Source organism: Pseudomonas sp. GW821-FHT01E10, from assembly GCF_059422365.1.
The window spans coordinates 113345-169450 of the sequence record NZ_JBWKWT010000007.1 but is presented as its reverse complement, the minus strand read 5'-3'; the positions used below and the strand labels follow the sequence as shown (position 1 = coordinate 169450).

Sequence of the window (56106 nt, the reverse complement as noted above, 5' to 3'; positions counted from 1 at the left end):
ACCATCACCCGTCGCCTGTCGCGTCTGGTGCCGGGTGATGAAGCGTTCGAATTCAAACTCGAAGCGGTCGGCACCAAGCCGTTGTCCAGCGACAGCCTGTACCTGGACGAAGTGATCATCACCAGCAAAGCCGCGAAACCGCTGCGCTACGGCATGCTCGAAGTGCCGCTGCCACCGGGTGCGGACGTCGAGCGCACCACGTGGGGCATCAAGCTGATGGGCAAGGCCGGCACCGAGCCGACCTCGCTGGAGAAGGCCCGTTTCGAGCCGGGGCAAATGGCCTATGCGGTGCCAGTGGATGCGCTGAGCGGTGAGTTGCGCCTGCGTCATCTGGTGCGCTTCTCGCAAAAAGGCCAGTTCAACCTGCCGCCGGTGCGCTTCACGCAGGTCTACGCGCCACAGCACCAGGCTCAGGAACAGAAGCAGGCGCTTGGCCAGGTCACGGTCAATTGACATGACCCGGCCTCTGGTCTGGTTACTGCTGTGTTTGATTCCTGCGCTGGCGACAGCGCAGGACGAGCCGTTGCGCCTGGGCTTCAAGGGTGAATTGCTTGCGTTGAGCCAGACTCAGGTGATCTCGCGTGAGCCATTGCCTGATGATTTGCAGACGCCGTTGGGCAGCTTGTGGAAGCTGTTTGTCTACGGCTGGCTGGTGGACACCGGCGCGCGCGAACCCGCTTATGAATGTCGCGGGCAATCGAAGGAAGAAGTTTATTGCTGCACGGCGGGCGGCACGATCGGGCGTGATCAGGCATTGGTGAAGTCTTGCGGCTTGTACTTTGAGCCTGCGCGCCTGGGCATTGCCGGCGCACAGTGGCGCGAGTATTGGCAGGCCAGACAAGCGCCGAAATGGTTGCTGGATTTGCCGTCGTTGCAACCGCAGACCCGGGTTTCGGTGGCGGAGTTGTTGAAGGTGTTGGCCGTGATGCCGGCGCAGGATCAGGCGCGAAGGGTGTTGCTCGATGTGGTGCTCAATGCCGCGGATGGCAATGTCGTGGGTGAACTCGGTGGTCGGTTGCGGGTGAAAACCTGGAGCTGGCTGGGGGATCAGGATCCTTCGTCGCGCCAAGGCGGATTCGCGGGCTGGACGGTAGACGGCACGCCGATCTGGGCCGGTGGGCGTGGCACCAGCCAAATGGTGTTGCGCCATTATGGTCAGGCGCTGGCGACGGTGCTGCCCTCGTCGTGGCCAGCCGAGGCAGGGAAGTGCGTTGAGGTCGGTCTGTTCGCGCGTTATCCACTGAAACGCGTGTTGTCGGGGGATCGCGTTATAGCGCCCGGCCCTTTGCAAGGCGACTACCGCGTCGAGTTCGCCAACGGCAATCAACTCGATATCCACAGCGACGGCGAGTTGTTCTTGCTCAAAGACAAACTCATCGCCCGCCTCGATCGTGAAGAATACGTCGCCCGCGTCCTGCAGCGCGAAGCCAGGCCTGAACCCGTCGAAGCGGCCAAAGCCCTGGCCGTCGCGATCCGCACCTACCTGCTGCAAAACGCCACTCGCAACGGCGACTGTCTGAGCATCGATGACAGCAGCAGTCGACAGCGCGTCGCGCCACGTCCGGCCGCCACTGAGTCGCGCAATATCGCCTCGTGGACCAGCGATCTGGTTCTCGCAGGCAGCAACGTCACCTATCACTCCGACCAACCGGGGCCGGACAAACTCTCCTGGCAGCAAGCCGTCGAACAAGCCAATGCCGGCCAACGCTACGACGCCATCCTGCTGCATGCCTACCCGCGCGCCAGCCTCAGTCGCTGGGACAACCCGGTCGCCTCCTGCGAAGCGCTGCCCGCCGCGCAAGACTGGCTGCAAAACCAGCGCCGCGGCTGGCGCCAACGACTCGAAAGCGAAGTCGGCTACAACGAAGTCAGCACCTTTGCGGTCTGCCGCCTGGCCTTTGGTCGTCCGTTTGTCGACCGCGAACGCCAGCGCATCTACGTACGCGGCGTGCTGTCGTTGCAAGACCGCCTCGATCTGACCCACGAATACCTGCACCTGGCCTTCGAAGCACACCCTAACGGCCAGGATGAAACCTACATCGAAGGGCTCGCCCGTCACCTCTTGCTGGAATAGGCCATGAAACTCCGTTATCCACAGGTCTTGCTGTTGTTTTGCGCTTTTTGCGTACTGCCAGCGACATTTGCCGCCGTCAAACTTGATACGCCCATTGGCGGCTGGCGTACCGGCGCCCCTGAAGGCGAAGGCGAAAGCTTTCGTCAGACGGTCAATTACCCGGCGTCGTCGGTTAACACCCCGGTGGGCCAGGCCAATACGGCGCGCATTACCGGCCAGATCCAATCCACCCCCAAGAGCAATGAACCCGGCAAGCTGATCGTCAACGGCGTCAGCATGCCACTGAAGATCGACCCCGCCGGTCACTTCGACCGCCCGTTCTCATTCCCCAAAGGCAGCAACAGCGTTGAAGTCCGCAGCCCCGATGGCCAACAACGCCACCGCACGCAGTTTCTTAACGCCAGCGGCGGCGCAACCCCGGCCAAGTTGCGGGTGCTGCTGTCCTGGGACAGCGACAACACGGATCTGGACTTGCACCTGATTACGCCCGACGGCGCGCACATCTGGTACGGCGATCGTGTCGCACCCAATGGTGCGGCGCTGGATGTGGACGTGACCACCGGCTACGGCCCGGAAATCTTCGCCATGCCCGCGCCGATCAAGGGGCAATACCTGGTGTACGTGAACTACTACGGCGGCGGGTATCGCAGTGATGACGAAGGGCAGGAGGATGCGGTTCAGCCGCTGACCACCGCGCAAGTGACGGTGATTACGGAGGAGGGGACGCCTGATGAAAAAATGGAAACGTTCCTGGTGCCGATGCGGGCGGTGGGGGAGTTGACGTTGGTTAAGGGGTTTAGTTATCCGTGAGGGGAGATCGTCTCGGCAGTGCTGAGGCCTTTATCCAATCCGTAGCAGCTGCCGAGCCTGCGAGGCTGCGTTCGAGCCGGGGTCGCGCTCGACCGAAGTTCTCGCATATCCGCTGTACACGGTCTTCCTGAAAGAAACGGTTGCCTGATTTTACGACTGCTTCGTGGCCGGACGCAGGCTTCGCCAGCTGCTACAAGGAGTGCGGTGCTTGATGAGGGGGCTGAGGTTGGTTCGGGGGAGGGCGCAGGATTATTCCGGGCATTAAAAAGCCGGCTTGTGGCCGGCTTCTCGGGGACTGGCTTGGTTTATTTTTGGTAAACCGCGCCAGCCTTCAAAACGTACACCCGGATCTTGCGTCCGGCTGTGGGACTTGGCGAGAAAGTGATCTGCCTTGTCGGTGCGATCTGAGCCTTGGAAAGGGTCGATGCGCAAATGTGGGGCGCAGCATACTGATTTTTTTGAGGAATTCCCAGCTTGGTGTGCGGGATAGAGCGATTGCGCTGAGGCGTAGCAGCTGCCGAAGGCTGCTACAGGGCTTCGTATTTACAGGAACGGTACGGACGGTCTGCGTTTGTTGAGCGTCGACCACCAGAACACCCATCCCAATACCCTGATGTTCTGCTTGTCGATCTGCTCGGCGTTGAAGATCTCATCCGGATACTCGGCACGATTGTGGCTGCGCAACCGCAGCGCATTTCCCGGCATCCGGTGCAGGTATTTGATTCGTAACATCCCGTCATGCTCGATCGCATAGATCTCGCCATCGATAATCTGCGTAAGCCCGCGATCAATGGCGAGGGTAGAACCGTCTTCAATCTTCTCCGCCATGCTGTTGCCGATCATATGGGTGCAGATGGCATTGGCATGTTTGATTTCCAGGGAGTCGAGGTGGCTGTGGGGCAGGCGGATGGATTGGCCGGGGTCCTCGACGACGTGGGTTTTGTTGGAGCCTGGGGCGGTGGCGGTCTCTTTGAAGAAGGGCAGTTCGACGTCGATGGGTTCGATCACCGTGTAGATGCCCCGGATGGCTTGGGCGTCGAAGGTGTTGCCGGACTCGTCGAGCACACGCAGGCGTGAGGACTCTTTAGGGCCTTCGCCGGTTTTCAGCCAGTCACTGTTGACAGACAGAAGTCGGGAGACTTCCTCCATGCGATAAGCGGGCACACCACGGGTGTACCAGTTATGGATATTTTGCGCTTCCGTGTCGAAGAAAGCGGCAAATCCTGTCGTTGTGATGTTGGCTGCTTCGAGGAGCGCTCTGAACCGTGGGCCGCTAGTGTTCTTTTTCATAAACACGAGTCTACGGGCGCAGGATGGGGGTTTGAATAAACGACCCGTTCAAATTTCGAGGGAAATTTAAGACCGGATGTAAGACGCTTTTCGTAAAAAATAAACAGGCAAACACCCAGGCCGAAATGCTCAAAACTCATTGTTAAAAGCGTTCCAGGCAGGCACAAAAAACCCCGGATCAACCGGGGTTTTTCTTGAAGCGTGAGGCTAGAAACTAACCGTTGCTTCTCAGCCTTTGTAGGCAGCGACCGACTTGGTGATCGCGGCGCGGGCGGCGTCTGCGCCGTCCCAGCCTTCGATTTTCACCCATTTGCCTTTTTCGAGGTCTTTGTAGTTCGCGAAGAAGTGCTCGATCTGTTGGATCAGCAGGGCTGGCAGGTCAGTGTATTCCTTCACGTCCACGTACAGCTGGGACAGCTTGTCGTGTGGGACTGCGATGACTTTAGCATCGCCGCCGCCGTCGTCGGTCATGTTCAGGATGCCGACTGGACGCGCGCGGATCACCGAACCTGGAGCAACCGGGTAAGGAGTCACGACCAGCACGTCGAGGGGATCACCGTCGTCAGCCAGGGTGTTCGGGATGTAACCGTAGTTGGCCGGGTAGAACATTGGGGTGGCCATGAAACGGTCAACGAACAGGCAGTCGCTGTCTTTGTCGATTTCGTATTTGATCGGCGCGTGGTTGGCCGGGATCTCGATCGCGACGTAGATGTCGTTCGGCAGGTCTTTGCCAGCCGGAATCTTGCTGTAGCTCATTGGGCGGTGCCCCCGTTAGTTGACCAAAAATACTTGGCCGGATTGACCAAAAAGTGGCGGCGATTATAGGCATATTCCGCCGTTGATGCCATGCACCTAAGGGTCGTAGAGACCTTAGTCGCGTGCCTGATAGACCGGGTCTTCGGCCAGAAGTTGCCGTAGACGGGCCAGCGGATCCTGACGGTAAAACAACTTCAACTGCTCGTAGACCTGTGGATAAGCCTCGTAAAGCAGATCCGGGGCGCTGAAGAAGTATTCGCTGGTGACCGCGAAGAACTCGGCGGGGTTTTCCGCGGCGTACGGGTCGATGGCGGTTTCAGCGTCCGGGTTGCGCTCCAGTTGCCGGTCGAGGTCGTCATAGGCTTCCTGCATGACCTTGGCCCAGTCGCTGACGCGCATGTCGGCGTGCAGCGGTGGCAGGCCATTGGCGTTGCCGTTGAGCATGTCGAGTTTGTGTGCGAGTTCGTGGATCACCAGGTTGTAGCCTTCCCAGCCACCGCTGGCCATTACGCCGGGCCAGGCGAGGATGATCGGGCCTTGCTGCCAGGCTTCGCCGCTGTGTTCACCATCCCATTCGTGTTCGACGCCGCTGGCATCGCGATGGCGCTGGGGGCTGAGGAAGTCGTCGGGGTAGAGGATGACTTCGTGAAAGCCCTGATACCAGTTCAGATCACCCAAATGCATGAGCGGTAATTGGGCCTGGGCGGCGAGCAGTAGGCGCTGCTCCTGGTGGAGTTCGACGCCGGGCAGGGCGGTCAGGTGTTTGTCTTGCAGGAACAGCACGCTGGCTTCGCGCAGCCACTGGTCTTCGGCCGCGCTGATGCCATCGAGGAAGCTCAGGTGATGGCGCACCCGTTGCCACATGTCGTCGGCAATCGGATGCCTGGCCAGGGTGCGCCGGCGTCGCCAGGCGCTAAGGGACCACATCGTCAGTCAGCGGGGTTCGGCTTTGGACGCGGCATTAGCGAGACGGCTGCGGATCACGCCAATGATCATCGGTAGCAGCGACACCAGGATGATACCCACCACCAGCAGCGACAGGTTTTTCTTGATGAACGGTACGTTGCCGAAGAAGTAACCGAGGGTTACCAGGCCACCCACCCAGAGGATGGTGCCGAAAATGCTGAAGGCAAAGAAACGCGGGTAAGGCATTTTGCCAACGCCGGCGACGAACGGAGCAAAGGTACGGATGATTGGCATGAAGCGCGCCAGGGTCACGGTTTTGCCGCCGTGTTTGTCGTAGAAATCGTGGGTTTGTTGCAGGTAATCGCGGCGGAAGATTTTCGAGTTCGGGTTACTGAACAGCCGTTCGCCGACGGTGCGGCCGATCACGTAGTTGGTGCTGTCGCCGAGGATCGCCGCCAGCATCAGCAGGCCGCCCAGCAGTACCGGATCCATGCCGCCACCGGCCGCCACGGCGCCCGCGATGAACAGCAGGGAATCGCCCGGCAGGAACGGCATCACCACCAGTCCGGTTTCGCAGAAGATCACCATGAACAGGATGGCGTAGATCCATGCTCCGTAGTTGTTCACCAGCATCTCGAGGTAAACATCGAGATGCAGAATAACGTCGATCGGGTTGAAATCCATGGAAAGCACCTGTGGTGATGGCCCGACTCAGCAGGCCTGTGCGGATAGCTTCGCGTAAGACTACAGCGGGGTGTGATTTTTCTTACGAGCCGTGAGGTGTGGGCATTATACGGGGTGAAAAGTGAAAAACGCGTCGAGTTTGTAGCGAGGAATGTCGATGTGTTTCAGGGTTTGTCGGAAAAGGTCGCAGCCTTCGGTAGCACCTACAGCTTCGAGGTTGCCTCGGTCGATGCAGGCGCTGCCGAAGGCTGCGATCTTCTTGGTGAGCTTAAAGTTCGTCACTGATCGGCAATACGTAATTCTTGAACTCGGTGTCTTCCCTGAATCCGATGGATTCGTAGGTTTTCTGCGCGACTTCGTTGTTGCTGCTGGTGGAAACGCGCATGCGCACGGCATTGGTTTCCTTGGCCATTTTCTTCGCGGTGCGGATCAGGTTGTCGGCCACCAACTGGCGTCGGGCGTCTTCGGCGACGTAGATGTCGTTGAGGATCCACACGCGTTTGAGCGAAAGAGACGAGAAGCTCGGGTACAACTGACAGAAACCCAACAGTTTGTTGTTGTCGTCATCGGCCAGGGCCAGGTAGATCACCGACTCTTTGCGCCGCAGGCGCTTTTCGAGGAACGCTCGGGACGAGTCCGGATACGGCAGGGAACCGTAAAACTCGCGATATTTGACGAACAACGGGGTCAGCAGGTCCAGGTGTTCGAGGGTCGCTTGAATAATCCGCATGGTAGGTCTCGTCTTCAAGTGGCTGTCTTACATGGTGACGGCGATAGGAAACCCTTGGCGGCCGTGCATCGATCCTGCCTTAAACCGGAATAGAAACGCAATGCGGAAACGGTTCAGGCATCCGACGGACTGAGTAGGAAATTACCTTTCAAACCTGCTCCTGTGTCCGACTCCAGCGTCTGAACCTGGGCTTCGTCCTTCAGACTGACCCCCGATAACTGCCGCCGACAGGCTTCGCGCATCAAATACAGCAAACGGTGTGCCGCCATGCCGTAACTCAAGCCTTCGAGCCGGACATTCGAGATGCAGTTGCGGTAGGCATCCGTCAGTCCGACCTTGGGATTATAGGTGAAATACAGCCCCAGGCTGTCTGGAGAGCTTAATCCAGGGCGTTCCCCGATCAGAATGACCACCATTTTTGCGCCCAGCAGCTCGCCAATCTCGTCAGCCACCGCAACCCGGCCTTGTTCCACCAGAATCACCGGCGACAGGGACCAGCCTTCGATAGCTGTCTGTTCTTCCATGCGTGCCAGAAACGGCAAGGTGTGGCGATGAACGGCCAGTGCCGAGAGACCATCGGCCACCACAACAGCCAGATCCACCCCGCCTGGATGGGCTCGCGAGTAATCACGCAGAGTCTGCGCTGACTCATCACTCAACTTGCGCCCCAAATCGGGGCGCTGCAAATAGCTGTTCCGATCCGTGGCGGCACTGTGCAGCAGCAAACTCTCACGCCCACGCTCGGTCAGTTGCGAACTGAGCGCCGAGTGATCGAAAGGCAGGTGCACCGCATCCCGGGCCTGGGCATGGGCGTACTGGAAATCCAGCTGCGCGCGGGTCGGCATGCTGGTGCCGGTACGGCCGAGGGCAATGCGTGCCGGGGTCAGGCGGCGCAGTTCCAGCAATGGGTTCTGCGGATCGACAGGTGGTTCATACATATAAACACTCATCCCAGTTGCGCCAATGCCTGGCGGAACGCCGGTGGCAGGCTGTTGCCGAAGTGAATTTTGCCGTCCGCCTGGGTGAAGATGCCCATGTTCGCCAGCCACTGTTCAAACTCCGGCGCTGGTTTCAGGCCCAGGGTTTGCCGGGCGTAGAGGGCGTCGTGGAACGAGGTGGTCTGGTAATTGAGCATGATGTCATCGGAGCCGGGGATGCCCATGATGAAGTTGATCCCGGCCACACCCAGCAAGGTCAGCAGAGTGTCCATGTCGTCCTGGTCGGCTTCGGCATGGTTGGTGTAACAGATATCGCAGCCCATGGGGACGCCCAGCAGCTTGCCGCAGAAGTGGTCTTCGAGGCCGGCGCGGATGATCTGTTTACCGTTATAGAGGTATTCCGGGCCGATGAAGCCTACGACGGTGTTCACCAGAAACGGTTTGAAATGCCGTGCCACGGCGTACGCGCGGGTTTCACAGGTCTGTTGATCGATGCCGTGGTGGGCGTTGGCCGACAAGGCACTGCCTTGGCCGGTCTCGAAATACATCAGGTTTTGGCCCAATGTGCCGCGATTCAGGCTCAAGCCCGCGTCGTAGCCTTCCTGTAAAACGTTGAGGTTGATGCCGAAACTGGCGTTGGCCGCTTCGGTGCCGGCAATTGACTGGAACACCAGGTCCAGCGGAACCCCGCGATTGACCGCCTCGATGGAGGTGGTGACGTGGGTCAGCACGCAGGCCTGTGTCGGAATGTCGTAGCGCTGGATGATCGCGTCGAGCATTTCCAGAATGGCGCAGATCGAAGCGATGCTGTCGGTGGCCGGGTTGATGCCGATCATCGCGTCACCATTGCCGTACAGCAGGCCGTCGAGAATGCTGGCGGCGATGCCGGCCGGTTCGTCGGTGGGATGATTGGGTTGCAGGCGCGTCGAGAGCCGACCGCGCAGGCCCAGGGTGCCGCGGAACTTGGTGACCACGCGGATTTTCTGCGCCACCAGCACCAGATCCTGCACGCGCATGATCTTCGACACGGCGGCGACCATTTCCGGGGTCAGGCCGGGGGCGAGGGCGCGCAGGCTTTGTTCATCGGCGGCTTCGCTGAGCAGCCAGTCGCGGAAACCGCCGACGGTGAGGTGGCTGACCGCTTTAAAAGCCTGTTTGTCGTGAGTGTCGATGATCAGTCGGGTGACCTCATCGGCCTCGTAAGGAATCAGCACTTCCTCCAGGAAGTGGGCCAGCGGGGTGTCGGCCAGGGCCATCTGCGCGGCCACCCGCTCGCCATCGTTGAGGGCGGCAACGCCGGCCAGAAAGTCCCCGGAGCGCGCCGGGCTGGCTTTGGCCATGACCTCCTTGAGGCTGTCGAAGCGGTAGGTTTGGGCGCCGACGGTATGGGCAAATACGGCCATGGGACGGTGTCCTCCTGATTCAATAAATATCTCAAATGCACCACTAAACCCCTGTGGGAGCGGGTTCTGGTGCACTTCAATAGGGCTGGCGCCGGGAATCAGCCCGGCGCCGGTGCATTTCAGACGCCTTCGAGCATCGCATCTGCCGGCGCATCGGCGCGTTGCTTGGCGGTCAGTTGGAAATACAGGTAACCGGCCACCATGAAACCGAGGAACACACAGCCGATCAGCGCGTTGAACCAGGCCATCGCCACCAGGCACACCACCGCCAGAAACAGCGCGATCCCCGGTACGATCGGGTAGCCCGGCGCGCGGAAGGTGCGCTCCAGGTTGGGTTCGGTTTTACGCAGTTTGAACAGGCTCAGCATACTGATGATGTACATCACGATGGCGCCGAATACCGACATGGTGATCATTGCAGCCGTCAGCGTCATGCCTTGCAGGTTGACCAGGCCATCGCTGTAGATCGCCGCGATACCGATCACGCCGCCCGCCAGGATCGCCCGGTGCGGGGTCTGGAAGCGCGACAGTTTGGCCAGGGAGGCCGGCAGGTAACCGGCGCGAGCCAGGGCGAAGAACTGCCGCGAATAACCCAGAATGATCCCGTGGAAGCTCGCCACCAGGCCAAACAGACCGATCCACACCAACATGTGCATCCAGCTCGAGTTGTTGCCGACCACGGCTTTCATCGCCTGAGGCAGTGGGTCGTTGATGTTCGACAGTTGGCGCCAGTCGCCGACACCGCCGGCCATGACCATCACGCCGATGGCGAGGAACACCAGGGTCAGAATGCCGCTGACGTAAGCCTTGGGAATCGTGCGTTTCGGGTCCTTGGCCTCTTCGGCGGCCATGGCTGCGCCTTCAATGGCGAGGAAAAACCAGATCGCGAACGGGATGGCCGCAAAGATGCCGGGAATCGAGGCCATGCTGAATTCGTTGGCGCCCGACCAGCCGTTGAGCACGAAGTTACTGAAGCTGAAGCCCGGTGCGACCACACCCATGAACACCAGCAATTCGGCGACGGCAAGCACGGTGACCACCAGTTCGAAGGTGGCCGCGATGCTCACGCCGAGGATATTCAGGGTCATGAACACGAAATAGGCGCCAACAGCGGCGATCTTCGGGTCCAGTTCCGGGTATTGCACATTGAGGTAGGCGCCGATGGCCATGGCAATTGCCGGTGGCGCAAAGACGAATTCGATCAGGGTGGCGATGCCGGCGATCAGTCCGCCTCGCTCGCCGAAGGCTCGGCGGCTGTAGGCAAACGGCCCGCCAGCGTGGGGAATGGCGGTGGTCAATTCGGTGAAACTGAAAATGAAGCAGGTGTACATCGTCGCCACCATCAATGCGGTGACGAGAAAACCCAGGGTACCTGCGGTGCCCCAGCCATAACTCCAGCCGAAATACTCGCCGGAAATCACCAGGCCGACGGCAATGCCCCATAGATGCAGGGTGCCGAGTGTGGGTTTGAGCTGTGTAGTAGAAGTCATAGGTCCTCTCTGCGTAGTAGAAGTCATAAGTCCTCTCTGTCTTTTTTATTGTTTGATTTGTTGGACTTTCGGGTATGGCATTCAGTGTGTAGAGCGGGAATGCAAAGCCAATGCCAGACCGGCAGAGCGATGAAGGAGGCGTTTAAGGGCACCATCGCGGGCTTGCCCGCGATGGCCTTCTGAAGGGCGATACAGAAATACCTGTATCGCCCCCCGGTTTTTAGAAGAAGCCCAACGGGTTGATGTCGTAGCTCACTAGCAGGTTTTTGGTCTGCTGATAGTGATCGAGCATCATTTTGTGGGTTTCACGGCCGACGCCGGACTTCTTGTAACCACCGAACGCGGCGTGTGCCGGGTACAGGTGGTAGCAGTTGGTCCACACGCGACCGGCCTTGATGGCGCGGCCCACGCGGTAGGCGCGGTTGATGTCGCGGGTCCAGAGGCCGGCACCCAGGCCGAACTCGGTGTCGTTGGCGATGGCCAGGGCCTCGGCTTCGTCCTTGAAGGTGGTGATGCTCACCACCGGGCCAAAGATTTCTTCCTGGAACACGCGCATTTTGTTGGTGCCCTTGAGCAGGGTCGGCTGGATGTAATACCCGGTCGCCAGGCTGCCCTCGAGTTTTTCCACCTTGCCACCGGTCAGCAGCTCGGCGCCTTCGCCCTTGGCGATGTCCAGGTACGAAAGGATTTTGTCGAATTGCTGCTCGGACGCCTGGGCGCCGACCATGGTGTCGGTGTCCAGCGGGTCGCCACGCTTGATCTGCAGGACTTTTTTCATGACAACTTCCATGAACTCGTCGTAGATCGACTCCTGTACCAGAGCGCGGGACGGGCAGGTGCAAACTTCGCCCTGGTTGAAGAATGCCAGCACCAGACCTTCGGCGGCTTTCTCGATGAAGGACGGTTCGGCCTGCATGACGTCTTCGAAGAAGATGTTCGGCGACTTGCCTCCCAGCTCCACGGTGGACGGAATGATGTTCTCGGCGGCGCATTTCATGATGTGCGAGCCGACTGGAGTCGAACCGGTGAAGGCGATCTTGGCGATGCGTTTGCTGGTGGCCAGGGCTTCACCGGCTTCTTTGCCGAAGCCTTGCACCACGTTGAGCACGCCAGGTGGCAGCAGGTCGCCGATCAGCTCCATCAGCACAGTAATGCCCAGCGGGGTTTGCTCGGCAGGTTTGAGGACAATGCAGTTACCGGCGGCCAGGGCCGGAGCGAGTTTCCAGGCGGCCATCAGGATCGGGAAGTTCCACGGGATGATCTGCCCGACCACGCCCAGCGGTTCATGGATGTGATAGGCCACGGTATTGCCGTCGATCTCGGCGGCACTGCCTTCCTGGGCGCGAATGCAACCGGCGAAATAGCGGAAATGGTCGGCGGCCAGCGGGATGTCGGCGTTGAGGGTTTCACGCACGGCCTTGCCGTTGTCCCAGGATTCGGTGATCGCCAGCAGTTCCAGGTTCTGTTCGATGCGATCGGCGATTTTCAGCAGCACCAGCGAGCGTGCCTGGGCGGACGTGGCGCCCCAGGCATCGGCGGCGGCATGGGCGGCGTCCAGGGCTTTTTCGATGTCTTCGGCAGTGGAGCGCGGGAATTCGGCAATCGGTTGGCCGTTGACCGGCGAAGTATTGGTGAAGTACTGACCTTTGACAGGCGCGACGAACTCGCCGCCGATGTAGTTACCGTATTTGCTCTTGAACGAAACGATAGCGCCTTCAGTACCGGGGTGAGCGTAACGCATGATGGGTTTCTCCTTGGCTTTTGTGCTTATAAGGGAGGACGCGCCAGAGCGCGGTAACAAGCGTAGAGCAAAGGTTGGGCCACCGCCTCGCAAGTCAGTTAAATCAAGGGCTTGTGTATTTTTTGTCGGACGGCTGGGCGGTGCTTGTGACGCTTGCGGTACAACCCGTGTGACACTTTGTACCGCTTGTGGCACAGCCTGTGACCGATGGGTCTTGCCAGCATTGCAATGCGTCGATGGCTGGAGGATGCTGGGCCTCAAATGGCCCACAGGTAATCCTCTGTGGCGAGGGAGCTTGCTCCCGCTTGGCTGCGAAGCAGTCCAGAAATGTCTGCCGGTCATGATTTTTGGCGAGCGCTTCGCACTCGAGCGGGAGCAAGCTCCCTCGCCACAAGGTATGTGCCAGCCCCTTAAAGAGGGTTCAGCACAGCCCTCTGGGAGAATAATAAGAAATGCACGACAACCATTTGAGTCGCCATGCCCAGCAAGTGTTGACCGTGACCCAGGGTAAGTCCCACCTGCACGGTCCCGGCAGCGATCCGTCTATTGCCCGCTCCTGGCTGCGTTGCCTTGAGGACTATCACCTCGACCCGGCCCTGACCATGGCGCCGACGGTGCTGGAGCATGGCCGTCTCCTGGAAAGCCGCGAACGTTTGCAGCAAGTGCTGCAGATCGCCGGCAACGAAATGACCAGCCTCCACCAGCAACTCTCCGGCGCCGGCCACGCAGTGTTGCTGACCGACGCTCGCGGGGTGATCCTCAACTGCGTCACCGCGCCCGCCGAACGGAAGATTTTCGAACGCGCAGGCCTTTGGCTTGGCGCCGACTGGAGCGAAGCCTGCGAAGGTACCAACGGCATCGGCACCTGCCTGGTGGAGCGCCAGTCCCTGACCATTCACCAGGACGAACACTTTCGTGGCCGCCACACCGGCCTGACCTGCTCGGCAAGCCCGGTGTTCGACCCTCATGGTGAACTGTTGGCGGTGCTTGACGTGTCTTCGGCGCGTCATGAGGTTTCGCGGCAGAGCCAGTTTCACACCATGGCCCTGGTCAATCTGTCGGCGAAGATGATCGAGAGCTGTTATTTCCTGCGTTACTTCGACAATCAATGGCTGCTGCGTTTTCACTTGCAGGCCGAATCCGTCGGACTGTTCAGCGAAGGGCTGCTGGCGTTCGACGGGGAAGGGCGGATCTGTGCGGTCAACCAGAGCGCGCTGAATTTGCTGGGGCATATTCGTGGCGGGCTGTTGGGCCAGCCGGTGGAGGCGTTTTTCGACTGCTCGCTGAATGAGTTGCTCGGCCGCGCGAGCGCCAATGCCAGCGCCAGTTGGCCGTTGCGCACCCGCGACGGGCGGCGGCTGTTTGCTGTATTGCGTGGGCAGCCGCGCAGCATTCCTGCACCGGTGGTGCAAAGCCCGGCAGTGGCCGAGCGTCCACGGCTGTCGGGTATTTGCCTGGGCGATGCCGCGTTGCAGGAAGACTTCCGCAAGGCCTTGCGGGTGTTCGAACGGGACGTGCCGTTGCTGATCAACGGCGAAACCGGCTCAGGCAAGGAGGCTTTCGCCAAGGCCGTGCATCAGGCCAGTCAACGGGCGGAAAAATCGTTCGTCGCCCTCAATTGCGCGGCGATCCCCGAAAGCCTGATCGAAAGCGAGTTGTTCGGCTATCGCGGCGGCAGCTTCACCGGTGCCCGCAAGGAGGGCATGCGTGGCAAGTTGCAGCAGGCCGATGGCGGAACTTTATTCCTGGATGAAATCGGTGACATGCCGCTGAGCATGCAGACCCGGCTATTAAGGGTGCTGGAAGACCGTCAGGTGGTGCCGATTGGCGGCGAGCCGGAATCGGTCAATGTGCGGATCATCAGCGCCACTCACCGTAACCTGCTCGAAAGGGTGCAGGACGGCAGTTTCCGCGAGGATTTGTATTACCGGCTCAATGGGCTGGAAGTCGCATTGCCAGCGTTGCGCGAGCGCACGGATAAATCACAGTTGCTCGACTTTCTGTTGGCCGAAGAGGCGGGCGGGGAGACGGTATTGATTGATGCAGCGGCGCGGCAGGCCTTGCTGGATTTTGCCTGGCCGGGGAACGTGCGGCAGTTGCGCAATGTGCTGCGGACCCTGGCGGCGTTGTGTGACGGCGGTCGGATCGGGCTGGAAGATTTGCCGGCGATGATTCGTCAGGTCCGGCCGGTGACGGTGGCGACGATTGAAGCGCCGTCCGAGTATCCGTTGGACGATGCCGAGCGGTTGGCGTTGCTCAACGCACTGGAACAGCAGCGCTGGCACATGACCCACACCGCCGAACAGTTGGGTGTGAGCCGCAATACCCTCTACCGGAAGCTGCGCAAACACGGCATCGCACGATAGCCGTTTTTGTGGCGAGGGGGCTTGCTCCCTCAGCCACAAAAAAATGCGCTCGATCAGCCAAGCGGTTGTGTCACGTTCAGCTAAAGAGTGCGATTTTCCCCTCCCTACGCTAACCTGCGGCCATGTTTTACGAGGTCGACTATGCACATTCATATTCTTGGTATTTGCGGCACTTTCATGGGTTCGATGGCGGTTCTGGCCAAAGAGCTAGGCCATCATGTGACCGGCTCCGATGCCAACGTCTATCCGCCGATGAGCACTCAGCTGCAAGCCCAGGGCATTGAGTTGACGCAAGGTTACGACCCGGCGCAGCTCGATCCGGCCCCGGACCTGGTGGTGATCGGCAATGCCATGTCCCGCGGCAACCCGGCGGTCGAGTACGTGTTGAACAAAGGCCTGCCGTACGTCTCCGGCCCGCAATGGCTGGCCGATCACGTGCTGCAAGGCCGCTGGGTGCTGGCGGTTGCCGGCACGCATGGCAAAACCACTACCAGCAGCATGCTCGCCTGGGTCCTGGAACACGCCGGCATGAGCCCGGGTTTCCTGATCGGCGGAGTGCCGCAGAATTTCTCGGTGTCGGCGCGTCTGGGCGATACGCCGTTCTTCGTGATTGAAGCCGACGAATACGACAGCGCATTCTTCGACAAGCGCTCCAAGTTCGTTCACTACCGCCCGCGCACGGCGATCCTGAACAATCTGGAGTTCGATCACGCGGACATCTTCCCTGATCTGGCGGCCATCGAGCGACAGTTCCACCATTTGGTGCGGACCATTCCGAGCGAAGGCCTGGTGATCCATCCGACCACCGAGCCGGCCTTGCAGCGCGTGATCGAGATGGGCTGCTGGACTCCGGTGCAAACCACCGGCGCCGGCGGTCAATGGCAGGTCAAACTGCTCAGTGAAGATGGCTCGAAGTTCGAAGTGATGTTCGAAGGCGTCGCTCAAGGCGTGGTCGAGTGGGACATGACCGGTCAGCACAACGTCGCCAACGCCTTGGCCACCCTGGCCGCCGCGCGTCACGTCGGCGTCGTGCCGTCGATGGGCATCGCGGCACTGAGCGCGTTCAAAAGCGTGAAGCGCCGGATGGAAAAAGTCGCGGAAGTCCGTGGCATCACCATTTACGACGACTTCGCCCACCACCCGACCGCCATCGCCACCACCCTCGACGGTTTGCGCAAGCGCATCGGCGATGCGCCGCTGATCGCGATCATCGAGCCGCGCTCCAACTCCATGAAGCTCGGTGCTCACCGTGATGGTTTGCCGGAAAGCGTAGTCGATGCCGATCAGGTGATCTGGTATTCGCCGGCCAACCTCGGTTGGGACCTGGGCGCCACGGCGGCGTTGTGCACCGTGCCGTCGATTGTCAGCGATTCGCTGGAAGGCATCATCGAGCGCGTGAAGAGCCAGGCCCAACCCGGCACTCACGTGGTAATCATGAGCAACGGCGGCTTCGGTGGCCTGCACGGCAAACTGGCCGAGGCGCTGCAATGAACAATGGTCCGGAACGCATCACGCTGGCGATGACCGGCGCTTCGGGCGCCCAGTACGGCTTGCGCCTGCTCGACTGCCTGGTGCGTGAAGACCGCGAGGTGCACTTCCTGATTTCCAAGGCCGCGCAACTGGTGATGGCCACCGAGACCGATGTCTCGCTGCCCTCCAAGCCGCAGATGATGCAAGCCTTCCTCACTGAATACACCGGTGCCGCCGCCGGGCAGATTCGGGTGTACGGCAAGGAAGACTGGATGTCGCCGGTGGCATCGGGTTCCGGCTCGCCAGCGGCGATGGTGGTGGTACCGTGTTCCACCGGGACCTTGTCGGCGATCGCGACCGGGGCCTGCAACAACTTGATCGAGCGGGCGGCCGACGTGACGTTGAAGGAGCGCCGCCAGCTGATTCTGGTACCGCGCGAGGCGCCGTATTCGAGCATTCATCTGGAAAATATGCTCAAGCTGTCGAACATGGGCGTGACGATTTTGCCGGCATCGCCAGGCTTCTATCATCAGCCGCAAACCATTGATGACTTGATCGACTTCGTCGTGGCGCGAATTCTCAATCTGCTGAACATTCCGCAAGACATGCTGCCGCGTTGGGGCGAGCACCATTTGAGCAGTGATGAATAGGCTGCTGATCATTCTGCTGGCGGTGCAACTGGCGGGCTGCGCCACGGCGCGCACCCTCGATGCCGCCAAACCCGGGGCACCGGTGGTGTATTCGGGGACGCGTCTGGATTTGTATGCAATGAACGGCGGGTGCTGCGCCATGGACAGATTTGGCGCAGAAGCGCCGAGTTATCCCGGTGTTGATCTGCCGGCCAGTGCTTTGCTCGACACATTGCTGTTGCCGTTGTCGTTGTTGACGGTTTTAGGTGTTGGGTTTCAGGCGACCGGCGGATTATAGAAGAGCGCTTCGCGCTCTATTCGCGGGCGCTGCTGGATTACTTGCCTAACTTGCGCAATTCATCCGACTCGACAATCCGTACGCCATCCTGTTCTTCCAGCGCCAGGCGCCACATGGCGCGGGCCAGTTGGCAGGCTTCGATGCCGTGGTATTTGCCCGGAATCAATTTCGACAACGGACCGGCAACCCGTTCGGCCAGTCGCGGCTCGGCGCGATCGCCGAGCAACAGCGAAGGCCGGCAGATGGTCAGCTGCGGCCAATTCTGCGCGCGCAATGCGTGTTCCATCTCGCCTTTAACCCGGTTGTAGAAAATCGGCGATCTGCGGTCGGCCCCCAAGGCACTGATCACGATCAGGTGCCGTGCGCCCATTTCCCGGGCACGTTTGGCGAAGGCCACGACCATGTCCAGGTCCACCGCGCGAAACGCTTCCTCGGAGCCGGCTTGCTTGATCGTGGTGCCGAGGCAGCAGTAGGCGACGTCGACGCGACCGTTCAATTGCGGCAGAAACTCCGTCGGGTCGCCGACCGGGTTTTCCAGGTGAGGGTGTTCGGCCAGTGGCCGGCGTGAGGGGGCTAATACGCGTGCAATCGTTGGCTCGTTGAGCAGACGGTCAAGCAAATGTTCACCGGTTAACCCGGTAGCTCCGGCAAGCAATACATGCTGAGGCGTCAAGTACATAGTTATTCCCCCTTGATACTGTTCAGCTTAGTTGCTCTTTTCATCCTTGCTGATAGAGACACTTTGCAATGCCTTTCGTGCCTGCTGCTTGCGTAACAATTGCCAATGGGCGAGCACGGCTTTCGGCGCCCAGATCTGTGGTTCGGAAGCTTCGAAGCTGTCGGCCAGCTCACGCTCGGCCACGGTGGCGCTGGCCCGTTTGAAGGCTTGCTCCAGATCGTCGGTCTGGTTCAGCGCCTGGGCGAACAGTGCGTCGCCGAAATAGGTGAAGTTGGCTTCTTCCGAGCACCCGAAGGACACCCGGTCGGCGCGCGAGGCGGTCATGATCAGGGTGTGTTCATCCTTGAGGGCAGGGATGAAGCCGCCGGAATAACAGGACGAAATCACGATAATCTTGTCGCGCTTCTTCAGGGGCGCGAGGACGGCGGCGAGTTCGTCGGCCGGCAGGTCGGCCAGCTCCATGCGTGGCTGGTCGAGTACCAGCTCGTGTTCACTGGAGCCATGGCTGGTCAGGTAAATGAACAGCAAGTCCTCCGGACCACTGCGCTCGGCCAGGGTCTGGGCGGCGCGGCGCAGGTTTTCCCGGGTGGCCATCGGCCGGTCGCCGAGGTGGTCGCGATGGTTGACCAGGCGAATCTGGCCGAAAGCGCCGAAACGGCTGGCGAGCATGTTGGCGACGTAGTCGGATTCGCGCAGGAACACGCTCTGCTTGCCGTCACCGCCCAGGGTCAAGGTGTACAGTTCGACCGCCGGAGTCGAGGCCGGCACGTTGGCCAGTGCTTCGTCGAGCAAGCGGCCCTGGGCCAGCAAGCCGAGTTCCAGGGTGTCGGGCAGCAGCTTGCCGTCGGCGTCGCGCACGCGCTGGCTGTTGATCCAGGTGCCGCTCAGCACTGTGCCATCGGTCAGCACCAACGTGCCTTTGCCCTGATAGTTGTCGCCGTCGAACTGACCGATATAGAAACTGCCATCGGCCAGGTTCAAGCGGCCCTGACCGGTAAAACGCCAGTCGCTGAACTGACCGATGTAATGACTGCCATCGGCGCCGATCAACTCGCCCTTGCCGTTCAGCACGCCTTCCTTGAACTGACCGATCCAGACATCGCCATCGGCGTTTTCGTAGCGGCCCTTGCCATGCAATTGATTGTTCTTGAACCCACCGACGTAGATATCGCCATCGGCGCTGTTGAAAGTACCGTTGCCTTCCAGTTGGCCATCGACGAAGTGCCCGGTGAACTGATTGCCGCTGGCATCGCTGCGCTGGCCTTCGCCGTTGGGTTTGCCGTGGGCGAACTGACCCTGGTACTGGCTGCCGTCTTCGAGTTCCAGACGACCGAGCCCTGAATATTGGTCGGCCTTGAATTCGCCGCGATAGGTCATGGCGTTTTCTTTGAGGGTGCCTTCACCGTCCCGTCGACCGGCCTTGAAACCGCCGGTGTAGCTGCTGCCGGTGGTGGTCAGCGTGCCCTGGCCGTCGAACAGCCCCTGCTGGAACTGCCCGCGATAGACCTCGCCGTTGCTGCCGTGCCATTCGCCCTGGCCATGCCATTGGCCTTTGTCGAAGTGACCGGCATACCAGCTGCCGTTCGGGTAATCGATGCGACCCTCGCCTTGCAGCAGGCCGTTGACCAGATCACCACGATAGCGTCCGCCATCCGGCAGGCGGGCGTCGGGGGGCAACAGCGATTCGCCATCGCCGCAAGCGGTGAGCATCAGGGTCAGGGCAAGGAGTGCAAGTGAGCGCATAGCGGGATCCGGGCAATTAGGCGACGGAGTATGCCGCAGCTATGTGTCGCATTTATAGAGACACGGCACAGACACAGCGCGAAACAGCATGAGCTGCTTCGCAATCAGGCATGTGTCAGACGAAGCAGAGGGACAATGGCTCGGCGATATAGGCCGGTTTGTCCGATCCTTCGATTTCAAGCGTAGCGGTGGCCTTGAGCAGCCATTGGCCGGGTTTCTTCTCGGTGACGTCGTTCATGTCGACCTTGAGTCGAACCCTGGAATTAACCTTCACAGGCTGGATGAAACGCACGCTGTCCAGGCCATAGTTGACCACCATCTTCGCGCCTTCGGGCAGGATGAGGATGTCTTCCATCAGTTTGGGGATCAGCGACAACGACAGGAAACCATGGGCGATGGTGCTGCCAAAAGGCGTTTGCGCGGCTTTGACCGGGTCGACATGGATGAACTGATAATCGCCTGTGGCTTCTGCGAACAGGTTGATGCGTTCCTGGTCGATGGTGAGCCATTGGGAACGTCCGAGTTCCTTGCCGACATAATCTTTGAGCTCTGCAACTGGAACATAGGGCATTGAGACTCTCCTTGGGTTCATCGGATTTATAGTTTTTCGAGTGGGGGACTTGACCTCCCTGCGAACCACTTTAGATCAACATGACAAATTGCTCCGGTCAACTGACCATGCTTTTGGCGAATGCCGACTCATAGCGTGCTTATAATGTCGGGCCCCTTCTTGGTGGGGGAGAGCGCGGGAGAGGATGGATGTTGTTACGTGGCCTGACCTGGCTGGTGCTGTTTCAATTGCTCGGCACAGCCCTCAATCATCTGTTTTTGCCGGTGCTGCCGGGGCCGATCATTGGCCTGCTGTTGCTGCTGGGGTATCTGATCAGCCGCGGTCAAGTCGGCGAACCGCTGAACCTTGCGGCCAGCAGCCTGTTGCGTTATTTGCCGTTGCTGCTGGTGCCGCCGGCCGTGGGCGTGATGGTCTACGCCACTGACATTGCCGCGGATTTCTGGGCGATCACCGGTGCGCTGGTGTTGTCGTTGGTGCTGTCGATGGCCTTCGCCGGGGTGCTGATGCAGCGCCTGGTCAAGCGTCACTCCCATTCCGAGGACAGCCAATGATGTTCGATTGGCACGGCGCCTGGGCGTCGGTGATTCATCATCCGCTGTTCGGCATCGGCATTACGCTGGGCGCGTATCAATTGGTGCTGGCGGCGTTCGAGAAAACCCGCTGGATTTTTCTGCAACCGGTGCTGGTCTCCATGCTGCTGGTCATCGGCGTGCTGGTCAGTTGCGGCCTGAGTTACGTTGAGTACCGCAAGAGCACCGAGATCCTCAGTATCTTGCTCGGGCCGGCCACCGTTGCGCTGGCGGTGCCGCTGTACCTCAACCTGCGGCGGATTCGACAGTTGTTCTGGCCGATATTTACTACGCTGGTGATAGGTGGCGTGGTCGCCACGGGCATGGGAGTGCTGCTGGGTTGGTGGTTCGGCGCCGAACACATGATCCTGATGACCATGGCCCCCAAGTCGGTGACCTCGCCGATTGCCATGCTGGTGGCGGAGCAGATTGGTGGCGTCGCGGCGCTGGCGGCGGTGTTCGTGTTGATTACCGGGGTGATCGGAGCGATCTTCGGGCCGAGTCTTTTGACTCGTCTCGGTGTCCACAGCCCGGAGGCCCGCGGTATGGCTCTGGGCATGACCGCCCATGCGGTCGGCACGGCGGTGGCCATGCAGGAAAGTGAGGAGTGCGGCGCCTTCGCGGCGCTGGCGATGAGTCTGATGGGCGTGGCCACGGCGGTATTCCTGCCGTTGGCGGTGTCGATGGTGGTGTAAGGAAATGTCTATGAGTCTGCCGCTTTTTCCGCTGAACACGGTGCTGTTTCCGGACTGCATCCTCGACTTGCAGATTTTCGAAGCACGCTACCTGGACATGATCGGCCGTTGCATGAAACAGGGCAGCGGCTTCGGCGTAGTGTGTATTCTCGAGGGCGAAGAAGTCGGCATCGCTCCTGAAGGCTACGCGCGGGTGGGGTGCGAGGCGCGGATCACCGATTTCCATCAGCAGGACAACGGCCTGCTGGGCATTCGGGTAAAGGGCGGGCGGCGTTTTCACGTGGTGCGCACCGAGGTGCAGCGCGACCAGTTGATCGTCGCCGAAGTCGAGTGGCTCAAAGATGAACCTGAGCAACCGCTACAGGATGAAGATGCCGACCTGGTCGCGCTGCTCAAGGCCTTGGCGGAACACCCGATGGTCGAAGCACTGAGCATGGGCACCGAAGCGACGGGGCAACAGTCGCTGGCCAATCAGTTGGCGTATCTGTTGCCGTTTTCCGAGGTGGACAAGATCGACTTGCTGCAACTCGATGATCCGCAGCAACGGCTGGATGCGATTCAGGCGTTGCTGGATGAACTGCAGGGTGAGTTGTTTGCCTGATGTCCACTGAAAGATCGCAGCCGCTACAGGTGCGATCTTTCAATCCTCAATATGCATACCGCAACAAAGCTTGCGGCAAATGCCGCAACACAAAGAAGCCGAACAACGCCAGCAACGACGGCAACACCAGCCACCAGACCTTGGGTGGCATGGCGTTGAGCGGCACCTGGCGTTGCGTCAGCCACAGGCTCGCCGCACACACGCATGCCGCCAGCATCGCGCCGGCCAGTACATCGGTAGGCCAGTGCGCCCCCAGGTAAACCCGCGACAGGGCAATCGCCAGCGCCGGCAAACAACCCAGCAACAACCAGGTCAGGCGCATTCGCGGCGGTTGTCCGCGGCCAGCCAGCACCGCTAGCGTCAGAAACAGCGCGAACGAGCCCGAGGCGTGGCCGCTGGGCATGCTGTAGCTGGTCAGTGGATCGCTCAGCACTTCCGGGCGAATGCGGGCGAAAAAGTGCTTGGTTGCCGTGTTGCCCAGCGCGGTGAAAAGCAACGTGCTGCCGGCGAAGATCGCGTGCCGCCATTGTCGCGTCAGCAACAGCAGGGCCGTCAACAGGGCGCTGATCATAAACATGTTGCGGAACTCGCCAATCAGCGTGAACACCACGGCTACTTCATCGAGCATCGGGCTGCGGTGTTCCTGCACCAGGGTCATCAACCCTTGGTCGAGGGCGGTCAGGTGCGGATAGCCGATGAACAGTCCCGCCAGAATTAGAAAACTCATGCCGGTGATCAGCATCGTCGCCTTGCGATGGCGGCGCATGCTGCTGGTAATGCTCAAGCCCACCATGACGGCGATGCTGCCGGCAACGATCCCGGCCTCGGGCCAGAACCCTTCGGGCAATGGCAAGCGAATCGCCGCGCCGGTGGCCCAGCCGGGCAGCAGATAGGCAACGCTCCAGCCCGCGGCGGCCAACAGGCTGACGGCGGCGAAGCGGGGGAAGGGCATATCGAACATACCTGCGACCATCGGCAGCATTGGTCGCAACGGGCCGATAAAGCGTCCGACTAACAGGCTGGCGATGCCATAACGCTGAAAATACGCTTCGGCCCCGGCGATCCATTCCGGATGATGGCGCAACCCCGGCAGGCGCCGGATGTTCTGGTGGAAATGTCGTCCCAGGAAATACGAAACGATGTCGCCCAGCACGCCGCCGAGGAAACCCAGCAGCAATGTTTCACCCAGCGACAGTGCGCCACTGCCGGCCAGTACTGCCGCGGCAAACAACAACACCGTACCGGGTACGATCAGCCCGGCAATCGCCAGGCACTCCACACACGCCACTACGAACACTGCCATGGCCAGCCACTGCGGATTGACCGTCAGCCAACCGATCACGCTATCGAGCCATGGGCCCATAAAAACAACTCCATCGAATGTTCACTTGGCCCCAAAGGGATGAATCTCCCAAATGCTGAACGACCGCTCCCACTGGGATTCCCGTTTGCCCGGGCACGTTTCAAGTCAGCAAAAAATAATCACGCCCTTCGACCTGACCCCGACGCATCGGATTGCGAGTGCAGTACGGCGCGTAAGCCGCATCGACGAAACGGTACATTAAATGTTCGTCGCGCCCCTGGGGGATGCCCAGGCGTGTGGTCTGGATGATATGGCCGGGCGCAGGCCCGATGTCTTCCACCAGCAGCACTTCATGGTCAAAACGCTTGGCGTCCCAGACCGGCACCTTCAGCCCCAGCGCCTTGCACAGCAACGTCTGCCCGGCGCACAGCTTTTGTGAGGGGCGAGGGCGGCCCTGGGCGTCGGGATTGTTCAGCAGCATCTGCGCCAGGCTGGCTGGCCCGCTCAGTTCATCGACCCATGGATAGGCGGATTTGATCAGCACCGCATTGCCCGGACCTTGGGCACTGAAGTTCAGGGAATCGCCGCCGCGGGCGTAATACATATAGATGTGGCCGCCATCCAGAAACAAAGCCTTACGCTTTTCTGTGTAGCCCAGGGAGGCGTGGCTACCCTTTTCTTCGCAGTAATAGGCTTCGGTCTCGATAATCCGGGCGCTGAGCCACAGGTCGTCGACCCGGTGGCGGATGATTTTGCCCAGCAGATCCCGGGCCAGCGTTTGGGCGTCGCGGTCGAAAAATGCATCCGGCAGAGCCTTGGGCGGGCGCGTTTCGGACGCACGAACAGTCAGGTTAGTCATGATGAACAGCGTTTATCAGGGCTGATTGAGTCGTGATGATAACAATATGCAACTTAATCACGGCTGAACGTCGGCAAATTGCCCTCCATTTCGACCATCCGCCCGTCACCGCTGTTAGTCGGGGGGCGCGACAGCTATAATCTGCCGCTTTATTCTTTACCAAGCCTAGCAAAGACCATTACAGACCATGACTGAGTCCGTTCTTGACTACATGACCCGTTTGGGTCGCGCCGCCCGCGAAGCTTCCCGCGTGATCGGCCGTGCCAGCACCGCGCAGAAAAACCGCGCCTTGCAGGCGGCCGCCAATGCGCTGGATGCTGCGCGCGCCGAGCTGACCGCAGCCAATGAACTGGATTTGGCCGCTGGCCGCACCAATGGTCTTGAGCCGGCCCTGCTGGAACGCCTGGCGCTGACCCCGGCGCGCATCGACGGCATGATCGTCGGTTTGCGTCAGGTCGCGGCCTTGCCGGACCCGGTCGGCGCGATCCGCGACATGAGTTACCGGCCGTCGGGCATTCAGGTCGGCAAGATGCGCGTGCCGTTGGGCGTGATCGGGATCATCTACGAATCCCGGCCTAACGTGACCATCGATGCTGCCAGCCTGTGCCTGAAGTCCGGCAACGCGACCATCCTGCGTGGCGGCTCCGAAGCGATTCACTCCAACCGCGCCATTGCCGCCTGCATCCAGCGCGGCCTGGCCGAGGCCGATCTGCCGGCCGCGGTGGTGCAAGTGGTCGAAACCACCGACCGTGCCGCCGTCGGCGCGCTGATCACCATGCCCGAATACGTCGACGTCATCGTGCCCCGCGGCGGCCGTGGCCTGATCGAACGGGTCAGCCGCGATGCCCGCGTGCCCGTCATCAAGCACCTGGACGGCATCTGTCACGTCTACGTCAGTGCCCACGCCGATCTGCCGAAAGCCCAGCGCATCGCATTCAACGCCAAGACTTACCGTTACGGCATCTGCGGCGCGATGGAAACCCTGTTGGTCGATCAGGCCGTCGCCAAAGAGTTTCTGCCGGCGATGACTGCCCAGTTCCGCGAAAAAGGCGTCGAGCTGCGCGGTTGTGAGCGCACCCGGGCGATCATCGAGGCCGTCGCGGCCACTGAAGAAGACTGGACTACCGAATACCTGGCGCCGATCCTCTCGATCCGCGTGGTCGACGGGCTGGACCAGGCCATCGAGCACATCAACCAGTACGGCTCCCATCACACCGACTCGATCGTCAGCGAAAACCTGGCTGACACCCGGCGTTTCGTGGCTGAAGTCGATTCGTCCTCGGTGATGATCAACACCCCGACCTGCTTCGCCGATGGCTTCGAATACGGATTGGGTGCCGAGATTGGCATTTCTACTGATAAGCTGCACGCCCGCGGCCCGGTGGGCCTCGAAGGTCTGACCTGCGAGAAGTACATCGTGGTCGGTGACGGTCAGCTGCGCGGCCAGGAGTCGCTCTGACTTGGGCGACCTCGACCCGTCAGCCCCAGTGACCGCCAGCGAGCCCCGGCCTCGACGCATTGGCGTACTGGGCGGGACCTTCGACCCGGTGCACATCGGCCATTTGCGCGGTGCGCTGGAAGTCGCCGAATCGCTGGCTCTCGATGAGTTGCGTCTGACACCCAGTGCCAGGCCGCCCCATCGGGACAAGCCGCAGGTATCGGCGAAGGACCGTCTGGCGATGGTCAAGTGCGCGGTGGCCGGTGTGGCACCGTTGGTGGTGGATGCCCGCGAATTGCAGCGGGACAAGCCGTCCTACACCATCGACACCCTGGAACTGATGCGCGCCGAACTTGCCGCTTCAGACCAGGTTTTTCTACTTTTGGGCTGGGACGCATTTTGCGGCCTGCCCACTTGGCACCGCTGGGAAGAGTTGCTCCAGCATTGCCACATCCTGGTGCTGCAACGCCCGGATGCCGACAGCGAACCGCCGGATGCCTTGCGCAACCTGCTGGCAGCACGTTCGGTGAGCGACCCGCTGGCCCTCAAAGGGCCGAGCGGACAGATTGCATTCGTCTGGCAGACACCGCTCGCGGTATCCGCCACCCAGATCCGTCAACTGCTGGCCAGCGGTAAGTCGGTACGTTTCCTGGTGCCCGACGCGGTCCTGGCCTACATCGATGCGCACGGACTTTACCGTGCGTCGAACTGAAAAAGGGCGCGCTTCAAGGCACGTGAATGCGTGTATCGAAGCGCCCGAACATACGAGCAAAACGAGTTTTATATGACTGACAAAGACGTAAACAAAGTAAAGCGCAAGGGCACATTCAAGAGCGCACCGCTGCCAGTAGAAGCACCAACTGGCGCGCCACTGGCCGGCGAAGAGCTGGTCAAGGTTGCCGTAGCGGCCCTGGAAGACGTCAAGGCCCAGGACATCCAGGTGATCGACGTTCGTGAAAAGCAGAGCATCACTGACTACATGATCATCGCCACCGGTACGTCCAACCGCCAGATCGGCGCGATGCTGGACAAGGTCCGCGAAGCCGTCAAAGCCCAAGGCGTCAAGCCGCTGGGTGAAGAAGGCAAGGGCGACAGCGACTGGGTGCTGCTGGATATGGACGACGTCATCGTGCACATGATGACCGCCTCGGCGCGCCAGTTCTATGACCTGGAACGCCTGTGGGCCGGTGCCGAGCAAAGCCGTTCTGCCAGCGCTGCACACCACAGCCCTGAGAACACCCATGAGCATTTCACCAAGCTCAACAAAGACCAGCAATAAGGGAACGCTGTGCGACTGCGACTGATCGCCGTCGGTTCACGCATGCCCAAGTGGGTGGAAGAAGGCTGGCATGAATATGCCAAGCGTCTTCCTTCCGAGCTGGCGCTGGAACTGGTGGAAATTCCGCTCAACACCCGCGGCAAGAACGCCGACGTGGCGCGCTTTATCCGTCAGGAAGGCGAAGCCATGCTGGCCAAGGTCGGGCCGAACGAGCGCGTTGTCACCCTCGAAGTCCACGGCAAGCCCTGGAGCACCGAGCAACTGGCGGTCGAACTCGATCGCTGGCGGCTGGACTCGCGCACGGTGAATTTCATGGTCGGCGGCCCCGAGGGGCTGGCGCCGGAAGTCTGTGCCCGGGCGGATCAACGCTGGTCGTTGTCGCCGTTGACGTTGCCGCACCCGTTGGTGCGGATTCTGATCGGTGAACAGCTGTATCGTGCCTGGACAGTGCTGTCCGGCCACCCTTACCACAAGTAGTTCTGCCCTCATGTCCCAGCCGATCCGCATCAAGGACCACGAAAAAGACGCCCGTCTGGTGCGTGGCCGCGTCGTGTTCGGGGCTATTGCGGTGGTGACGCTGATCGGCGTGCTGATCGCGCGGCTGTATTTCCTTCAGGTGATCCAGTACGAGTACCACTCGACCCTGTCGGAAAACAACCGCGTCCATGTGCAGCCGATTCCGCCGACTCGCGGGCTGATCTACGACCGCAATGGCGTGGTGGTGGCCGACAACCGGCCCAGCTTCAGCCTGAGCATGACCCGTGAACGCTCCGGCGATTGGCAGCAAGTGCTCGACGTGATCGTCGAAGTGCTGGAGCTGACGCCCGAGGACCGGGTGATCTTCGAGAAGCGTATGCGTCAGGGGCGTCGGCCGTTCGAGCCGGTGCCGATCCTGTTCGAGTTGACCGAAGAGCAGATCGCCCGCATCGCGGTGAACCAGTTCCGTCTACCCGGTGTGGAAGTGGTCGCGCAGCTGGTTCGTCACTATCCGCAGGGCGCGCACTTTGCGCACTCGGTGGGATATATGGGGCGGATCAACGAGAAAGAGCTCAAGTCTCTGGACCCGGTGAGTTACAGCGGCACCCATCAAATTGGCAAAACCGGCATCGAGCGCTTCTACGAGCCCGAATTGCACGGTCAGGTCGGTTACGAAGAAGTCGAGACCAACGCCCGTGGCCGTGTACTGCGGGTACTCAAACGTACCGAACCGATTTCCGGCAAGGACATCGTCCTGAGCCTGGACATCAAATTGCAGGAAGCTGCCGAAGCCGCGCTTGGCGGTCGCCGTGGCGCGGTGGTAGCGCTGGACCCGAAAACCGGTGAGGTGCTGGCGATGGTCAGCCAGCCGAGTTTCGATCCGAACCTGTTCGTCACCGGCATCAGTTTCAAGGCCTACTCCGAGCTGCGTGACTCCATCGACCGGCCACTGTTCAACCGCGTGCTGCGCGGTCTGTACCCGCCCGGTTCGACCATCAAGCCAGCGGTGGCGATTGCCGGCCTGGATGCGGGCGTGGTCACGGCGTCGACCCGGGTGTTCGACCCGGGTTACTACATGCTGCCCAACTACGATCACAAGTACCGCAACTGGAACCGTACCGGCGACGGCTTCGTCGATCTCGACACGGCGATCATGCGTTCCAACGACACCTACTTCTATGACCTGGCGCACAAGCTGGGGATTGATCGGTTGTCGTCCTACCTGAGCAAATTCGGCATTGGCCAGAAGGTCTCCCTGGATATGTTCGAAGAGTCGCCGGGGCTGATGCCGACACGGGAATGGAAGCGCGTGACCCGTCGTCAGGCCTGGTTCCCGGGCGAGACGCTGATTCTGGGGATCGGTCAGGGCTACATGCAGTCCACTCCGTTGCAACTGGCGCAGGCCACGGCACTGGTGGCCAACAAGGGTGTCTGGAATCGTCCGCACCTGGCCAAGACCATCGAGGGCGAGAAGCCGAAGGATGAACATCCGATGCCGGACATTATCCTGCGCGACCCGTCGGACTGGACCAAGGTCAATCACGGCATGCAGCAGGTAATGCACGGTGCCCGGGGTACGGCGCGCAAGGCATCGATCGGCGCGCAATACCGGATCGCCGGCAAAAGTGGTACGGCCCAGGTGGTTGCGATCAAGCAGGGCGAGAAGTACGACCGCTCCAAGGTGCAGGAGCGCCACCGCGACCACGCCTTGTTCGTCGGCTTCGCGCCGGCCGACAACCCGCAAATCGTGGTGTCGGTGATGGTCGAGAACGGCGAGTCCGGCTCCGGCGTCGCCGCGCCGGTGGTGCGTCAAGTGATGGACGCCTGGCTCCTCGACCAGGACGGACGACTGAAAGCCGAATACGCCAGCCCTATCAGTGCGGAGGCTACGGCCCGTGAAGAATAATTTCGATCGCATGCTCTCCAGCGAGGATGTGATGCGTCGCCGTGCGACGCTGTTGCAACGCCTGCACATCGACGGCCCGCTGCTGATCCTGCTGCTGACCCTCGCCGCCGGCAGCCTGTTCGTGCTGTATTCGGCCAGCGGCAAGAGCTGGGATCTGCTGGCCAAGCAAGCCACTTCCTTCGGCATCGGCCTGATATCGATGATCGTCATCGCCCAGTTCGAACCGCGCTTCATGGCCCGCTGGGTGCCGCTCGGCTATGTGGTCGGCGTGATCTTGCTGGTGGTGGTGGACGTCATGGGCCATAACGCCATGGGGGCCACCCGCTGGATCAATATCCCCGGGGTGATCCGCTTCCAGCCCTCGGAATTCATGAAGATCCTGATGCCGGCGACCATCGCCTGGTATTTGGCCAAGCGTTCCTTGCCACCCCAGCTCAAGCACGTGGGGATCAGTCTGGTGCTGATCGGTGTCCCGTTCATTCTGATCGTGCGTCAGCCCGACCTCGGCACTTCGTTGCTGATCCTCGCCGGTGGCGCATTCGTGCTGTTCATGGGTGGCCTGCGCTGGCGCTGGATCCTCAGCGTGATCGCCGCCGCCGTGCCGGTGGCCGTGGCGATGTGGTTCTTCATCATGCACGACTATCAAAAGCAGCGAATCCTGACCTTCCTCGACCCCGAGAGTGATCCGCTGGGCACGGGCTGGAACATCATTCAGTCGAAAGCGGCCATCGGTTCCGGTGGCGTGTTCGGCAAGGGCTGGTTGCTCGGTACCCAGTCGCACCTGGACTTCCTGCCAGAAAGCCACACCGACTTCATTATTGCGGTCCTGGGCGAAGAGTTCGGCCTGGTCGGTATCTGCGCGCTGTTGCTGATTTACCTGCTGTTGATCGGTCGCGGGCTGGTGATTACCGCCCAGGCCCAGACACTGTTTGGCAAATTGCTTGCGGGCAGCCTGACCATGACGTTTTTTGTTTACGTTTTCGTCAACATCGGTATGGTCAGTGGCCTGTTGCCGGTGGTGGGGGTGCCGTTGCCGTTCATTAGCTACGGAGGAACTTCGCTGGTGACGCTACTGTCAGCGTTTGGGGTTTTGATGTCGATCCATACCCATCGCAAGTGGATCGCGCAGGTTTGAATAAGGTGAAGATTTCAATGCAAGTAATGCGTGGCTGGGCGACTCGATACGCACCGTGGGTCGGCCTGGTGAGCATCCTTGGTTCCGTGCAGGAAGCATTGGCCGGCGATTACGAAGGCTCACCCCAGGTGGCCGAGTTCGTTGGTGAAATGACCCGTGACTACGGCTTTGCCGGTGAACAGCTGATGGGCGTGTTCCGCGAAGCCGAGCGCAAACAGTCGATTCTGGACGCGATCTCCAAACCCGCCGAACGCGTCAAGCAGTGGAAAGAATATCGCCCGATGTTCATCACCGACGCGCGCATCGCCCGTGGCGTGGACTTCTGGCGTCAGCACGAGGCGGTGCTGGCTCGCGCCGAGCAGGAATACGGTGTGCCGGCGCAGGTGATCGTCTCGATCATCGGCGTCGAAACCTTTTTTGGTCGCAATACTGGCAATTATCGGGTGATCGACGCCTTGTCGACCCTGGGTTTCGACTATCCTCCCCGTGCTGATTTCTTCCGCAAGGAGTTGCGTGAATTCCTGCTGCTGGCCCGTGAAGAGCAGGTCGACCCGTTGACCCTCAAAGGCTCCTATGCCGGAGCCATGGGCTTGCCGCAATTCATGCCGAGCAGCTTTCGCGCCTATGCGGTGGATTTCGACGGTGACGGCCACATTAATATCTGGAACAACCCCGATGATGCCATCGGCAGCGTCGCCAGTTATTTCAAGCAACACGGCTGGGTCGCCGGCGAACCTGTGGTCAGCCGTGCCGATGTGCGCGGCGATCAGGTGGACGAGGGGCTGACCGACGGCATCGAACCGACGAAAACCGTCGGGGAGTTGCGGGCGCTGGGCTGGTCGAGTCATGATGCGCTGCGCGATGATATGCCGGTCACGGCTTTCCGCCTGGAAGGTGACAATGGCCCTGAATACTGGATGGGCCTGACGAATTTTTACGCGATCACGCGTTATAACCGCAGCGTGATGTACGCCATGGCCGTACATCAACTGTCTGAACAGCTGGTCCAAGCACGGGGCGTCAAGTAATGCGGGCATTGCCTATGAATAAACCCCTGAAGCTCATGGCATTCGCCGCGTTGGCGGTGCTGGTCGCCAGTTGTTCGACCAGCCGCTCACCGACTCAGAAGTCTTCCACCGCCGTTCGTTCGGCCCCCGGCCTGGACATCAACCGGGCGCACAAGGATGGCGCACCCTGGTGGGACGTCGACGTATCGCGCATCCCGGATGCCACGCCGACCCTGCACAGCGGTCCTTATAAAGCCAACCCGTACACCGTGCTGGGCAAGACCTACTTCCCGCTGCAGGAATCCAAGACCTACGTCGCGTCGGGCACGGCGTCCTGGTATGGCACCAAGTTCCACGGCCAGAACACCGCCAACGGCGAGGTGTATGACCTGTATGGCATGAGCGCCGCCCACAAGACCTTGCCACTGCCAAGTTACGTTCGGGTGACCAACCTGGACAACAACAAGACGGTGATTCTGCGGGTCAATGACCGTGGGCCGTTCTATTCAGACCGGATCATCGACTTGTCCTACGCGGCCGCCAAGAAGCTTGGCTACGCTGAAATCGGCACGGCGCGGGTCAAGGTCGAAGGCATCGACCCGCAGGAATGGTGGGCGCAGAGAGGTCGTCCGGCGCCGTTGATGCTCAACGAGCCGCAAGTGGCGCAAAATGCCGCGCCGACCATGACCGCTTCCACTGGCACCGTCGAGCAATGGACGCCACCGCCGCAGCAACACGCCGCGGCCGTTGTGCCCGTGCAGATCGATGCAAAAAAAAACGCTTCTGTACCAGCCTCTGGCCAGTATCTGCAGGTGGGCGCGTTCGCCAACCCGGACGCTGCAGAGCTCCTGAGATCGAAGCTCAGCGGGATGGTGAGCGCTCCGGTGTTCATCAGCTCGATCGTGCGTAACCAGCAGACTCTGCATCGGGTGCGCATGGGGCCGATCGGCTCTGCGGGTGAAATCCAGCAGGTGCAGAACAGCGTGCGGCTGGCCAATCTCGGTTCACCGAGCCTGGTCAGCGCCGAGTAACACGTAGTACTTGATTGACGGTTCGCTTGCAGTTTTGGGGGGCGAACCGGGTTGTTGGCTCGTTGAAGAACAAAAGCCCGGCAAGGGTTACAGAGTGAGCAACTGAACACGTGACAGCTTTTTGAAAAGTTGTCTGATTAGTTTTGCCCTAGGGCAGTTTCCATTAGCGATTTCGAGAGACGGATGAACATCACCACCTTTGCCAAACGCCTGTGCCTGCTAGTCCCGCTGCTTCTCTCTCCCGCGGCTTTCGCGGTCGAGATGATGCCGTCGCCACCGCAATTGGCCGCCAAAGCCTACGTACTCATGGACGCCAGCAGCGGCAACGTGCTGGTAGAGAACAACGGTGACCAGCGTCTGCCGCCGGCCAGCCTGACCAAGCTGATGACCGCGTATATCGCGACCCTGGAAATCCGTCGTGGCCAGATCGGCGAAAACGATCCGGTGACCGTCAGCGAGAACGCCTGGCGTACCGGTGGTTCGCGGATGTTCATCAAGGTCGGCTCGCAAGTTACCGTCAGCGACCTGCTGCACGGCATCATCATTCAATCGGGCAACGACGCCAGTGTTGCGCTCTCCGAGCACATCGCCGGCAGCGAAGACGCATTCGCCGACCTGATGAACAAAACCGTTGCTGATCTGGGCATGACCAACACCCACTTCATGAACCCGACCGGTCTGCCGAACCCGGAGCACTACTCGTCGGCTCACGACATGGCCGTGCTGGCTCGCGCGATCATCCACGAAGACCCGGCTCACTACGCGATCTACTCGCAGAAAGAGTTCTTCTGGAACGGTATCAAGCAGCCTAACCGCAACCTGCTGCTGTGGCGCGACAAGACTGTCGACGGTCTGAAAACCGGTCACACCGACGAAGCCGGCTACTGCATGGTGTCTTCGGCCGTACGTGATGGCATGCGTCTGATCGCCGTGGTGTTCGGCACCAACAGCGAAGTGGCTCGTGCTGCCGAAACCCAGAAGTTGCTGACTTACGGTTTCCGCTTCTTCGAAACCCAGACCTTCTATCAGAAAGGCGCCGAGCTGGCTCAGGCACCTGTCTGGAAAGGCACCACCAATCAAGTCAAGGCCGGCCTGGCTGAAGACCTGACCATGACCTTGCCAAAAGGCCAGCTGAAGAAGCTTGCTGCCAGCATGACCATGAACCCGCAACTGGTTGCACCCATCGCCAAGGGCGACGTGATCGGTAAAGTCGAAGTGAAACTGGACGACAAAGTGGTGCACAGCGCCGACCTGATCGCTCTGGACGCAGTCGACGAGGGTGGTATCTTCCGCCGCATGTGGGATAGCATCCGTCTATTCTTCTACGGCTTGTTCAACTGATAGTGTGCACCTGCATGGCCCCACGCTGATCCGGCGTGGGGCCTTGCTGTCGCCACGGCTTACGCTTACGAGGCCGTTACGCCATGACCGATACCGAAGTAAAGGCGCCTAAGATCGAATTCCCCAACGTTGATTACCCGGTTAAGGTGATCAGCGATACGGGTGTGGGCAACAAAGACAAGATCATCGAGATCGTCAAGAAACACGCGACGATCAACCATGACCGCGTTGATGAGCGCCAAAGCACCAACGGCAAGTACACCACGATTCAGTTGCACATCGTCGCCACCGACCAGGACCAGCTGTACAACATCAACAGCGAACTGCGGGCTACCGGCTTCGTGCACATGGTGCTGTGATGCCTGGCACGCTGGGCTTTCGCGAACTTGGCCAGATGGCTTACGAGCCGGTCTGGCATGCCATGCAACGCTTCACCAACGAACGCGGCAGCGATGCCGCCGACGAGATCTGGCTGGTCGAGCACCCGCCGGTGTTCACCCAGGGCCAGGCCGGCAAGGCTGAACACCTGTTGCTGCCAGGCGATATTCCGGTGGTGCAGGTCGACCGCGGTGGGCAGGTGACCTACCACGGTCCGGGCCAGTTGGTGGCCTACCTGTTGCTGGATGTGCGCAAGCTGGGGTTCGGCGTGCGTGACCTGGTCAGCCGCATGGAGCAGTGCCTGATCGAGTTGCTGGCCAGTTACGGCGTGACCGCATCCGCCAAGCCGGATGCACCGGGTGTCTATGTCGATGGCGCGAAAATCGCGTCCTTGGGTCTGCGGATCCGCCACGGTTGTTCCTTTCATGGCCTGGCCCTGAACGTGGATATGAACCTGGAACCGTTTCGACGGATTAATCCCTGCGGCTATGCCGGGCTGGCGATGACCCAGCTGCGCGATCACGCAGGACCGATTGAATTTGCCGAGGTAAGTGCCCGGCTGCGCGCGCAGCTCGTCAAACACCTCGACTATGCTGAGCAGACGACCCTAACGGGCGGAATCGATTGATATGACTACTGATGCAGTGCAAACCATGATCCCGACGCTCGATGTCACCGAGCGTCCGGCCCCGCGTGCCAAGGTTGAAGCCGGCGTCAAGCTGCGCGGCGCCGAGAAGGTTGCACGCATCCCGGTGAAGATCATCCCGACCACCGAACTGCCGAAGAAACCTGACTGGATTCGCGTGCGCATCCCGGTTTCCCCGGAAGTCGACCGCATCAAGGCCTTGCTGCGCAAACACAAGCTGCACAGCGTTTGCGAAGAAGCATCCTGCCCGAACCTGGGCGAGTGCTTCTCCGGCGGCACCGCGACCTTCATGATCATGGGCGATATCTGCACCCGTCGTTGCCCGTTCTGCGACGTTGGCCATGGTCGTCCGAAGCCACTGGACGTGAACGAGCCGGAAAGCCTGGCCATTGCCATCGCCGACCTGAAACTGAAATACGTGGTCATCACCTCGGTAGACCGTGACGACCTGCGTGACGGTGGTGCCCAGCACTTTGCCGACTGCATCCGCGAAATCCGCAAACTGTCGCCGAACGTACAGCTCGAAACCCTGGTCCCGGACTACCGTGGCCGCATGGACGTCGCACTGGAAATCACCGCCGCCGAGCCGCCAGATGTGTTCAACCACAACCTGGAAACCGTGCCGCGCCTGTACAAGGCTGCGCGTCCGGGGTCGGATTACCAGTGGTCGCTGACCCTGCTGCAACGCTTCAAGCAGATGATGCCGCACATTCCGACCAAGTCCGGCCTGATGCTGGGTCTGGGCGAAACCGACGAAGAAGTCATCGAAGTCATGAAACGCATGCGCGAACACGACATCGACATGCTGACCCTGGGCCAGTACCTGCAACCGTCCCGCAGCCACTTGCCGGTCCAGCGCTTCGTGCACCCGGACACCTTCGCCTGGTTTGCCGAGGAAGGCTACAAGATGGGCTTCAAGAACGTCGCTTCCGGCCCGCTGGTACGCTCCTCGTACCACGCCGACGAGCAGGCGAAGCTGGTCAAGGCCGAATTGATGTCGTCCTGATTCCGCGCTGAGAAAAGAGCACGCCCGCAAGGTTAGTCCTTGCGGGCGTTTTCATTGGTGGTGCCCACATCCTCTGCAGGCTTTTCCTGCAAGCCGTGGTGCGACTGACCCTCTTTTGTTTATTCCCGTTCCTGACTACTGTGTGCTGAAGCATTCACACAGGGAGAATCATGGATGACTGCTCGACCGACCCACACCCTTTGTCCTCACGTCCCTGTTCCGGCCTTGCCGCCTGCAGGGCTGATCGGCGTCATTGCGCCTGCCGGCCCCGCTGCCCTGGACACCGATAAAGCGATTGCCTGGATGCGCGCTCGCGGCTATTCGCTGCGAGTGTTCCCCGGCGTTTACGAGAAAGACGGCTACCTGGCCGGCAGCGACGATGTGCGGCTCAATGACTTGCACGCGGCATTTACCGACAGCGAGGTCGACGCCATCATCTGTTTGCGTGGCGGTTACGGTACGCCGCGTTTGCTCGATCGGATCGATTTCGAGTTACTGCGCAACAATGCCAAACCGTTCATCGGCTATAGCGATATCACTGCACTGCATCTGGCAATCAGCCGTTATGCGGGTTTCGTGACGTTTCACGGCCCGATGCTCAATGCTGACCTGCTGGGTGACAAGCAGAAACCCACCGAGTCCTCGTTTTTCAACATGTTGCGCGGGCAAGTGACGGCGGACAGCGTGCTGGCGCACCCTGTGGCCTACCCGTTGACGACCGTCTCGCCAGGCATTGCTCACGGGCGTTTGCTGGGGGGCAATCTGTCGATGATCGCCGCGACCATGGGCACGCCTTACGAGATCGACGCCGAGGGCGCCATCCTGTTCATCGAAGACATCAACGAGCCGCTTTATCGCATTGATCGGCTGCTGACCCACTTGCGTCTGGCCGGCACGCTGCACAAGTTGCGCGGGGTTCTGGTGGGGGATGTGGCGGGCGTGGACACCATCGCGCTGGAGGGCTTGCTCAAGCAGACCTTCGCGTCGTTGCGCATACCCGTGCTGGCGGGGTGGCGCAGCGGGCATTGCGATCCGAACCTGACGTTGCCGATGGGGGCACTGGTCAGGCTGGATGCGGGGAGCAAGACGTTGGTGTTGGAGCAGGATGTGGTGATCAAGTAACAACACATCGCAAAAAAAGATCGCAGCCTTCGGCAGTTCCTGCAGGTGTACACAAAACCCTGTAGGAGCTGTCGAAGGCTGCGATCTTTTGCTTTTAGCGGTTACGCAAACCTTCGAGCAACTTGTGCGTAGGGTACCCATCCGCCGGCCAGCCAAACGACTGCTGCGCGCTGCGGATTGCTTTACGGGTATTGGCGCCGATGATGCCGTCGGGGGTGCCGGCGTCATAGTTCCGGGCGCTCAGCAGGGTTTGCAGCTCGATTCGCTCGGTACGGCTCAGCGGCAAGTCATCTTTTGGCCATAGACCGTTGATCAGGCCACCACCATTGAAACGCTCAGACAACAGGCTCACGCCCAAGGCGTAGGACGACGAGTTGTTGTACTTGAGGATTGCGCGGAAGTTATCGAAGATCAGGAATGCCGGGCCGCGATAGCCTGCCGGCAGGAGCAGGGCGGCCGACAGGTGTTCGGAACCGGCCGGAACCTGGACACCATTGGGCAGGGTGACCCCCAGTTGCTGCCACTCGGCGACGCTTTTGCGAATCGCGCCATCGGCCAGGACGTAATTGAAGCTGCTCGGCAGTTGGACTTCGAAGCCCCACGGCTGGCCTTTCTGCCAGCCAGAGCTTTGCAGGTAGTGCGCGGTCGAGGCCAGTGCATCAGCGGCGCTGTTCCAGATGTCACGGCGGCCATCGCCGTCGAAGTCTACGGCGTGGGTGTTGTAGGTGGTCGGGATGAACTGGGTCTGGCCCATGGCGCCCGCCCAGGAGCCGAGCATTTTCTCGGGTTCAATATCACCCTGTTGCAGGATCTGCAGGGCAGCGATCAGCTGCGCATGAGCAAAGCCAGGGCGTCGACCTTCATAGGCCAGGGTTGCCAGGGAGTTGATCACAGACTTGTTGCCCTGGAACTGACCGAAGTTACTCTCCATGCCCCACACCGCGACCAATGCCTGACGGTCGACGCCATAGCGCTGTTCGATGCTTTGCAGGATATCGGCGTACTGGCTGACCAGTGCCTGACCTTTGCGTACCCGCAGCGGCGACAGCGCGCCATCGAGGTATTCCCACACCGGACGAGTAAATTCCGGTTGGCTGCGGTCGGCACGGATCACGCTGGCGTCCAAGCTGACATTGGCAAAGGCACGGTCGAACAGGTCGGCGCGAATGCCGGCGGCGAGGGCGTCTTTGCGAAAGCCCGCCTGCCATTCGGCAAAGGTCTGGGTGGGCTGGATGTCGAGATCCTCACCAGTCGGAACCACCGGCGGAACGACCGCAGGGGCCGTGGCAACGGCTTGGGTTTGAAGCGGCTGGGCGTCGGCGGCGGTGGGTTTTTCCGCGCAGGCGACAAGCAGAACGAGGCTGGAGGCAGCTATCAATTGGCGAAGGTGCCAACGACGGGAAAGACAAAGGGGCATGCACAGGTCCAGAGGATACGAATCAGGTGCAGACCTTAACATGTTGAGCGATGGCTTGCCTTTCAGGCTGCCAGAAAGTAAGAAGCCTCCCAGCTATTAGACTGGAAGGCTTCGCGGCGGTAGCTGCCTTTGCCCTTGCCGGCTCGTTCCTGACGGCTGCGGAACAGTGGCTGGGCGATGATGGATTTGGCCTTGTTGGGGCCATGCTTGGATGGCTTTTTACTCATGATGATCTCTCGCAAGTGAGTGGATTTTGCGGGACAAATCATCGGCCGAAGTTGGGGTTCTGTCTAGTCCCTGGGATATGTAGGAAATGATGGCTTGTGGCGAGGGAGCTTGCTCTCGTTCGGCTGCGGAGCAGTCGTAAAACCGTTTCGGGGTCGCTTCGCAACCCAGCGGGAGCAAGCTCCCTCGCCACAGAGGTTGGTGCAGGCTGGAAAACAGGTTATTCGGCAGGCAACGACAATCTCTGCCCAGCCATCAACAACGTCAACCGGCTCAAACTCATCCAGGGTGAACCCGCCGCCTGGCCTTTGATCTGCGCGTCGATGCGCTGTGCTTCAAGCAGCAATTGCGCCCAGCGTTGTGCCGAGTAGCGTTGCAGTGCCTTGCTCATCAGTGGTTTGCGCTTGTCCCAGACCGGCGGTCGGGCCTGGCTGAAGGCTTTGTCCAGCGGCACGCCCTGGCTGTATTGCAGCGACAGGTTGGCCAGCAGGCGCAGTTCACGGGCCAGCGCCCAGAGAATCACCGGCGGTTCGACGCCTTCGCCGCGCAGCCCTTCGAGCATGCGCAGGGCATGAGCAGCTTCGCCGTTGAGGATCGCGTCGGTCAAGCCGAAGACGTCGAAGCGCGCGCTGTCGGCCACCGCCGCTTGCACGGTTTCGACGGTGATCTGACCACCTTCGGCCATCAGCTTGAGCTTTTCGATTTCCTGGGCGGCAGCCAGCAAGTTGCCTTCGACCCGAGCGGCGATCAGTTCGACGGCGTCCTGGCTGGCGGAAAGCCCGGCCTGGGACAGTCGTTGACGAATCCAGCTCGGCAACTGGTTGGTGTCCACGGGCCAGATTTGCACGAACTGGGTCTGCGGACCTTCGACCAGCGCCTTGCCCCACTTGGTTTTCTGCGCACTGCCATCAAGCTTGGGCAGGCTGATCAGCAGTAGCGTGTCTTCTGCCGGGCGCGAGCAGTACTCGATGAGCGCGGCGGCGCCTTTGTCACCAGGTTTGCCGGAGGGCAGGCGCAGTTCCAGAAGACGTTTTTCGGCGAACAGCGACATGCTTGCACCAGCCTGCAGCAGCGTACCCCAGTCGAAACTGGCGTCGGCGGCGAAGACCTGGCGTTCATCGAAACCTTGTTGGCGAGCAGCGGCGCGAATGGCGTCGGCGGCTTCCTGGCACAGCAGTGGGTCATCGCCACTGATGATGTAGACCGGCGCAAGAGCGCCTTGCAGGTGTTTACCGAGTTGGGCGGGGGCGAGTTTCATAAGAGGAGGCGAACGGGGCGCCTGAGCGCCCCGTAAGTCTTATTGCTGCGGCAGTTCGACAGGCGACTGACGCGGAGTCTCCGCTTCAGCTTTCTGCGCTGCTTCCAGCGCGGCGGCTTCAGCCTTGGCCCGGGCGTCGGCGGTCTGTTGCAGCTGCTCCAACTGAGTCGGAGTGAGCTGTTGCAGACGCAGCATCATGCGTTGAACCAGTTCACGACGAGTCTCGCGGCGGGCATCGTTGGCTTCCTGGTCGGAACCTACCAGGTTGTTGCCATCGTGGATGAACACCTTCTGCACTTCAAGCTTGTCGCTCAGCAGTGGCAGGCCACCTTGACCACGGATGTCGTAATTGAGCACGGTGTTCACCTGGTACTCGCCAGTACGGCCGGCACCGGCATAGCTGAGGATGCGCTGGCTTTCCTGCTCATCGGTCAGCACCAGTTTGTAAGGTGCGCCGCTGTAGACCCGGACGCCGCTGCTTTCCAGTACCTGACGCAATTGTGTCACGGTTTCGCCGTAGGCATTGCGGGCACTCAGGTCGAGTTCCTTGATCGCCAGTTCGGTGGTTTCGGTGCCACGCAGGTGGAAACCGCAGGCGCTCAGCAGGACTGCAAGGCCCATCACCAGCAAATTGCGTTTGATCATCTTGTTGCTCCCCTTGAAACCATGTGGGCCGGTCAAGCGGCCCGAAAGGTTTTACTCGGCGCCAGGCTCACCTGGCGCCCGATCCAATTTTTAGCTGGCGACGATATTGACCAGTTTCCCGGGCACTACGATCACTTTGCGAATAGTCAGGCCATCGACGAAGCGCAGGACGTTTTCGTTGGCCCGTGCGGCGGCTTCGACTTCTTCGCGGCTGGCGCTGGCTGGCATTTCGATGTGGCCGCGCAGCTTGCCATTCACTTGAATGACCAGTTGCAGGCTGTCCTGTACCAGCGCGCTTTCGTCCAGCACCGGCCAACCGGCGTCGATCACCGGGTCGGCGTGGCCCAGGCGATGCCACAGCTCGTGGCTGATGTGCGGGGTGATCGGGGCCAGCAGCAGAGTCACGGTTTCCAGGCCTTCGTGAATCAGCGCGCGATCCTGTTCGGTGCCTTGCGGGGCTTTTTCCAGCACGTTCATCAGCGTCATCACCTGGGCGATGGCGGTGTTGAATTTGTGATTCTGGCCGACGTCGTGGCTGGCCTGCTTGATGGCCTGGTGGATCGAACGGCGAATGGCTTTCTGCTCGTCATTCAGGCTGGCGACGTCCAGTTTGCCCGGCAGGCCCTGAGTGACGTGCGCTTGAGCCAGGCGCCAGACGCGCTTGAGGAAGCGGTGCGAACCTTCTACTCCGGAGTCGGACCATTCCGCGCTCATGTCAGGTGGCGAGGCGAACATCATGAACAGGCGGCAGGTGTCTGCACCGAACTGGTCAATCATCGACTGTGGATCGACGCCGTTGTTCTTCGACTTGGCCATCTTCTCGGTGCCGCCGATTTCCACCGGCAGGCCATCTGCGATCAGCTTGGCGCTAATAACCTTGGCCTTGCTGTCGCGTTCGAGTTCGACGTCCGCCGGGTTGAACCAGGTGTAGGCACCGTTGGCTTCGCGACGGTAGTAAGTCTCGGCGATCACCATGCCCTGGGTCAGCAGGTTCTTGAATGGCTCGTTGGAGCTCACCAGGCCTTCATCGCGCATCAGCTTGTGGAAGAAGCGCGCGTAGAGCAGGTGAAGAATCGCGTGTTCGATACCGCCGATGTACTGATCCACCGGCAACCAGTGGTCGGCCGCCGATTTTTCTACCAGGCCACCTTCAAAGTGCGGCGAGGCGTAACGGGCGTAGTACCACGAGGACTCGACGAAGGTGTCCATGGTGTCGGTTTCACGCTTGGCCGGTGCACCGCATTTCGGGCAAGCGCACTCGTAGAACTCGGGCATGCGTGCCAGCGGCGAACCAGCGCCGTCCGGTACCACGTCTTCCGGCAGCACCACGGGCAGTTGATCTTCCGGGACCGGTACATCACCGCAAGTATCGCAGTGGATGATCGGGATCGGGCAGCCCCAGTAGCGTTGACGGCTGATGCCCCAGTCGCGCAGGCGGAACTGGGTGCGCGAGGCGCCGAGGTTTTTCTTGATCAGTGCGACTTCGATAGCGTCGAAAGCGCCTGCGAAGTCGAGGCCATCGAACTCGCCGGAATTGATCAGCGTGCCGTACTCGCCGTAAGCGTCCTGCCACGGGGCAGGATTAGTGTCACCGGCACTTGTGCGCACCACCGATTTGATCGGCAGGTTGTACTTGTGGGCGAACTCGAAATCACGCTCGTCGTGCGCCGGAACTGCCATGACCGCGCCATCGCCGTAGTGCATCAGCACGTAGTTGGCGACCCATACCGGGAGTTTCTCACCGGTCAGCGGGTGCTCGACGAACAGCGAGGTCGGCAGGCCTTTTTTCTCTTGAGTGGCGACGTCGGCTTCAGCAACGCTGCCGCCCTTGCATTCAGCGATGAACGCTTGCAGTTCAGGGTTGTTCTGCGCCGCCAGGGCAGCCAGAGGGTGTTCGGCGGCCACGGCAACGTAGGTCGCGCCCATCAGGGTATCCGGACGGGTGGTGAAGACTTTCAACGCGCCGGCTTCACCGATGGAAGCGACGTCGTACGGGAACTGCACTTCCATGCCGCGGGATTTGCCGATCCAGTTGCGCTGCATGGTCTTGACCTGTTCAGGCCAGCCAGTCAGTTCGTCGAGGCTCTCCAGCAGCTCATCCGCGTAAGCGGTGATCTTGAAGTAGTACATCGGGATTTCGCGCTTTTCAATCAGCGCGCCGGAACGCCAGCCGCGACCGTCGATCACTTGCTCGTTGGCCAGAACAGTCTGGTCGACCGGGTCCCAGTTCACAGTGCCGCTTTTTTTGTAAATCACGCCTTTTTCGAACAGGCGAGTGAACAGCCATTGTTCCCAGCGGTAGTAATCGGGCTTGCAGGTGGTCACTTCGCGCGACCAGTCCACCGCCAGGCCCAGGCTGCGCAGCTGGCTTTTCATGTAGGCGATGTTTTCGTAGGTCCACTTGGCGGGCGCTACGTTGTTCTTCATCGCGGCGTTTTCCGCCGGCATGCCGAACGCGTCCCAACCCATGGGTTGCAGGACGTTCTTGCCTTGCATGCGCTGGTAGCGGGAGATCACGTCGCCGATGGTGTAGTTGCGCACGTGCCCCATGTGTAGCTTGCCGCTGGGGTAAGGGAACATCGACAGGCAGTAGAAAGTCTCCTTGCCTGGCTGTTCACTGACTTCAAAGGACTTTTGCTCGTCCCAGAACGACTGGGCGGCGGCTTCGATTTCACGGGGCTGATATTGTTCGTGCATGGCTACTTTTGAACTGAATAGGGGTGGCCTAATCCTCTTCAATGCAACGCTGGACGGTGATGACGCCCAATCGGCGTTTCGCTGCCCAGCCGAGCTGGAAGTGGAGTTACAGGAAGCGCCGTAGCATACATGACGGCACTCTACCGAGGGAAACCCTGATTACACGCAAGGGCGCGGTCAATTCCCGCCCCAAGGGCCGTTGGTCGCGGCGCTCAGCCGGTTTTTTCAGCGAAGCTAAGCTCTAAAAGGGGAGTGAGTCTTATCTTCAATGAGGTGATGGATGGTTGATTCACAGCAAAAAGCTACAAAACCGGAGTTGTACGAAAGACTGATCGACCGTCTCGCAATGGCCCTGGACGCGGCCAAAACCGCTGGACGGCTTCGCGACGAGCGTCCCCTGGAGCTGGAACTGCGTGGTTTGACCCCCGCAGAGTTTGAACTGGTCAAGGCCTATCTGGACCGTAGTGAACGTGAAACGCACGGATGCTTGTCAGCAGCAATGAAGCAACTCGAGGCACCACGTACGGCCAAGATCCTCTGGCTCAAGGATAAGACACCCGGCGGAGGCGCGGTAAAGGTCCGGTCTCTGCAGTTCAAGTAAGGACACTTGAAACCATCGCATATGGTTTTTTGAAATAAAGTCCTTCCGCATTTGTTGTCGCATTGCGTTAACCCACTTAGGCTTCGGGCATCTATGGAGATGCCCGATGCCTTTTCGTTATTTCATTAAACAACTTCTATTGCCGCCCGGCGTTCTTTTGCTGTTACTGGTACTCGCCTGGTGGTGGCGCCGCTCAAGGCCGAGGCTGGCGGGAGCGTGCTTCGTTATGGGGGTGGGTGGCTTCTGGTTGATGAGCCTGCCAGTCATGGTGGAGTGGACTGCCAGGGTTCTGGAGCGCGAGCCGCCGCTCGTGCGCGAGGAATGGGCCACCCTGGGCCAGCGCGCCGACGCGATCGTGGTGCTGGGTTCCGGGCGTGAGCGTGGCGACCTGGCCTGGGGCGTCGACCAGCCCACCGGCGTAGGTCTTGGGCGCGAGCGCTATGCCGCGCGTCTGGCCAAGGCTTCCGGCTTGCCGATTCTGGCCAGCGGCGGCCTGCATTACGGGACACCGCCGACTGAAGCGCAGCTGATGGCAGATTCGTTGCTCGATGATTTTGGCGTGACGGTACGCTGGCAGGAAGGGCGCAGCCGCACAACCTGGGAAAACGCGCAGTTCAGCGCCCAGGTATTGTTGCCGCAGGGGATCAAACGGGTGGTGGTCGTGACTCAGGCGTGGCATATGCCGCGGGCGGTGTGGAGCTTTGAGCAGGCCGGATTTGAGGTGGTGCCGGCGCCGGTGGGGTTTTTAGGCGTGGACAATGCGCGGCCACTGGGTGGCTGGATGCCGGAATTCAAATCGATCTGGCAATCGGGGCAGTTGATGAATGAGCTCGTGGGGCAGGTCGGGTATTGGATGTTCTATCGAGGCGAGCCTGTTGAGGAGTGATCATTCCCACGCCAGTGCATGGGAATGATCCTGCCGGGTTAAACGGTCTTCGCCATCCGGTTGGCCATCAACGCCCAGCCAAACAACAGCAAGCAAATGATGATCAACGGCCACGAACGCCATTGCAGATACGGCGTCAGGTTATGCATTGGCACTACTTCGCCGTATAGAATACCGCGTTCGAACTGCGGGATCCGGGCAGTGATCTGACCAAACGGGTTGATCAGGCCGGTCACGCCGTTGTTGGTGGCGCGGATCATCCAGCGGCCGGCCTCAAGGGCGCGCATCTGCGCCATCTGCAAGTGTTGCAATGGGCCGATCGAGGTGCCGAACCAGGTGTCGTTGCTGATGGTCAGCAGCAAATCGCTGTGGGCGGCGAGGCCGGCGGCGAATTCCGGGTAGACCACTTCGTAGCAGATGTACGGCGCAATCTGGTAGCCCTTGGCCTGTAGCAGCGGTTGATCGGCCGGTCCACGGGCAAAGTCGGACATCGGCAGGTCGAAGAACGCGATCAGGCCGCGCAAGACTTCCTGCAACGGAACGTATTCGCCGAATGGCACTAGTTTCTGCTTCAGGTAAGTGCCATCGCCTTCACCGACAACGGTAATGCCGTTGAAGTAGCGCTTTTCGTGATGGACTTCCTGTCGAATCGGCACGCCGGTAATCAGCGCGGACTTACGCTCTGCAGCGAAGCTGCCCATCATGTCCAGATAGCCCTCGACGGACTCCTTGAGTACCGGGACCGCCGTTTCCGGCCAGATCAGCAGGTCGACGGGTTTGGAGCTGAAACTCATGTCGCGGTACAGCGCCAACTGCGCGTTGATCTGCGACGGGTCCCATTTCATGCTTTGTTCGATGTTTCCCTGAATTGCCGCGACGCTCAGCGGCGCACCCGAAGGGCTGGTCCAGGCGTGTTCCTTGAGCGCCAGGCCGATCACCCACGGGCCGGCCAGCAGCAACACGCCAGCGGCAATAAAGCCCTTGCGAGCGGTGCGAATCAGGCGCGGTGCGTTATAGACCAGTGCGGCGGTCAGGGCCAGCGCGAAGGAAATCAGCCACATCCCGCCGACCGGCGCGAGCCCGGCCAATGGGCCGTCGAGCTGGCTGTAACCGGAATACAGCCACGGGAAACCGGTGAGGAACCAGCCGCGAAAGGCTTCCTGACCCACCCACAGCGCCGCAAACGCCAGGGCATCGGCCAGCGGCGCTTCGTTACGGCGCAGCCAGCGCGCCCAAATCCAGGCGGGCAAGGCGAAGAACCAGGCAATCGCTGCGGTGAAGAGCAGCATCAAGAACCCGGCCAGCAGTACAGATGCGCCGCCGAAGTTGTGAATGCTGTAGTAGATCCAGCTGGTTCCGCCGGCAAACAGGCCGAAACCGAAACACCAGCCACGGCCCAGGGCCTGACGGGGGCTCAGTTCGCGCAAACCGGCGTAAAAGAAACCGACCGCCAGCAATGCCAGCGGCCAGATATCGAATGGCGCCAAGGCCAGGGTGGTGAGTGCACCGGCCGCCACGGCCAGCAGGTTACCGGGCCAGCCGGGGCGGGTCATCCAGCGCATTTCAATCCTTAGAGTTACCGAGCTATAGGTGTCAGACGCAGCAAATGAATCCGACGGCTGTCGGCGTTCAGGATGCGGAAGCGATAGGCGCCGATTTCGGTGATTTCGTTGCGTTTTGGCAAGTGCCCGAACGCGCTCATCACCAGTCCGCCGACGGTGTCGAATTCGTCGTCGGAGAATTCGCTGTCAAAGAACTCGTTGAAGTTCTCGATCGGCGTCAGGGCCTTGATCAGGAAGTCACCGCTGGGCAGCGGCTTGATGTAGCTGTCTTCTTCGACGTCATGCTCGTCTTCGATGTCGCCGACGATCTGTTCGAGCACGTCTTCGATGGTCACTAGACCGGCCACGCCGCCGTATTCGTCAATGACGATGGCCATGTGGTTATGGTTGGCGCGGAATTCGCGCAGCAGCACATTCAGGCGCTTGGACTCGGGCACGAAGGTGGCCGGGCGCAGCAGGTCCTTGATGTTGAAGCTGTCGCCGTTCTCCTTGAGGATCAACGGCAGCAAGTCCTTGGCCAGCAACACGCCCATCACGTCATCATGGCTTTCGCCGATCACCGGGTAGCGGGAGTGGGCCGAGTCGACCACGGCGGGCAGGAACTCGCGAGGTGTCTGGGTCGCCTTGATGCTGATCATCTGCGAGCGCGGGACCATGATGTCCCGTACTTGCAGGTCTGCAACCTGGATGGCGCCTTCGACGATGGCCAGCGCTTCGCTGTCCAGCAACTTGTTTTGGTGTGCATCGCGCAGCAGCTCCAGCAGCTCCTGGCGGTTTTTCGGCTCGTGGGCAAAAGCCTGGGTGAGCTTACCCAGCCAAGACTTCTGCCCGTTGCTCGATCGATCTTCGCTCATAGCGATTACTCTGAATCCTTTGTTGTAACGATAGGGGATGTGTCTGTTTCGTCGTCCGCATAAGGGTCCGGATGACCCAGTTCTGCAAGCAACGTTCGTTCCAGTGCTTCCATTTCTTCGGCTTCGTCGTCATCTATATGGTCGTAACCAAGCAGATGCAAGCAGCCGTGAATGACCAGATGCGCCCAATGGGCGTTGAGTGCCTTGCCTTGTTCGGCGGCTTCGCGCTCGACCACGGCCACGCAGATCACCAGATCGCCCAATAACGGGATATCCAGCAACTCGTCCGGCACATCGGCAGGAAATGACAGCACGTTGGTGGCGTAATCCTTCTGCCGCCAGGTGTGATTCAGTTCGCGGCCTTCTTCTTCGTCGACCAGACGAATGGTCAGCTCGGAGTCGGCGGTGCGCTGGCGCAGGGCCAGTTCACACCATTTCCGGAACTCGGCTTCACTCGGGGCAGGTGCGTCGCTGGCCAGTTGCAGATCAAGCTCAAGCATCGTGCGGGGTGTCCTTTGGCGCGGCATCGGCAGCGCGATTTTCGAAGCGCTCGTACGCCTCGACGATGCGTTGTACCAGCGGATGGCGCACCACGTCCTTGGGCTGGAAGTGGGTGAAGCTGATGCCCGGAACGTCCTTGAGCACTTCGATCACATGATGCAGCCCGGACTTGGTGCCGCGTGGCAGGTCGACCTGGGTGATGTCACCGGTGATGACCGCCGTGGAGCCAAAGCCGATCCGGGTCAGGAACATCTTCATCTGTTCGACGGTGGTGTTCTGGCTTTCGTCGAGGATGATGAAGCTGTTGTTCAGCGTGCGGCCGCGCATGTAGGCCAGTGGCGCGACTTCAATGACCTGGCGCTCGATTAGCTTGGCGACATATTCGAAGCCGAGCATTTCGTAGAGCGCGTCGTAGAGCGGGCGCAGGTACGGGTCGATTTTTTGCGACAGGTCGCCGGGCAGGAAACCGAGTTTTTCACCCGCTTCAACCGCCGGACGCACCAACAGGATGCGACGAATCTGCTCGCGTTCCAGTGCGTCTACCGCGCAGGCAACAGCCAGATAGGTCTTGCCGGTACCGGCCGGGCCGATGCCGAAATTGATGTCGTTACCGAGGATTTCTTTCACGTAGCGCAGTTGATTCAAGCCGCGAGGGCGAATCATGCCTTTTTTGGTGCGCAAGGCGACGGACGGTTCGGCGGGGGAGTGGTTGTCCAGTTCCTCGACGGCCGATTCCTGCAGGAACAGGTGAACCATGTCCGGCGACAGCTCGGTACCCTTGGTTTCCCGGTACAAGCGACGCAGGAGGTTTTCCGCGGAGGTGGTGTGCTTGGGCTCGCCGATCAGTTCGAACTGGTTTCCGCGGTTGCGGATCTCGATGGTCAGGCGCTGTTCGATCAAGCGCAGATGCTCATCGAATTGCCCGCACAAATTGGCGAAGCGGCGAGCTTCAAAAGGCTCGAGGATGAAACGATGTGGTTCTATGGGTGCGTTCAAGGTCGTATTTAGCCGCCCTGGGGCAATATTGATGAAATAAAGGATAACGCCAGTCGCCTGGGTGCGAAAGCTCTTAAAGCAGTCTCACTGGATAACTGTGGCGAGGGAGCTTGCTCCCGCTGGAGTGCGAAGCGCTCCCAAATCATCCAGCCTCAATCTTTCAGGATCGAGGTGTCTTGTTTGCGGCTGCTTCGCAACCGAGCGGGAGCAAGCTCCCTCGCCACAAAGGCTCTATGGCCTGCTGTTATTGGATCAGCGAACCCCGCAGCGAGTGTGGTTGCGCGGCGTCGATGTGCACGTCGGCGAACTGGCCGATCAGGGTCGGATTGTCGCAGCGGAAGTTGACGATACGGTTATTCTCGGTGCGCCCCTGCAGTTCGCCAGGGTCTTTTTTCGAATAATCGGTAACCAGAATCCGCTGAATGGAGCCCACCATTTGTCGGCTGATCTCGAACCCTTGCTGGTTCAGGCGATGTTGCAGGGCATTCAGGCGTTCTTTTTTCAGTTCTTCCGGCGTTTCGTCGGCCAGGTCGGCGGCCGGGGTGCCCGGGCGTTGGCTGTAGACGAACGAGTAGGAGAAGTCGAAACCGACGTCTTCGATCAGCTTCATGGTCTGTTCGAAGTCTTTTTCGGTCTCGCCCGGGAAGCCGACGATAAAGTCCGAACTGATGCAGATCCCCGGCACGGCGGCCCGCAGTTTGCGCAGTTTGGACTTGTACTCCAGCGCGGTGTGGTTGCGCTTCATCGCCGCGAGGATTCGGTCGGAGCCCGATTGCACCGGCAAGTGCAGGTGTTTTACCAGTTCCGGTACGTCGGCGTGGGCCTGGATCAGGCTGTCGGAGAACTCCAGCGGGTGCGAAGTGGTGTAGCGAATCCGGTCGATGCCATCGACGGCGGCGACCACCCGGATCAATTCCGCCAGGTCGGCCAGGCGACCGTCGTGAGTGGTCCCGCGATAGCCGTTGACGTTTTGCCCCAACAGAGTCACTTCGCGCACGCCGTTTTCGGCCAGGTGGATGATCTCGGCAATCACATCGTCGAACGGCCGGCTGACTTCTTCACCGCGGGTATAAGGCACCACGCAGAAGGTGCAGTACTTGCTGCAGCCTTCCATGACCGACACGTAAGCGCTCGGCCCATCGATGCGCGGTTCGGGCAAGTGGTCGAATTTTTCGATTTCCGGGAACGAGACGTCGACTTGCGGCAGTTTGGTAGCGCGCGCGGCGTCGATCATTTCCGGCAGGCGGTGCAGGGTCTGCGGGCCGAACACCACGTCGACATACGGAGCGCGATCACGGATGGCCGCGCCTTCCTGGCTGGCCACGCAACCGCCGACGGCGATGACCATTTCCGGATTGGCCAGTTTCAGTTCGCGCCAGCGGCCGAGCTGGGAATACACCCGGTCCTGGGCGCGTTCACGGATCGAGCAGGTATTGAGCAGGATCACGTCGGCGTCTTCAGCGCGGGCGGTGACTTCCAGGGCCTGATGTTCACCCAACAGATCGACCATGCGCGAGCTGTCGTACTCGTTCATCTGGCAACCGTGGGTTTCGATGTAAAGCTTCTTGGCCATGGAAAGATTCATCACGTGATTCAAAGAACCGCGCATTATAGGGAACATGTCCCAAGGTTCCTACCGCTGCGCGTCCGGTGGCTATGCTATAGTTCGCGCCCTCATTTTTATCCCCGATGTGTTACCCGCCCACCATGACCAAACGTGAAGCTCCAATCTACAAGGTGATTTTCCTCAATCAGGGCCAGGTGTTCGAAATGTACGCCAAGCAGATCTATCAAAGTGATCTGTGGGGCTTCCTGGAAGTGGAAGAGTTCGTCTTTGGCGAGCGCACGCAAGTGGTCGTCGATCCGAGCGAAGAAAAGCTCAAGGCTCAGTTCGAAGGCGTTGTGCGCAGTTTTGTGCCGATGCATTCGATCGTGCGCATCGACGAGGTCGAACGCCTTGGCACGCCGAAAATCAGCGAAGCCCGCGGCGCGGTCGGTAATGTCATGCCGTTTCCGATGCCGATGCCTGAGAAGTAAGCAGCAGGTTTTTCTAAGGTGAGAATGGCTTTTTGTGGCGAGGGAGCTTGCTCCCGCCAGGGCGCGAAGCGGCCCCGAGATCTGCAATCACGATAAGTCTGGCACACCGCGTTCTTGGGTTTTACGACTGCTGCGCAGCCGAGCGGGGAGCAAGCTCCCTCGCCACAGGGGGGCGTGTTCAATTCAGGGAAGTGGCGAAAACGGCGTACGCCCGTCGGCGCTCTGCAATTCCATCAGGTATTTACGGAAAATTTGCCCCAGCACCTGGGTAGCAACTTCCAGGTCTTCGCGGGGCATTTTTTCGGCGACTTCGTCGGCGGTGTCCAGCGCGTCTTCGGCGCCGTTGACCGCAGCCATTTTCAGCACGATATACGCCTGAATGTTATTGGCCGGTACACCTTCGCCATGGAAGAACATGGTGCCGAGTTTGAATTGCGCCTGGGCATGACCTTGCAGCGAGGCCTTTTCGAAGTAGCTCAGGGCTTTATTGAGGTCGCGCGGCACGTTCTTGCCTTCGTAGTAGAACTCACCCAACTCGTATTGCGCTTGCGCATCCCCTTCATCCGACGCTTTCTGGCAGGCGGCGAGCGCTTGCGTCAGGTCTTGCGGCTGAGTATTGAGGGTGCAGCGACCCATCGCCGGGATCAACAACGAGTTGCCGCCTGCTTGTGCGAGCGCGAGCAGGGGCTGAAGGAGCAACAGGCAGCCCAATGCAAGGGTGCGGCCGGTGCGGTTCATGGGAATCGACTTACCTCTGAGGGGCGCGCGGACCCGTCGAGGGATCCAATAAGCGCGCATTATGAAATAAGCAGGGCCAACCTTACAAAGTCTTTACTCGTTTTTCTGCTGCGCGGGGACTATATCACCCACTTTGCGGGGGATTATTGGCAGCTGAGCAGGAAAAAGGGAGCGGATGTAGGTGAAAGCTGACGCTGGCAATCGCCAACGTCAGCGTCGCAGATTTACTTCAGTGCGGCGAAGGCACGTTCGGCGGCGTCCAGCGTCAGTTTCAACTCGGTTTCGCCGTGGGCGATCGAGGTGAAGCCGGCTTCGAAGGCGCTCGGCGCCAGGTACACGCCGCCTTCGAGCATCAGGTGGAAGAAGCGCCCGAACAGGTTCGCATCGCTGGCCATCACGTCATCGAAGGTGACGATGTCGTCGGCGCCGCTGAAGTACAGACCGAACATGCCGCCGGCCTGAGTGGTCACGAACGGAATGCCAGCGGCATCGGCGCGCTGTTGCAGGCCATCGAGCAGGCGGCTGGTGTAGTCGCTCAGCTCGGCGTGGAAGCCCGGACGACTGATCAGACGCAGCGTGGTCAGGCCAGCCGCCATCGCCAGCGGGTTACCCGATAACGTACCGGCCTGGTAGACCGGGCCCAGTGGCGCGATGTGTTCCATGATTTTGCGTTTGCCGCCGAAGCAGCCCACGGGCATGCCGCCACCGATGATCTTGCCGAAGGTGCTCAGGTCCGGTGTTACGCCGTAAAAGGCTTGGGCACCGCCGAGGGCGACACGGAAACCGGTCATCACTTCGTCGAAAATCAGCACCACGCCGTGCTTGTCGCACAGGGTCCGCAGGCCTTCGAGGAAACCCGGTGCCGGCGGTACGCAGTTCATGTTGCCGGCCACCGGTTCGACGATGATGCACGCCACGTCCTGGCCGACTTCGGCGAGCATGGCTTCTACTGCGTCGATGTCGTTGAACGGCAGGGTCAGGGTGTGTTTGGCGAACGCCGCCGGTACACCGGCCGAGCTCGGTACGCCTTGGGTCAGGGCGCCGGAACCGGCCTTGACCAGCAGGCTGTCAGAGTGACCGTGGTAGCAGCCTTCGAATTTGATGATGCTGTCGCGACCGGTGAAACCACGGGCCAGACGGATCGCACTCATGGTCGCTTCGGTGCCGGAGCTGACCATGCGCACCATTTCCATCGATGGCACGATCGAGCAGACCAGATCGGCCATCTCGGTTTCCATCGCGGTCGGGGCGCCGTAGGACAGTCCGTGCTCAAGCTGTTTGCGCACCGCGTCCAGCACGTCCGGGTGGCTATGGCCGAGAATCATCGGGCCCCAGGAACCGACGTAATCCACATAGCGCTTGTCGTCTTCGTCGGTGACGTAGGCGCCTTCGGCGTGTTTGAAGAACAACGGCGTGCCGCCAACGCTCTTGAACGCACGAACAGGCGAGTTCACGCCTCCGGGGATGTGTTTCTGGGCATTGGCAAACAGGGTTTCGGAACGAGACATTATTTGGCTCTCAAAATCAGGATTTGAACAATTCGTTAAAGGCGCGGGCGCGACGCGTCACTTCAGCCGTGCTCTCGGCGCCGAACAGGCCATGCACCACCGCCAGCAGATCGACGCCGTGGGCCACCAGCGGGGCGGCGTTGTCCAGGGTGATGCCGCCGATCGCACAGATCGGCAGGTGCAGTTTGCTGCGGGCCTGATCAAGCAAGTCGAGGCTGCATGTCGGGGCGCCAGGCTTGGTGTTGGAATTGAAGAAGCGGCCGAAGGCGACGTAACTGGCGCCTTCCTTGGCGGCTTGTTCGGCGAGTTCGAGTTGCGCGTGGCAGGTCGAGCCGATGATCGCCTGACGCCCGAGCAGTGCTCGCACCGGCATCAGTGGGCCATCAGTCTGGCCCAGGTGCACGCCGACATTCAGTCGCGCGGCCAGTTCGGCGTCGTCGTTGATGATCAGCTGGGTCTTGTAGCGATCGCACAGATCGCGCAGGGCTTCGGCCTCGCGCAGGCGGCGGGCCTCGTCGCTGCTTTTGTCGCGGTATTGCAGCAGGGTGACGCCGCCTTCGAGCGCCGCCTCCACGTACGAAAGAAATTTACCGGCCAGTAGCTGGCTGTCGGTAATGGCGTACAGGCCACGTAGTTTCATCGGACAAGCCTCTGCGCTTTACGCATCGAAAGTTACGAACAGAAATCCAGCGGCAGGCGGCGGGGCACGAACTGGCCTTTGCCCAGCTGTTCCGCATCTCGCAGGGTGCGCCAAGTGTAGTCAAGCGCGCTCTGTACGGCACTGGCGAGGTGTTCACCCTGGGCCAGGCGACCGGCGAGGGCGCTGGCCAGCGTGCAACCGGAACCGTGATAACTGCCGGGCAGGCGCTGGCAGGTAAAGGTTTCGCGGCGACCGTCGCGGCTGTACAGGCGGTTGTGGATTTCGTGTTCGTCGCCATGGCCGCCGGTGATCAGCAGGTGTTTGACGAATGGCAGGAGTTTTTCCGCGCACTCGTCGGCGGTGCCTTCGGGCAGTTCGGCGAGGATGCGGGCTTCGGGAAGGTTAGGGGTGGCGATGATCGACAACGGCAGCAAGCGTTCGCGCATGGCGTAGCCGACTTCGTCCTTGCCCAGTCGTCCGCCACCGCCGGCACGCAGCACCGGGTCGCAGACCACTGGCAAATGCGGGTGCGCTGAAAGCAGTTCGACCACGGTGTCGACCATTTCCAGGGAACCGAGCATGCCCAGCTTGACGGCGGCGACTTCGGAGTCGTTGAGCACGGCATTGGCCTGGGCCAGTACCCACTCGCGATCGAGCACGCGGAAGTCAGTGACGTTGACTGTGTCTTGCACGGTCAGGGCGGTGACGGCCGGAGCCGCATGGCAACCCTGGGCAAGCAGGGCTTCGATATCTGCCTGCAAGCCGGCGCCACCACTAGGGTCGTGGCCGGAGAGACAGAGGACAACGGGGCGAGAGCTGTAGATATTCATGGTGCGCGAGCTTACCACCAAACATGTTTTTCGGGTGTTGCGACGTCCAGTCCGGCCGATACATTGTGGGCGAGGGGGCTTGCCCCCGTTGGGGTGCGAAGCGCCCCCTTTGCCTTCTGTCTGGAACACCGCGTCGGCAGATTTACGACTGCTTCGCAGCCGAACGGGGGCAAGCCCCCTCGCCACAGGTGTTCATCACTCGCCGGGACATTGTCGCATCCTGATCAAGCCAACAGCTCTAGCTCAATACATAGCGCTGGAACGCCCGTGCTAGAGCCTTTTTAGGAAAAAATTCAATGGTGTTCAATGGCCACTAACGGCTATGCTAGAGTGGATCCAAACCAATAACAGGTAATACCGGTTTTACGTCTACTCAAAAGGAATGGGGGGCTTCCTGACAGAACCGGACAGGCCACGCTGGGGCTTAAATGCGCTATTTGCTGATGTTGCTGTTGTGCTTGCCCCTCCTGGCGAGCGCCGTCGAGTTCGACGAGTTCACCCAGAGCCTTCCCCTGGGCCGAACGATGCAGGTTTATGAAGACCCGGGCGGTCAAGCGACCATTGCCGATGTCCGTGCGCAAGCCGCGGCCGGGCACTTCAAACCCCACGATAAAGCCACCCTCAACGCCGGCTATTCGCGTTCGGCGTTCTGGCTGAAAATCGACCTGCAATACCGTCCGACCAATCCGTCGGCGCAACGGACCTGGCTGCTGGAATTGGCCTATCCACCCCTCGATCACCTTGATTTGTACTTGCCCGATGCTGGCGGCGACTATCAATTGGTCCGACAGACGGGCGATGCGTTGCCGTTCGCCACTCGCGAAATTCGTCAGAACAACTATCTGTTCGGTCTGAGCTTTGCGCCCGGGCAGGCGCAAACCGTGTACCTGCGTCTGCAAAGCGAAGGCTCGATCCAGGCGCCCGTCACCTTGTGGTCGAGCACTGCTTACCTTGAAGAGCAGCCGGTGCGGCTTTATGTGCTGGGGCTGATTTACGGCGTGTTGCTGGGGATGCTGGTCTACAACCTGTTCATCTTCCTCAGTGTGCGCGATACCAGTTACCTCTATTACATCGTCTACATCGCCTCGTTCGGCTTGTATCAGCTGTCGGTGAACGGTGCGGCCGTGGAGTATTTCTGGCCGAACAATCCGTGGTGGGCCAATGCCGCGACGCCGTTCTTCATCGGCTGTTCAGGGTTGTTCGGCAGCCAGTTCGCCCGCAGCTTCCTGCGGACGGCCACCCACAGCCGCTGGCTGGACCGTGTGCTATTGGCGCTGATCGCGTTCAGTACGCTGGTGGTCGGGTTATCTCTGATGACCAGTTACGCCCTGGCCCTGCGT

56 protein-coding genes (2 of these 56 only partly in view) are annotated in these 56106 nt (G+C 60.5%); 28 read left to right on the top strand and 28 right to left on the bottom strand.

The annotated features are described in order from the left end of the window. The 3 genes in view from AC07V0_RS15340 to AC07V0_RS15330 are tightly spaced (at most 3 nt apart) and all read left to right on the top strand, a layout consistent with a single transcriptional unit that may run on beyond the window. Positions 1–453: the 3' end of an alpha-2-macroglobulin family protein gene (locus tag AC07V0_RS15340; RefSeq protein ID WP_370741144.1), read on the top strand. It extends 4107 nt beyond the left edge of the window; only the last 453 of its 4560 coding nucleotides appear in the window; its start codon lies beyond the left edge, outside the window; the stop codon is at positions 451–453. A 1-nt stretch (position 454) separates the two neighbouring features. Further along, positions 455–2074 (top strand): DUF2300 domain-containing protein, encoded by a 1620-nt coding sequence (locus tag AC07V0_RS15335; protein WP_086945947.1) that lies wholly within the window; start codon positions 455–457, stop codon positions 2072–2074. Between the two features lie 3 nt (positions 2075–2077). Further along, the gene (locus AC07V0_RS15330; protein ID WP_086945946.1) at positions 2078–2884 is read left to right on the top strand and encodes a YfaP family protein; all 807 of its coding nucleotides are present in this window, start codon (positions 2078–2080) and stop codon (positions 2882–2884) included. A gap of 543 nt (positions 2885–3427) precedes the next feature. Here the strand turns inward: AC07V0_RS15330 and AC07V0_RS15325 are convergent. The 4 genes from AC07V0_RS15325 to AC07V0_RS15310 form a co-directional block, all read right to left on the bottom strand. Then, positions 3428–4174 carry a S24 family peptidase gene (locus tag AC07V0_RS15325; protein WP_086945945.1) on the bottom strand — a complete coding sequence of 249 codons (747 nt, stop codon included), beginning with the start codon at positions 4172–4174 and terminating at the stop codon, positions 3428–3430. A gap of 228 nt (positions 4175–4402) precedes the next feature. Then, positions 4403–4930: an inorganic diphosphatase gene (ppa, locus tag AC07V0_RS15320; RefSeq protein ID WP_007933577.1), complete on the bottom strand. Its 528-nt coding sequence runs from the start codon at positions 4928–4930 to the stop codon at positions 4403–4405. Positions 4931–5044: 114 nt separating this feature from the next. Continuing rightward, positions 5045–5857, bottom strand: coding sequence for a M90 family metallopeptidase (locus tag AC07V0_RS15315; protein WP_086945944.1), 813 nt, complete (start codon positions 5855–5857; stop codon positions 5045–5047). 6 nt (positions 5858–5863) lie between these two features. Next, positions 5864–6520, bottom strand: a complete 657-nt coding sequence (locus AC07V0_RS15310) for a DedA family protein (protein ID WP_018925731.1) — start codon at positions 6518–6520, stop codon at positions 5864–5866. A 72-nt stretch (positions 6521–6592) separates the two neighbouring features. Here AC07V0_RS15310 and AC07V0_RS15305 point away from each other — a divergent pair, with 72 nt between their 5' ends. After that, positions 6593–6805, top strand: a complete 213-nt coding sequence (locus AC07V0_RS15305) for a hypothetical protein (protein WP_155949114.1) — start codon at positions 6593–6595, stop codon at positions 6803–6805. Here the strand turns inward: AC07V0_RS15305 and AC07V0_RS15300 are convergent. The 5 genes from AC07V0_RS15300 to exaC all read right to left on the bottom strand — a co-directional run bounded on the left by AC07V0_RS15300 (position 6789) and on the right by exaC (position 12822). Further along, positions 6789–7250, bottom strand: coding sequence for a GNAT family N-acetyltransferase (locus AC07V0_RS15300; RefSeq protein ID WP_018925733.1), 462 nt, complete (start codon positions 7248–7250; stop codon positions 6789–6791). The two genes, AC07V0_RS15305 and AC07V0_RS15300, sit on opposite strands and share 17 nt — an antisense overlap. Positions 7251–7363: 113 nt before the next feature. Next, complete coding sequence (eutC, locus tag AC07V0_RS15295; protein WP_173861148.1) at positions 7364–8188, bottom strand: ethanolamine ammonia-lyase subunit EutC; 825 nt, start codon at positions 8186–8188, stop codon at positions 7364–7366. Between the two features lie 8 nt (positions 8189–8196). Beyond that, positions 8197–9591: an ethanolamine ammonia-lyase subunit EutB gene (locus AC07V0_RS15290; protein ID WP_018925735.1), complete on the bottom strand. Its 1395-nt coding sequence runs from the start codon at positions 9589–9591 to the stop codon at positions 8197–8199. Positions 9592–9710: 119 nt separating this feature from the next. After that, positions 9711–11081, bottom strand: coding sequence for an ethanolamine permease (gene eat / locus AC07V0_RS15285; protein ID WP_019581359.1), 1371 nt, complete (start codon positions 11079–11081; stop codon positions 9711–9713). A gap of 220 nt (positions 11082–11301) precedes the next feature. After that, on the bottom strand, positions 11302–12822 hold the full coding sequence (exaC, locus tag AC07V0_RS15280; protein ID WP_018925737.1) for an acetaldehyde dehydrogenase ExaC: 1521 nt from the start codon (positions 12820–12822) through the stop codon (positions 11302–11304). Between the two features lie 452 nt (positions 12823–13274). On the opposite strand from exaC, the gene AC07V0_RS15275 reads away from it, so the two are divergent. The 4 genes from AC07V0_RS15275 to AC07V0_RS15260 all read left to right on the top strand — a co-directional run bounded on the left by AC07V0_RS15275 (position 13275) and on the right by AC07V0_RS15260 (position 17585). Next, positions 13275–15188: a sigma-54-dependent Fis family transcriptional regulator gene (locus AC07V0_RS15275; protein WP_018925738.1), complete on the top strand. Its 1914-nt coding sequence runs from the start codon at positions 13275–13277 to the stop codon at positions 15186–15188. Between the two features lie 141 nt (positions 15189–15329). Continuing rightward, positions 15330–16679 carry a UDP-N-acetylmuramate:L-alanyl-gamma-D-glutamyl-meso-diaminopimelate ligase gene (gene mpl / locus AC07V0_RS15270; protein ID WP_086945943.1) on the top strand — a complete coding sequence of 450 codons (1350 nt, stop codon included), beginning with the start codon at positions 15330–15332 and terminating at the stop codon, positions 16677–16679. Beyond that, positions 16676–17308 (top strand): flavin prenyltransferase UbiX, encoded by a 633-nt coding sequence (ubiX, locus tag AC07V0_RS15265; RefSeq protein WP_030129554.1) that lies wholly within the window; start codon positions 16676–16678, stop codon positions 17306–17308. The genes mpl and ubiX overlap by 4 nt, the downstream gene beginning before the upstream one ends. Further along, positions 17301–17585, top strand: coding sequence for a YceK/YidQ family lipoprotein (locus tag AC07V0_RS15260; RefSeq protein WP_018925741.1), 285 nt, complete (start codon positions 17301–17303; stop codon positions 17583–17585). The genes ubiX and AC07V0_RS15260 overlap by 8 nt, the downstream gene beginning before the upstream one ends. Positions 17586–17622: 37 nt before the next feature. On the opposite strand, the gene AC07V0_RS15255 is transcribed toward AC07V0_RS15260, so the two are convergent. From AC07V0_RS15255 to AC07V0_RS15245, 3 genes are all read right to left on the bottom strand, one after another. Further along, positions 17623–18264, bottom strand: a complete 642-nt coding sequence (locus AC07V0_RS15255; protein ID WP_018925742.1) for an oxidoreductase — start codon at positions 18262–18264, stop codon at positions 17623–17625. Between the two features lie 27 nt (positions 18265–18291). Continuing rightward, positions 18292–20007, bottom strand: coding sequence for a C13 family peptidase (locus AC07V0_RS15250; RefSeq protein WP_018925743.1), 1716 nt, complete (start codon positions 20005–20007; stop codon positions 18292–18294). A gap of 115 nt (positions 20008–20122) precedes the next feature. Beyond that, positions 20123–20578: a MaoC family dehydratase gene (locus AC07V0_RS15245; protein ID WP_007937463.1), complete on the bottom strand. Its 456-nt coding sequence runs from the start codon at positions 20576–20578 to the stop codon at positions 20123–20125. 188 nt (positions 20579–20766) lie between these two features. Here AC07V0_RS15245 and AC07V0_RS15240 point away from each other — a divergent pair, with 188 nt between their 5' ends. Genes AC07V0_RS15240 through AC07V0_RS15230 form a run of 3 tightly spaced genes read left to right on the top strand, consistent with a single transcriptional unit; the run spans position 20767 to position 22443 of the window. Continuing rightward, entirely contained in the window at positions 20767–21129 is a 363-nt protein-coding gene (locus tag AC07V0_RS15240) for a CidA/LrgA family protein (protein ID WP_018925745.1), read from the top strand. Further along, positions 21126–21842, top strand: coding sequence for an LrgB family protein (locus AC07V0_RS15235; RefSeq protein WP_018925746.1), 717 nt, complete (start codon positions 21126–21128; stop codon positions 21840–21842). Before AC07V0_RS15240 ends, AC07V0_RS15235 begins: the two co-directional genes overlap by 4 nt. Before the next feature lie 10 nt (positions 21843–21852). After that, positions 21853–22443 (top strand): LON peptidase substrate-binding domain-containing protein, encoded by a 591-nt coding sequence (locus tag AC07V0_RS15230; RefSeq protein WP_086945942.1) that lies wholly within the window; start codon positions 21853–21855, stop codon positions 22441–22443. Positions 22444–22489: 46 nt separating this feature from the next. On the opposite strand, the gene AC07V0_RS15225 is transcribed toward AC07V0_RS15230, so the two are convergent. After that, positions 22490–23806 carry a bifunctional DedA family/phosphatase PAP2 family protein gene (locus AC07V0_RS15225; RefSeq protein WP_086945941.1) on the bottom strand — a complete coding sequence of 439 codons (1317 nt, stop codon included), beginning with the start codon at positions 23804–23806 and terminating at the stop codon, positions 22490–22492. A gap of 100 nt (positions 23807–23906) precedes the next feature. After that, positions 23907–24605, bottom strand: coding sequence for a DNA-3-methyladenine glycosylase (locus AC07V0_RS15220; RefSeq protein WP_064620614.1), 699 nt, complete (start codon positions 24603–24605; stop codon positions 23907–23909). A 187-nt stretch (positions 24606–24792) separates the two neighbouring features. Between AC07V0_RS15220 and AC07V0_RS15215 the strand changes: the two genes are divergently transcribed. From AC07V0_RS15215 to AC07V0_RS15155, 13 genes are all read left to right on the top strand, one after another. After that, positions 24793–26064, top strand: coding sequence for a glutamate-5-semialdehyde dehydrogenase (locus AC07V0_RS15215; protein WP_086945940.1), 1272 nt, complete (start codon positions 24793–24795; stop codon positions 26062–26064). Between the two features lies 1 nt (position 26065). Continuing rightward, entirely contained in the window at positions 26066–26755 is a 690-nt protein-coding gene (gene nadD / locus AC07V0_RS15210; protein WP_018925751.1) for a nicotinate-nucleotide adenylyltransferase, read from the top strand. 72 nt (positions 26756–26827) lie between these two features. After that, positions 26828–27322, top strand: a complete 495-nt coding sequence (gene rsfS, locus AC07V0_RS15205) for a ribosome silencing factor (protein ID WP_019581345.1) — start codon at positions 26828–26830, stop codon at positions 27320–27322. Between the two features lie 9 nt (positions 27323–27331). Beyond that, positions 27332–27799: a 23S rRNA (pseudouridine(1915)-N(3))-methyltransferase RlmH gene (rlmH, locus tag AC07V0_RS15200; protein WP_007937439.1), complete on the top strand. Its 468-nt coding sequence runs from the start codon at positions 27332–27334 to the stop codon at positions 27797–27799. Positions 27800–27809: 10 nt separating this feature from the next. Continuing rightward, a complete protein-coding gene (gene mrdA, locus AC07V0_RS15195; protein WP_086945939.1) occupies positions 27810–29705 on the top strand; it encodes a penicillin-binding protein 2 in 1896 nt (631 codons plus the stop codon). A 31-nt stretch (positions 29706–29736) separates the two neighbouring features. Continuing rightward, on the top strand, positions 29737–30840 hold the full coding sequence (gene rodA, locus AC07V0_RS15190; protein WP_019650887.1) for a rod shape-determining protein RodA: 1104 nt from the start codon (positions 29737–29739) through the stop codon (positions 30838–30840). Between the two features lie 17 nt (positions 30841–30857). Further along, positions 30858–31868: a lytic murein transglycosylase B gene (gene mltB, locus AC07V0_RS15185; RefSeq protein WP_086945938.1), complete on the top strand. Its 1011-nt coding sequence runs from the start codon at positions 30858–30860 to the stop codon at positions 31866–31868. After that, positions 31868–32878 carry a septal ring lytic transglycosylase RlpA family protein gene (locus AC07V0_RS15180; protein WP_064620605.1) on the top strand — a complete coding sequence of 337 codons (1011 nt, stop codon included), beginning with the start codon at positions 31868–31870 and terminating at the stop codon, positions 32876–32878. The genes mltB and AC07V0_RS15180 overlap by 1 nt, the downstream gene beginning before the upstream one ends. 183 nt (positions 32879–33061) lie before the next feature. Further along, positions 33062–34219 carry a D-alanyl-D-alanine carboxypeptidase family protein gene (locus tag AC07V0_RS15175; protein WP_018925757.1) on the top strand — a complete coding sequence of 386 codons (1158 nt, stop codon included), beginning with the start codon at positions 33062–33064 and terminating at the stop codon, positions 34217–34219. Positions 34220–34302: 83 nt separating this feature from the next. Further along, complete coding sequence (locus AC07V0_RS15170; protein ID WP_003215438.1) at positions 34303–34578, top strand: DUF493 domain-containing protein; 276 nt, start codon at positions 34303–34305, stop codon at positions 34576–34578. Then, positions 34578–35225, top strand: coding sequence for a lipoyl(octanoyl) transferase LipB (gene lipB, locus AC07V0_RS15165; protein ID WP_007937425.1), 648 nt, complete (start codon positions 34578–34580; stop codon positions 35223–35225). The genes AC07V0_RS15170 and lipB overlap by 1 nt, the downstream gene beginning before the upstream one ends. 1 nt (position 35226) lies before the next feature. Then, a complete protein-coding gene (gene lipA, locus AC07V0_RS15160; protein ID WP_007946663.1) occupies positions 35227–36249 on the top strand; it encodes a lipoyl synthase in 1023 nt (340 codons plus the stop codon). 174 nt (positions 36250–36423) lie between these two features. Then, the gene (locus AC07V0_RS15155) at positions 36424–37371 is read left to right on the top strand and encodes a S66 peptidase family protein (protein WP_018925758.1); all 948 of its coding nucleotides are present in this window, start codon (positions 36424–36426) and stop codon (positions 37369–37371) included. Positions 37372–37465: 94 nt separating this feature from the next. Here the strand turns inward: AC07V0_RS15155 and AC07V0_RS15150 are convergent, their stop codons facing one another. The 5 genes from AC07V0_RS15150 to leuS all read right to left on the bottom strand — a co-directional run bounded on the left by AC07V0_RS15150 (position 37466) and on the right by leuS (position 43613). After that, positions 37466–38788 (bottom strand): lytic murein transglycosylase, encoded by a 1323-nt coding sequence (locus AC07V0_RS15150; RefSeq protein ID WP_019650890.1) that lies wholly within the window; start codon positions 38786–38788, stop codon positions 37466–37468. Positions 38789–38850: 62 nt separating this feature from the next. Beyond that, positions 38851–39015, bottom strand: coding sequence for an alternative ribosome rescue factor ArfA (arfA, locus tag AC07V0_RS15145; protein ID WP_003176285.1), 165 nt, complete (start codon positions 39013–39015; stop codon positions 38851–38853). A 218-nt stretch (positions 39016–39233) separates the two neighbouring features. After that, entirely contained in the window at positions 39234–40271 is a 1038-nt protein-coding gene (holA, locus tag AC07V0_RS15140; RefSeq protein WP_007937416.1) for a DNA polymerase III subunit delta, read from the bottom strand. 39 nt (positions 40272–40310) lie between these two features. Next, complete coding sequence (locus AC07V0_RS15135; RefSeq protein ID WP_064620598.1) at positions 40311–40916, bottom strand: LPS-assembly lipoprotein LptE; 606 nt, start codon at positions 40914–40916, stop codon at positions 40311–40313. A gap of 90 nt (positions 40917–41006) precedes the next feature. Further along, complete coding sequence (leuS, locus tag AC07V0_RS15130; RefSeq protein WP_019581340.1) at positions 41007–43613, bottom strand: leucine--tRNA ligase; 2607 nt, start codon at positions 43611–43613, stop codon at positions 41007–41009. Positions 43614–43893: 280 nt separating this feature from the next. Here leuS and AC07V0_RS15125 point away from each other — a divergent pair, with 280 nt between their 5' ends. Together AC07V0_RS15125 and AC07V0_RS15120 are read left to right on the top strand one after the other, a co-directional pair. Then, positions 43894–44214, top strand: coding sequence for a hypothetical protein (locus AC07V0_RS15125; RefSeq protein ID WP_019650894.1), 321 nt, complete (start codon positions 43894–43896; stop codon positions 44212–44214). 106 nt (positions 44215–44320) lie between these two features. Then, positions 44321–45100, top strand: a complete 780-nt coding sequence (locus AC07V0_RS15120; protein ID WP_019581338.1) for a YdcF family protein — start codon at positions 44321–44323, stop codon at positions 45098–45100. 38 nt (positions 45101–45138) lie between these two features. Here AC07V0_RS15120 and lnt read toward each other — a convergent pair whose 3' ends face one another. The 5 genes from lnt to miaB form a co-directional block, all read right to left on the bottom strand. Further along, positions 45139–46662, bottom strand: coding sequence for an apolipoprotein N-acyltransferase (lnt, locus tag AC07V0_RS15115; protein ID WP_086945935.1), 1524 nt, complete (start codon positions 46660–46662; stop codon positions 45139–45141). A 14-nt stretch (positions 46663–46676) separates the two neighbouring features. Then, positions 46677–47516 carry a CorC family transporter gene (locus AC07V0_RS15110; RefSeq protein WP_007909641.1) on the bottom strand — a complete coding sequence of 280 codons (840 nt, stop codon included), beginning with the start codon at positions 47514–47516 and terminating at the stop codon, positions 46677–46679. Positions 47517–47521: 5 nt separating this feature from the next. Next, complete coding sequence (ybeY, locus tag AC07V0_RS15105) at positions 47522–48016, bottom strand: rRNA maturation RNase YbeY (RefSeq protein ID WP_018925765.1); 495 nt, start codon at positions 48014–48016, stop codon at positions 47522–47524. Further along, on the bottom strand, positions 48009–49013 hold the full coding sequence (locus AC07V0_RS15100) for a PhoH family protein (protein WP_019020889.1): 1005 nt from the start codon (positions 49011–49013) through the stop codon (positions 48009–48011). The genes ybeY and AC07V0_RS15100 overlap by 8 nt, the downstream gene beginning before the upstream one ends. 244 nt (positions 49014–49257) lie before the next feature. Then, complete coding sequence (miaB, locus tag AC07V0_RS15095; protein ID WP_018925767.1) at positions 49258–50586, bottom strand: tRNA (N6-isopentenyl adenosine(37)-C2)-methylthiotransferase MiaB; 1329 nt, start codon at positions 50584–50586, stop codon at positions 49258–49260. A 134-nt stretch (positions 50587–50720) separates the two neighbouring features. Between miaB and AC07V0_RS15090 the strand changes: the two genes are divergently transcribed. Continuing rightward, positions 50721–51050 (top strand): DUF1820 family protein, encoded by a 330-nt coding sequence (locus AC07V0_RS15090; RefSeq protein WP_003185742.1) that lies wholly within the window; start codon positions 50721–50723, stop codon positions 51048–51050. 183 nt (positions 51051–51233) lie between these two features. Here AC07V0_RS15090 and AC07V0_RS15085 read toward each other — a convergent pair whose 3' ends face one another. The 4 genes from AC07V0_RS15085 to AC07V0_RS15070 all read right to left on the bottom strand — a co-directional run bounded on the left by AC07V0_RS15085 (position 51234) and on the right by AC07V0_RS15070 (position 54766). Beyond that, positions 51234–51788, bottom strand: coding sequence for a tetratricopeptide repeat protein (locus tag AC07V0_RS15085; RefSeq protein ID WP_018925768.1), 555 nt, complete (start codon positions 51786–51788; stop codon positions 51234–51236). Positions 51789–52012: 224 nt separating this feature from the next. Continuing rightward, entirely contained in the window at positions 52013–53296 is a 1284-nt protein-coding gene (gene hemL / locus AC07V0_RS15080) for a glutamate-1-semialdehyde 2,1-aminomutase (protein ID WP_086945934.1), read from the bottom strand. Positions 53297–53312: 16 nt separating this feature from the next. Further along, positions 53313–53936, bottom strand: a complete 624-nt coding sequence (gene thiE / locus AC07V0_RS15075; RefSeq protein ID WP_018925770.1) for a thiamine phosphate synthase — start codon at positions 53934–53936, stop codon at positions 53313–53315. A gap of 32 nt (positions 53937–53968) precedes the next feature. Then, the gene (locus tag AC07V0_RS15070) at positions 53969–54766 is read right to left on the bottom strand and encodes a hydroxymethylpyrimidine/phosphomethylpyrimidine kinase (RefSeq protein ID WP_019581334.1); all 798 of its coding nucleotides are present in this window, start codon (positions 54764–54766) and stop codon (positions 53969–53971) included. Positions 54767–55194: 428 nt separating this feature from the next. Here AC07V0_RS15070 and AC07V0_RS15065 point away from each other — a divergent pair, with 428 nt between their 5' ends. Then, positions 55195–56106, top strand: the start of a protein-coding gene (locus AC07V0_RS15065; RefSeq protein ID WP_086945933.1) for a hybrid sensor histidine kinase/response regulator. It continues 1470 nt past the right edge of the window; 912 of the gene's 2382 nt are visible here — the first part of the coding sequence; the start codon lies at positions 55195–55197; its stop codon lies beyond the right edge, outside the window.

Coding starts and splice junctions, on each gene's coding strand:
- AC07V0_RS15335 (WP_086945947.1), top strand. CDS start 455: ATGACCCGGCCTCTGGTCTGGTTACTGCTGTGTTTGATTCCTGCGCTG.
- AC07V0_RS15330 (WP_086945946.1), top strand. CDS start 2,078: ATGAAACTCCGTTATCCACAGGTCTTGCTGTTGTTTTGCGCTTTTTGC.
- AC07V0_RS15325 (WP_086945945.1), bottom strand. CDS start 4,174: ATGAAAAAGAACACTAGCGGCCCACGGTTCAGAGCGCTCCTCGAAGCA.
- ppa (WP_007933577.1), bottom strand. CDS start 4,930: ATGAGCTACAGCAAGATTCCGGCTGGCAAAGACCTGCCGAACGACATC.
- AC07V0_RS15315 (WP_086945944.1), bottom strand. CDS start 5,857: ATGTGGTCCCTTAGCGCCTGGCGACGCCGGCGCACCCTGGCCAGGCAT.
- AC07V0_RS15310 (WP_018925731.1), bottom strand. CDS start 6,520: ATGGATTTCAACCCGATCGACGTTATTCTGCATCTCGATGTTTACCTC.
- AC07V0_RS15300 (WP_018925733.1), bottom strand. CDS start 7,250: ATGCGGATTATTCAAGCGACCCTCGAACACCTGGACCTGCTGACCCCG.
- eutC (WP_173861148.1), bottom strand. CDS start 8,188: ATGTATGAACCACCTGTCGATCCGCAGAACCCATTGCTGGAACTGCGC.
- AC07V0_RS15290 (WP_018925735.1), bottom strand. CDS start 9,591: ATGGCCGTATTTGCCCATACCGTCGGCGCCCAAACCTACCGCTTCGAC.
- eat (WP_019581359.1), bottom strand. CDS start 11,081: ATGACTTCTACTACACAGCTCAAACCCACACTCGGCACCCTGCATCTA.
- exaC (WP_018925737.1), bottom strand. CDS start 12,822: ATGCGTTACGCTCACCCCGGTACTGAAGGCGCTATCGTTTCGTTCAAG.
- AC07V0_RS15275 (WP_018925738.1), top strand. CDS start 13,275: ATGCACGACAACCATTTGAGTCGCCATGCCCAGCAAGTGTTGACCGTG.
- mpl (WP_086945943.1), top strand. CDS start 15,330: ATGCACATTCATATTCTTGGTATTTGCGGCACTTTCATGGGTTCGATG.
- ubiX (WP_030129554.1), top strand. CDS start 16,676: ATGAACAATGGTCCGGAACGCATCACGCTGGCGATGACCGGCGCTTCG.
- AC07V0_RS15260 (WP_018925741.1), top strand. CDS start 17,301: ATGAATAGGCTGCTGATCATTCTGCTGGCGGTGCAACTGGCGGGCTGC.
- AC07V0_RS15255 (WP_018925742.1), bottom strand. CDS start 18,264: ATGTACTTGACGCCTCAGCATGTATTGCTTGCCGGAGCTACCGGGTTA.
- AC07V0_RS15250 (WP_018925743.1), bottom strand. CDS start 20,007: ATGCGCTCACTTGCACTCCTTGCCCTGACCCTGATGCTCACCGCTTGC.
- AC07V0_RS15245 (WP_007937463.1), bottom strand. CDS start 20,578: ATGCCCTATGTTCCAGTTGCAGAGCTCAAAGATTATGTCGGCAAGGAA.
- AC07V0_RS15240 (WP_018925745.1), top strand. CDS start 20,767: ATGTTGTTACGTGGCCTGACCTGGCTGGTGCTGTTTCAATTGCTCGGC.
- AC07V0_RS15235 (WP_018925746.1), top strand. CDS start 21,126: ATGATGTTCGATTGGCACGGCGCCTGGGCGTCGGTGATTCATCATCCG.
- AC07V0_RS15230 (WP_086945942.1), top strand. CDS start 21,853: ATGAGTCTGCCGCTTTTTCCGCTGAACACGGTGCTGTTTCCGGACTGC.
- AC07V0_RS15225 (WP_086945941.1), bottom strand. CDS start 23,806: ATGGGCCCATGGCTCGATAGCGTGATCGGTTGGCTGACGGTCAATCCG.
- AC07V0_RS15220 (WP_064620614.1), bottom strand. CDS start 24,605: ATGACTAACCTGACTGTTCGTGCGTCCGAAACGCGCCCGCCCAAGGCT.
- AC07V0_RS15215 (WP_086945940.1), top strand. CDS start 24,793: ATGACTGAGTCCGTTCTTGACTACATGACCCGTTTGGGTCGCGCCGCC.
- rsfS (WP_019581345.1), top strand. CDS start 26,828: ATGACTGACAAAGACGTAAACAAAGTAAAGCGCAAGGGCACATTCAAG.
- mrdA (WP_086945939.1), top strand. CDS start 27,810: ATGTCCCAGCCGATCCGCATCAAGGACCACGAAAAAGACGCCCGTCTG.
- rodA (WP_019650887.1), top strand. CDS start 29,737: ATGCGTCGCCGTGCGACGCTGTTGCAACGCCTGCACATCGACGGCCCG.
- mltB (WP_086945938.1), top strand. CDS start 30,858: ATGCAAGTAATGCGTGGCTGGGCGACTCGATACGCACCGTGGGTCGGC.
- AC07V0_RS15180 (WP_064620605.1), top strand. CDS start 31,868: ATGCGGGCATTGCCTATGAATAAACCCCTGAAGCTCATGGCATTCGCC.
- AC07V0_RS15175 (WP_018925757.1), top strand. CDS start 33,062: ATGAACATCACCACCTTTGCCAAACGCCTGTGCCTGCTAGTCCCGCTG.
- AC07V0_RS15170 (WP_003215438.1), top strand. CDS start 34,303: ATGACCGATACCGAAGTAAAGGCGCCTAAGATCGAATTCCCCAACGTT.
- lipB (WP_007937425.1), top strand. CDS start 34,578: ATGCCTGGCACGCTGGGCTTTCGCGAACTTGGCCAGATGGCTTACGAG.
- lipA (WP_007946663.1), top strand. CDS start 35,227: ATGACTACTGATGCAGTGCAAACCATGATCCCGACGCTCGATGTCACC.
- AC07V0_RS15155 (WP_018925758.1), top strand. CDS start 36,424: ATGACTGCTCGACCGACCCACACCCTTTGTCCTCACGTCCCTGTTCCG.
- AC07V0_RS15150 (WP_019650890.1), bottom strand. CDS start 38,788: ATGCCCCTTTGTCTTTCCCGTCGTTGGCACCTTCGCCAATTGATAGCT.
- arfA (WP_003176285.1), bottom strand. CDS start 39,015: ATGAGTAAAAAGCCATCCAAGCATGGCCCCAACAAGGCCAAATCCATC.
- holA (WP_007937416.1), bottom strand. CDS start 40,271: ATGAAACTCGCCCCCGCCCAACTCGGTAAACACCTGCAAGGCGCTCTT.
- AC07V0_RS15135 (WP_064620598.1), bottom strand. CDS start 40,916: ATGATCAAACGCAATTTGCTGGTGATGGGCCTTGCAGTCCTGCTGAGC.
- leuS (WP_019581340.1), bottom strand. CDS start 43,613: ATGCACGAACAATATCAGCCCCGTGAAATCGAAGCCGCCGCCCAGTCG.
- AC07V0_RS15125 (WP_019650894.1), top strand. CDS start 43,894: ATGGTTGATTCACAGCAAAAAGCTACAAAACCGGAGTTGTACGAAAGA.
- AC07V0_RS15120 (WP_019581338.1), top strand. CDS start 44,321: ATGCCTTTTCGTTATTTCATTAAACAACTTCTATTGCCGCCCGGCGTT.
- lnt (WP_086945935.1), bottom strand. CDS start 46,662: ATGCGCTGGATGACCCGCCCCGGCTGGCCCGGTAACCTGCTGGCCGTG.
- AC07V0_RS15110 (WP_007909641.1), bottom strand. CDS start 47,516: ATGAGCGAAGATCGATCGAGCAACGGGCAGAAGTCTTGGCTGGGTAAG.
- ybeY (WP_018925765.1), bottom strand. CDS start 48,016: ATGCTTGAGCTTGATCTGCAACTGGCCAGCGACGCACCTGCCCCGAGT.
- miaB (WP_018925767.1), bottom strand. CDS start 50,586: ATGGCCAAGAAGCTTTACATCGAAACCCACGGTTGCCAGATGAACGAG.
- AC07V0_RS15090 (WP_003185742.1), top strand. CDS start 50,721: ATGACCAAACGTGAAGCTCCAATCTACAAGGTGATTTTCCTCAATCAG.
- AC07V0_RS15085 (WP_018925768.1), bottom strand. CDS start 51,788: ATGAACCGCACCGGCCGCACCCTTGCATTGGGCTGCCTGTTGCTCCTT.
- hemL (WP_086945934.1), bottom strand. CDS start 53,296: ATGTCTCGTTCCGAAACCCTGTTTGCCAATGCCCAGAAACACATCCCC.
- thiE (WP_018925770.1), bottom strand. CDS start 53,936: ATGAAACTACGTGGCCTGTACGCCATTACCGACAGCCAGCTACTGGCC.
- AC07V0_RS15070 (WP_019581334.1), bottom strand. CDS start 54,766: ATGAATATCTACAGCTCTCGCCCCGTTGTCCTCTGTCTCTCCGGCCAC.